The organism is Lysinibacillus sp. GW247-5R2A (assembly GCF_059424475.1).
Map to the genome: position 1 here is coordinate 230,686 of NZ_JBWKZL010000005.1, position 57,671 is coordinate 288,356.

At 37.0% G+C, this 57,671-nt stretch carries 58 protein-coding genes and 1 riboswitch (2 of these 59 only partly in view); of the genes, 7 read left to right on the plus strand and 51 right to left on the minus strand.

What is annotated here, in order from left to right:
• On the minus strand, positions 1-439 hold the start of the coding sequence (locus tag AC07YC_RS10125; protein ID WP_336635179.1) for a Leu/Phe/Val dehydrogenase. 656 nt of this gene lie to the left of the window's left edge; the window shows 439 of its 1,095 coding nt (coding positions 1-439); its start codon is at positions 437-439; the stop codon falls past the left edge of the window.
• A gap of 389 nt (positions 440-828) precedes the next feature.
• Here AC07YC_RS10125 and AC07YC_RS10130 point away from each other — a divergent pair, with 389 nt between their 5' ends.
• Positions 829-1,065 (plus strand): DUF2627 family protein, encoded by a 237-nt coding sequence (locus AC07YC_RS10130; protein ID WP_008179922.1) that lies wholly within the window; start codon positions 829-831, stop codon positions 1,063-1,065.
• A 46-nt stretch (positions 1,066-1,111) separates the two neighbouring features.
• On the opposite strand, the gene AC07YC_RS10135 is transcribed toward AC07YC_RS10130, so the two are convergent.
• The 15 genes from AC07YC_RS10135 to nusB form a co-directional block, all read right to left on the minus strand.
• On the minus strand, positions 1,112-1,840 hold the full coding sequence (locus AC07YC_RS10135) for a glycerophosphodiester phosphodiesterase (protein WP_336635180.1): 729 nt from the start codon (positions 1,838-1,840) through the stop codon (positions 1,112-1,114).
• Positions 1,833-3,404, minus strand: a complete 1,572-nt coding sequence (locus tag AC07YC_RS10140; protein WP_336635181.1) for a flagellar assembly protein A — start codon at positions 3,402-3,404, stop codon at positions 1,833-1,835. The genes AC07YC_RS10135 and AC07YC_RS10140 overlap by 8 nt, the downstream gene beginning before the upstream one ends.
• A gap of 333 nt (positions 3,405-3,737) precedes the next feature.
• Complete coding sequence (locus AC07YC_RS10145) at positions 3,738-3,965, minus strand: hypothetical protein (protein WP_494919246.1); 228 nt, start codon at positions 3,963-3,965, stop codon at positions 3,738-3,740.
• A gap of 133 nt (positions 3,966-4,098) precedes the next feature.
• A complete protein-coding gene (gene spo0A, locus AC07YC_RS10150) occupies positions 4,099-4,890 on the minus strand; it encodes a sporulation transcription factor Spo0A (protein WP_008179911.1) in 792 nt (263 codons plus the stop codon).
• Between the two features lie 385 nt (positions 4,891-5,275).
• The gene (locus AC07YC_RS10155; RefSeq protein ID WP_336635183.1) at positions 5,276-6,223 is read right to left on the minus strand and encodes a SpoIVB peptidase S55 domain-containing protein; all 948 of its coding nucleotides are present in this window, start codon (positions 6,221-6,223) and stop codon (positions 5,276-5,278) included.
• A gap of 121 nt (positions 6,224-6,344) precedes the next feature.
• Positions 6,345-8,036 (minus strand): DNA repair protein RecN, encoded by a 1,692-nt coding sequence (gene recN / locus AC07YC_RS10160; protein WP_494919247.1) that lies wholly within the window; start codon positions 8,034-8,036, stop codon positions 6,345-6,347.
• Positions 8,037-8,067: 31 nt separating this feature from the next.
• The gene (gene ahrC, locus AC07YC_RS10165) at positions 8,068-8,517 is read right to left on the minus strand and encodes a transcriptional regulator AhrC/ArgR (protein ID WP_008179906.1); all 450 of its coding nucleotides are present in this window, start codon (positions 8,515-8,517) and stop codon (positions 8,068-8,070) included.
• A gap of 100 nt (positions 8,518-8,617) precedes the next feature.
• Entirely contained in the window at positions 8,618-9,436 is an 819-nt protein-coding gene (locus AC07YC_RS10170) for a TlyA family RNA methyltransferase (protein WP_494919248.1), read from the minus strand.
• Positions 9,436-11,337, minus strand: a complete 1,902-nt coding sequence (dxs, locus tag AC07YC_RS10175) for a 1-deoxy-D-xylulose-5-phosphate synthase (RefSeq protein WP_150907182.1) — start codon at positions 11,335-11,337, stop codon at positions 9,436-9,438. Before dxs ends, AC07YC_RS10170 begins: the two co-directional genes overlap by 1 nt.
• Positions 11,338-11,498: 161 nt before the next feature.
• Positions 11,499-12,380: a polyprenyl synthetase family protein gene (locus AC07YC_RS10180; protein WP_025116086.1), complete on the minus strand. Its 882-nt coding sequence runs from the start codon at positions 12,378-12,380 to the stop codon at positions 11,499-11,501.
• A 3-nt stretch (positions 12,381-12,383) separates the two neighbouring features.
• Positions 12,384-12,617, minus strand: coding sequence for an exodeoxyribonuclease VII small subunit (xseB, locus tag AC07YC_RS10185; protein ID WP_008179899.1), 234 nt, complete (start codon positions 12,615-12,617; stop codon positions 12,384-12,386).
• A complete protein-coding gene (gene xseA, locus AC07YC_RS10190) occupies positions 12,614-13,972 on the minus strand; it encodes an exodeoxyribonuclease VII large subunit (protein ID WP_336635187.1) in 1,359 nt (452 codons plus the stop codon). The genes xseB and xseA overlap by 4 nt, the downstream gene beginning before the upstream one ends.
• A gap of 231 nt (positions 13,973-14,203) precedes the next feature.
• Entirely contained in the window at positions 14,204-15,019 is an 816-nt protein-coding gene (locus AC07YC_RS10195) for an undecaprenyl-diphosphate phosphatase (RefSeq protein ID WP_494919249.1), read from the minus strand.
• Between the two features lie 131 nt (positions 15,020-15,150).
• Positions 15,151-16,005, minus strand: a complete 855-nt coding sequence (gene folD / locus AC07YC_RS10200; protein WP_336635189.1) for a bifunctional methylenetetrahydrofolate dehydrogenase/methenyltetrahydrofolate cyclohydrolase FolD — start codon at positions 16,003-16,005, stop codon at positions 15,151-15,153.
• Between the two features lie 31 nt (positions 16,006-16,036).
• Positions 16,037-16,420, minus strand: coding sequence for a transcription antitermination factor NusB (gene nusB, locus AC07YC_RS10205; protein WP_402792332.1), 384 nt, complete (start codon positions 16,418-16,420; stop codon positions 16,037-16,039).
• Between the two features lie 211 nt (positions 16,421-16,631).
• Here nusB and AC07YC_RS10210 point away from each other — a divergent pair, with 211 nt between their 5' ends.
• The 3 genes from AC07YC_RS10210 to AC07YC_RS10220 all read left to right on the plus strand — a co-directional run bounded on the left by AC07YC_RS10210 (position 16,632) and on the right by AC07YC_RS10220 (position 18,994).
• Positions 16,632-16,799 (plus strand): DUF2197 domain-containing protein, encoded by a 168-nt coding sequence (locus AC07YC_RS10210; RefSeq protein WP_144422574.1) that lies wholly within the window; start codon positions 16,632-16,634, stop codon positions 16,797-16,799.
• Positions 16,800-16,810: 11 nt separating this feature from the next.
• Positions 16,811-17,647, plus strand: coding sequence for a MerR family transcriptional regulator (locus tag AC07YC_RS10215; protein ID WP_402792338.1), 837 nt, complete (start codon positions 16,811-16,813; stop codon positions 17,645-17,647).
• 177 nt (positions 17,648-17,824) lie between these two features.
• Positions 17,825-18,994 carry an MFS transporter gene (locus AC07YC_RS10220; RefSeq protein ID WP_494919250.1) on the plus strand — a complete coding sequence of 390 codons (1,170 nt, stop codon included), beginning with the start codon at positions 17,825-17,827 and terminating at the stop codon, positions 18,992-18,994.
• Between the two features lie 88 nt (positions 18,995-19,082).
• On the opposite strand, the gene AC07YC_RS10225 is transcribed toward AC07YC_RS10220, so the two are convergent.
• From AC07YC_RS10225 to AC07YC_RS10300, 16 genes are all read right to left on the minus strand, one after another.
• Positions 19,083-19,493 (minus strand): Asp23/Gls24 family envelope stress response protein, encoded by a 411-nt coding sequence (locus tag AC07YC_RS10225; protein ID WP_494919252.1) that lies wholly within the window; start codon positions 19,491-19,493, stop codon positions 19,083-19,085.
• A gap of 126 nt (positions 19,494-19,619) precedes the next feature.
• Positions 19,620-19,946, minus strand: a complete 327-nt coding sequence (locus tag AC07YC_RS10230) for a pyrophosphohydrolase domain-containing protein (RefSeq protein ID WP_494919254.1) — start codon at positions 19,944-19,946, stop codon at positions 19,620-19,622.
• A 332-nt stretch (positions 19,947-20,278) separates the two neighbouring features.
• A complete protein-coding gene (locus tag AC07YC_RS10235; protein ID WP_494919255.1) occupies positions 20,279-21,313 on the minus strand; it encodes a hypothetical protein in 1,035 nt (344 codons plus the stop codon).
• A 670-nt stretch (positions 21,314-21,983) separates the two neighbouring features.
• Positions 21,984-22,211 (minus strand): hypothetical protein, encoded by a 228-nt coding sequence (locus AC07YC_RS10240; protein WP_494919257.1) that lies wholly within the window; start codon positions 22,209-22,211, stop codon positions 21,984-21,986.
• A 255-nt stretch (positions 22,212-22,466) separates the two neighbouring features.
• Positions 22,467-23,828 carry an acetyl-CoA carboxylase biotin carboxylase subunit gene (accC, locus tag AC07YC_RS10245; RefSeq protein WP_494919258.1) on the minus strand — a complete coding sequence of 454 codons (1,362 nt, stop codon included), beginning with the start codon at positions 23,826-23,828 and terminating at the stop codon, positions 22,467-22,469.
• 12 nt (positions 23,829-23,840) lie between these two features.
• Positions 23,841-24,338, minus strand: coding sequence for an acetyl-CoA carboxylase biotin carboxyl carrier protein (accB, locus tag AC07YC_RS10250; RefSeq protein ID WP_494919259.1), 498 nt, complete (start codon positions 24,336-24,338; stop codon positions 23,841-23,843).
• Positions 24,339-24,537: 199 nt separating this feature from the next.
• Positions 24,538-25,092 carry a SpoIIIAH-like family protein gene (locus AC07YC_RS10255; protein ID WP_402792357.1) on the minus strand — a complete coding sequence of 185 codons (555 nt, stop codon included), beginning with the start codon at positions 25,090-25,092 and terminating at the stop codon, positions 24,538-24,540.
• Positions 25,093-25,512: a SpoIIIAG-related protein gene (locus AC07YC_RS10260; protein ID WP_008179869.1), complete on the minus strand. Its 420-nt coding sequence runs from the start codon at positions 25,510-25,512 to the stop codon at positions 25,093-25,095.
• Between the two features lie 207 nt (positions 25,513-25,719).
• Entirely contained in the window at positions 25,720-26,631 is a 912-nt protein-coding gene (locus AC07YC_RS10265) for a stage III sporulation protein AE (protein WP_036126944.1), read from the minus strand.
• Between the two features lie 12 nt (positions 26,632-26,643).
• The gene (locus AC07YC_RS10270; protein ID WP_336635199.1) at positions 26,644-27,021 is read right to left on the minus strand and encodes a hypothetical protein; all 378 of its coding nucleotides are present in this window, start codon (positions 27,019-27,021) and stop codon (positions 26,644-26,646) included.
• Positions 27,022-27,026: 5 nt separating this feature from the next.
• Positions 27,027-27,236 carry a hypothetical protein gene (locus tag AC07YC_RS10275; protein ID WP_008179863.1) on the minus strand — a complete coding sequence of 70 codons (210 nt, stop codon included), beginning with the start codon at positions 27,234-27,236 and terminating at the stop codon, positions 27,027-27,029.
• 89 nt (positions 27,237-27,325) lie between these two features.
• Positions 27,326-28,333 carry an NAD(P)H-dependent flavin oxidoreductase gene (locus AC07YC_RS10280; RefSeq protein WP_494919260.1) on the minus strand — a complete coding sequence of 336 codons (1,008 nt, stop codon included), beginning with the start codon at positions 28,331-28,333 and terminating at the stop codon, positions 27,326-27,328.
• Positions 28,334-28,539: 206 nt separating this feature from the next.
• Positions 28,540-29,097 (minus strand): elongation factor P, encoded by a 558-nt coding sequence (gene efp, locus AC07YC_RS10285; protein ID WP_008179859.1) that lies wholly within the window; start codon positions 29,095-29,097, stop codon positions 28,540-28,542.
• Positions 29,098-29,114: 17 nt separating this feature from the next.
• Positions 29,115-30,176 carry a M24 family metallopeptidase gene (locus AC07YC_RS10290; RefSeq protein ID WP_008179857.1) on the minus strand — a complete coding sequence of 354 codons (1,062 nt, stop codon included), beginning with the start codon at positions 30,174-30,176 and terminating at the stop codon, positions 29,115-29,117.
• A gap of 2 nt (positions 30,177-30,178) precedes the next feature.
• Positions 30,179-30,613 (minus strand): type II 3-dehydroquinate dehydratase, encoded by a 435-nt coding sequence (gene aroQ / locus AC07YC_RS10295; RefSeq protein WP_036126950.1) that lies wholly within the window; start codon positions 30,611-30,613, stop codon positions 30,179-30,181.
• 63 nt (positions 30,614-30,676) lie between these two features.
• Complete coding sequence (locus AC07YC_RS10300; RefSeq protein WP_025116074.1) at positions 30,677-31,102, minus strand: hypothetical protein; 426 nt, start codon at positions 31,100-31,102, stop codon at positions 30,677-30,679.
• A gap of 109 nt (positions 31,103-31,211) precedes the next feature.
• Between AC07YC_RS10300 and AC07YC_RS10305 the strand changes: the two genes are divergently transcribed.
• Complete coding sequence (locus AC07YC_RS10305; RefSeq protein WP_402792715.1) at positions 31,212-32,183, plus strand: DUF1385 domain-containing protein; 972 nt, start codon at positions 31,212-31,214, stop codon at positions 32,181-32,183.
• A 130-nt stretch (positions 32,184-32,313) separates the two neighbouring features.
• Here AC07YC_RS10305 and AC07YC_RS10310 read toward each other — a convergent pair whose 3' ends face one another.
• From AC07YC_RS10310 to AC07YC_RS10330, 5 genes are all read right to left on the minus strand, one after another.
• Positions 32,314-32,796: a hypothetical protein gene (locus tag AC07YC_RS10310; protein ID WP_193832538.1), complete on the minus strand. Its 483-nt coding sequence runs from the start codon at positions 32,794-32,796 to the stop codon at positions 32,314-32,316.
• Positions 32,796-33,002 carry a helix-turn-helix transcriptional regulator gene (locus tag AC07YC_RS10315; protein WP_336635204.1) on the minus strand — a complete coding sequence of 69 codons (207 nt, stop codon included), beginning with the start codon at positions 33,000-33,002 and terminating at the stop codon, positions 32,796-32,798. The genes AC07YC_RS10310 and AC07YC_RS10315 overlap by 1 nt, the downstream gene beginning before the upstream one ends.
• 231 nt (positions 33,003-33,233) lie before the next feature.
• On the minus strand, positions 33,234-34,172 hold the full coding sequence (locus tag AC07YC_RS10320) for an alpha/beta hydrolase fold domain-containing protein (RefSeq protein WP_494919262.1): 939 nt from the start codon (positions 34,170-34,172) through the stop codon (positions 33,234-33,236).
• 525 nt (positions 34,173-34,697) lie between these two features.
• Positions 34,698-37,268 carry a vitamin B12-dependent ribonucleotide reductase gene (locus AC07YC_RS10325; RefSeq protein WP_336635206.1) on the minus strand — a complete coding sequence of 857 codons (2,571 nt, stop codon included), beginning with the start codon at positions 37,266-37,268 and terminating at the stop codon, positions 34,698-34,700.
• Between the two features lie 188 nt (positions 37,269-37,456).
• The gene (locus AC07YC_RS10330) at positions 37,457-38,287 is read right to left on the minus strand and encodes a lipoate--protein ligase family protein (protein ID WP_217581333.1); all 831 of its coding nucleotides are present in this window, start codon (positions 38,285-38,287) and stop codon (positions 37,457-37,459) included.
• Between the two features lie 204 nt (positions 38,288-38,491).
• Here AC07YC_RS10330 and AC07YC_RS10335 point away from each other — a divergent pair, with 204 nt between their 5' ends.
• Together AC07YC_RS10335 and AC07YC_RS10340 are read left to right on the plus strand one after the other, a co-directional pair.
• On the plus strand, positions 38,492-38,878 hold the full coding sequence (locus tag AC07YC_RS10335) for a rhodanese-like domain-containing protein (protein WP_008180167.1): 387 nt from the start codon (positions 38,492-38,494) through the stop codon (positions 38,876-38,878).
• Positions 38,879-39,287: 409 nt separating this feature from the next.
• Positions 39,288-39,364: riboswitch (glycine riboswitch) on the plus strand.
• Between the two features lie 165 nt (positions 39,365-39,529).
• Positions 39,530-40,867 (plus strand): amino acid permease, encoded by a 1,338-nt coding sequence (locus AC07YC_RS10340; protein ID WP_217581334.1) that lies wholly within the window; start codon positions 39,530-39,532, stop codon positions 40,865-40,867.
• 34 nt (positions 40,868-40,901) lie between these two features.
• Here AC07YC_RS10340 and AC07YC_RS10345 read toward each other — a convergent pair whose 3' ends face one another.
• From AC07YC_RS10345 to AC07YC_RS10410, 14 genes are all read right to left on the minus strand, one after another.
• The gene (locus AC07YC_RS10345) at positions 40,902-41,864 is read right to left on the minus strand and encodes a glutaminase (protein WP_008180161.1); all 963 of its coding nucleotides are present in this window, start codon (positions 41,862-41,864) and stop codon (positions 40,902-40,904) included.
• A gap of 84 nt (positions 41,865-41,948) precedes the next feature.
• The gene (locus AC07YC_RS10350) at positions 41,949-43,364 is read right to left on the minus strand and encodes a M20 family metallopeptidase (RefSeq protein WP_494919266.1); all 1,416 of its coding nucleotides are present in this window, start codon (positions 43,362-43,364) and stop codon (positions 41,949-41,951) included.
• Positions 43,365-43,386: 22 nt separating this feature from the next.
• Positions 43,387-44,610 carry an MFS transporter gene (locus tag AC07YC_RS10355; RefSeq protein WP_036126972.1) on the minus strand — a complete coding sequence of 408 codons (1,224 nt, stop codon included), beginning with the start codon at positions 44,608-44,610 and terminating at the stop codon, positions 43,387-43,389.
• Positions 44,611-44,945: 335 nt separating this feature from the next.
• A complete protein-coding gene (locus AC07YC_RS10360) occupies positions 44,946-46,247 on the minus strand; it encodes a hypothetical protein (RefSeq protein ID WP_336635210.1) in 1,302 nt (433 codons plus the stop codon).
• A 143-nt stretch (positions 46,248-46,390) separates the two neighbouring features.
• Entirely contained in the window at positions 46,391-49,261 is a 2,871-nt protein-coding gene (locus AC07YC_RS10365; protein ID WP_494919269.1) for a hypothetical protein, read from the minus strand.
• 241 nt (positions 49,262-49,502) lie between these two features.
• Entirely contained in the window at positions 49,503-51,857 is a 2,355-nt protein-coding gene (locus tag AC07YC_RS10370) for an ATP-binding protein (protein ID WP_494919270.1), read from the minus strand.
• Positions 51,830-51,988: a competence pheromone ComX gene (gene comX, locus AC07YC_RS10375; protein WP_036149013.1), complete on the minus strand. Its 159-nt coding sequence runs from the start codon at positions 51,986-51,988 to the stop codon at positions 51,830-51,832. Before comX ends, AC07YC_RS10370 begins: the two co-directional genes overlap by 28 nt.
• A gap of 250 nt (positions 51,989-52,238) precedes the next feature.
• Positions 52,239-52,652 (minus strand): SMI1/KNR4 family protein, encoded by a 414-nt coding sequence (locus tag AC07YC_RS10380; protein WP_494919272.1) that lies wholly within the window; start codon positions 52,650-52,652, stop codon positions 52,239-52,241.
• Positions 52,649-53,596, minus strand: coding sequence for an ADP-ribosylglycohydrolase family protein (locus AC07YC_RS10385; RefSeq protein WP_336635215.1), 948 nt, complete (start codon positions 53,594-53,596; stop codon positions 52,649-52,651). The genes AC07YC_RS10380 and AC07YC_RS10385 overlap by 4 nt, the downstream gene beginning before the upstream one ends.
• A 383-nt stretch (positions 53,597-53,979) precedes the next feature.
• The gene (locus AC07YC_RS10390; protein ID WP_494919274.1) at positions 53,980-54,429 is read right to left on the minus strand and encodes an SUKH-3 domain-containing protein; all 450 of its coding nucleotides are present in this window, start codon (positions 54,427-54,429) and stop codon (positions 53,980-53,982) included.
• A gap of 118 nt (positions 54,430-54,547) precedes the next feature.
• Entirely contained in the window at positions 54,548-54,991 is a 444-nt protein-coding gene (locus AC07YC_RS10395; protein WP_494919275.1) for an SMI1/KNR4 family protein, read from the minus strand.
• Between the two features lie 501 nt (positions 54,992-55,492).
• A complete protein-coding gene (locus tag AC07YC_RS10400; protein ID WP_324728515.1) occupies positions 55,493-55,972 on the minus strand; it encodes a DUF2247 family protein in 480 nt (159 codons plus the stop codon).
• A gap of 368 nt (positions 55,973-56,340) precedes the next feature.
• The gene (cdiI, locus tag AC07YC_RS10405; protein ID WP_494919277.1) at positions 56,341-56,724 is read right to left on the minus strand and encodes a ribonuclease toxin immunity protein CdiI; all 384 of its coding nucleotides are present in this window, start codon (positions 56,722-56,724) and stop codon (positions 56,341-56,343) included.
• A 201-nt stretch (positions 56,725-56,925) separates the two neighbouring features.
• Positions 56,926-57,671, minus strand: partial view of a hypothetical protein gene (locus AC07YC_RS10410; RefSeq protein WP_494919278.1) — the 3' portion only. The gene runs 130 nt beyond the window's last position; 746 of the gene's 876 nt are visible here — the last part of the coding sequence; the start codon falls outside the window, past its right edge; its stop codon occupies positions 56,926-56,928.

The following is a 57,671-nucleotide window of genomic DNA, read 5'->3' on the forward strand; positions in this document are numbered from 1 at the left end:
ATGGGTTACCTGATGAACCGAATGCAGGTGAAATTCCTGTTACATAATCTGTTTCCTCATGGATTAAATCCATATCTGTTACTGTTGTACCTACGTCTTCTGCAGTAATATAACGGCCATTTAAGCCTTGGATGAAACGACCTAATGCACGGAACATTTCTTCGTTTTTATCTTTAAATGGGTCACCGATAATGACCGTTTTTCCACCGCCAAGGTTTAAACCAGCTGCCGCATTTTTGTAAGTCATGCCTCGTGCTAAACGCAATGCGTCTTCCACTGCATTTTCCTCTGAAGCATATGTCCACATACGTGCCCCGCCTAATGCTGGTCCAAGTGTTGTGTCATGGATAGCGATAACCGCTTTTAACCCTGATGCTTCATCTTGGCAAAATACCAATTGTTCATAATCATACTTTTCCATATACTTGAAGATTTCCATGAAACTCGCCCCTTTGCTTTGGAAAGTGCATCCCCAAATGCCCGTCCCAATCAAGTTTTATCTAACAATTCTTTCCCTTATTGTCCTCTTCTCAGCAAAAAACTGAGCCCCATTATACAGTAGGTTTTTAGACCCTTATACAGGAAGAAAAAAATTGTTTAGTAATGGATAATATTGCTCCACTTATTTTTACAATACTGACAAATTCACAATTTCGCAACTATTATTACACATTCTTATTTAAGTAAGAATTTTCTAAACATTCAGTAACAAAAACCACTTTATACCCTGCCTAGCTTTGTGGAATAAATATTATATTGATTCCTCCCCTTTCTTGACATTCCCCCATCCACAGGTACAATTAATCATAGGAATAAGGAGGGGTATACATGGCCCGTTTAGCTGCATTTATTGTAATGCTTATTCCAGGTCTTATGGCTGCAGGCGGCATTAAATTTATGCGTGATACATTATTTGGAAAGCTTCTTTCGCCTTTCCCATTTTTATGGCTACAATTTGTAGTGGGTGTTATTTTCTTTGTGATAGGCTTCGGTTTTTTCGCAGGATTTTTACTACATCGTGACCGCAAAAATGGCAAAGTAGCACCGCGCTTCCAAAAAAAATAAAAATAGCTATCCAAATAAGTCACATGGACTTACTGGATAGCTATTTTTATACTCGCTGCTGTGTCGTGATGACTTTATCAGGATAATCCGTAATCCAACCTAACACAGCATGGTGCGGATTCGTTAAGAACGGCTCATTACCATCAATGGCATAAAAACGACAGGCTTTGCCGCTTGTAACGCATGCCTCTAAATACCTTGGCTTGTAGTACCGTTTATGCATATGAACAGTATCAGCCGCTTTGTAATCAGCTAACAAATCCCATTTTAATTTTTTCGTGGCTATTAGAGCCGTTTCATATTCAGGTCTATGTTTTTTCACCATTTCCAGTAATTCATAATGGAATGATGAGAAGTGGCTCCCTGTTGGTAATGAGAGCCCTTGAAGAAAATCCTTTAGCCCACGTTGATTGTCTAGAATGGTTGATTTTAATTCAATATTTAAAGGGAGCTTATTTGTTTTAGCCCATGCTAAAACTGCATCAAATGCTGGCATTTTAGCCGATGAAAAAAGACGCCTCCAAGGCTTTCCGAGTTTAAAACGCAATAACTCTTCCATCGTACAATCACTCACCAGTTTATTGATACCTACTAATCTTGACAATTGTGGATCATGGTACACGATTGGACATCCCTCTTTTGAGAATTGGATGTCTAACTCTATGCCATCAGCCCCCAGCTCCAATGCCTTTTCGAAAGCTTTAAACGTATTTTCAAGCGCATAGGCCGAAGCCCCTCGATGTGCAAACACTGGAATATAGGACGAATTAGACATTTAACTCACCAAACTCTAGCAGAAATTTCCCATTGGTCATTTTGCTTAATAAAGATGATTTTTTACCAATTTGAATATATGTCCCCGGATGCGCTTCCTTTGTGACAATAATCTCTTCTTTTCCAATATGACGCATTTCGTCCATTATTAGTTTAATTTCACGATCTAATGTAACAGCTTCTGCCTTTAATTTTGTTAAAGCCTGCTTGGTCTCTTCAAAGGACGCTGTTTGTTCTTTAGACATTTGGTTGAGGAATGGTAATAAACTTTTCATTTTGGACTCATGGGCTGCAATTTCTGATTGTAACTCTTTAAGCTGAACAGCCTTTTCCTGCATTATCGAATTATTCTCTTGTTTATTGACACTTTCAATAATCAAATCCGTTCGACGTTCCAATCGGTTACCTGAGATGGCAGTGACAATCGTATTTTTAGCTACAGCACGTCCTCCAATAATTTTACCTTTTCGTTCGTCTACGAAAATAGAATGAGCGGAAAGCTGTGAACCTAATGCATAGAAGCCTATATGGATACTATCCGCCGCAAATAAATTTGCTTCATTGACATGTTTGACAAAAATATTGCCGCCCGCTTCCACAACTGTTGAGCCTAGACCAAAAATGCCCCCGCGAATATAAACATCGCCTTCAATGGATTTAATTAGTTTGGCACCGCTTACACCTTCAGCACCATCAATGGAAATATCGCCCGTTGCAATGACCGTATAGCCATTTGTTACTGTTCCTTTAATACTAAGAGAACCATTAAATTCTAGATTTCCTGTTTCAACGCCTACATCACCGTTAATAGGTAGGTGTCTGTTTACACCAATCATACCTTTCACATCATCTAGAACACCAGCAATTTTCGAGCGGATCACAATTTTTCCGTCCTCTTCCACTTCATATGCTGATTTTGTATCGTATCGGATAGGAAAATCCCGTCCTGGTGCGGCAGCCACTACCTCACCTAGCACATTTTTCCCTGATTTACCTAATGTAGCAGGAATCTTTTCACCTAGCCATGAGCCTTCTGAAATTTCTGAGATAAAATTCATATCAAAGTAATCCGCTTTTCCATCATCACGAATGACCGGTTTTCGCTCCGGTTTAGGTAAGTATGTAATTTGTGCATCCGTGCCTGCTATAGGTGGTTGCCCCTGTGCAATTAAAAATGCTTTTCCTGGTTCAGCCTTCGAAATATCAAAATCTAATATTCCATGCACTATTTCAAGTTCCGCAAGTGTTTCTTGCACTTGCTGTGTTAGCTTTTCTTTATGGTTTGCCATATATTCGTTTGTTTCATAGATAAAAATGGAGGCTGACATTTTATCCCGGGCAATTTCAGCTTCTATATTTGGAAGCCAGCGGCCAATTTCTACCGGACTTGTGTTTTGAGTTGACAGTACATTTTTTAAAATTGAAAAATTAGATAATTTAAGTCGTGGATGACTACGTAAGATGCTATCAAATTCTTTTAATGGGAATCCGGCACTAAAAGTAAGCATATATACCTTGCCATTCTCTTCAGAAATTTCGAAGTTTTCATTTCGAACTAGAATCAAGCTACCTCCTCCTTCCCTCTATATGTAAGTATATACAATCCCCTTACATTTGTTTAGAGACCATTGTCACTAACGAGAAAGAAAATAGTACTACTTAATCATTAAAACATCCAACTATTTTTTATTACCAGCAAATATAAATAGGTGTAAAATACTAAGAAAATGTTTAATGTTTAAGTTTTTTAATAAAATCACCCTTAAATAGAAGGTTATTCTATTAGGATAATTTGAACAAACAGTATTCCTACTCTCTATATTATAGGATAGGATCGTCATAAAAATTAAACAATAAAGGGCCTTTAGAACTATAAAATTATCAGATATTAAAGCTCTTTATTCAAGATAGCTCTTAATATTTCCAATTCTGAAGGTCGCACCAAGCTGTCCCAATTCCTCCTTACTCATATATTGCATACTTATTTTACCGTCTAATACGAGTCGGACTTCAAATAAATGCTCCTCTAGTTGTGTAATTTCTATTGAATCCATTCCATCTAATTGAAAGTTGACACTTTTCATTTTGATCACCCGCTTCTCCATTTCATCAGTATCATCGCTCATCAGGTAAGAGATACCTATCAAAAAAATACGCCTTTCTAAACAGTGGTCACACTGTCTAAAAATGGCGTTATAAAAACTCGAGGTATAATTGCTATATCAGTTTTTCTATCGTTTATTGCTAAAAATTTTATGTTTAGCTAGCCATCATGTCAATGCGGATTTTGTCTGCAATCATAGCAATGAATTCACTATTTGTCGGCTTGGATTTCAAGTGATGCACCGTGTAGCCAAACATCGACGAAATGGATTCATAATTGCCACGATTCCACGCAACTTCGATAGCATGACGAATTGCACGTTCAACACGTGATGGTGTCGTATTGAATTTTTTCGCGATTTCTGGATATAAGATCTTTGTTACAGATCCTAATAATTCAATATCCTCAAAGACCATTTGAATGGCTTCACGCAAATAAGAATACCCTTTAATATGTGCAGGTACACCGATTTCTTTAATAATCGCTGTAATCGTGCTGTCTAATTGATGCTGATTTAATTTTTGAGGGACGGTAGGTTGTAAAACGCTTGTCTTTTTAGGAAGTGTCGCCTTCTGTCCAGCACAATGTAAAATCTTCTGCACTAATTGGTCAAATTCAAATGGCTTTAGCATGAAATAAGATGCCCCTAGATCTACAGCCTGCTTCATGACATCTTCTTGGCCAAAAGCAGTTAACATAATTACTTGTACTGATGACATTTTCTCATTTTGATACATCGATTCTAAAACAGCTAAACCGTCAAGATGAGGCATGATTATATCTAGAAGTAAAACATCAGGTGTAAATTCCTCAAGCATTTGTAGACAAACTTTTCCGTTTGAAGCCGTCGCAATAATTTCTATTTCGGCATGTCCCTGGAAATATTGCTCCATTGTTTTTAATAACTCACGATTATCATCTGCAATCGCTACTTTTACCTTTGTCATTTCAATTCCTCCTTCTGGACTTGCTTTGAACACTCCAAAGCGTTAACCTAACCCCTAAATGCATTTTTGGCACACTGTGGAATTTTCGACATTTTTGTTTAAAAACCTTTTTCATTTCCAAAAATGAGTATGTAGTCCGATACTTTCTTTTTATATCGACAAGTTGCGCCAAATATTGGCAAACTGTCTAAACGCTCTTATTACCTATTTTAGATAAAAAAATAAGATAAAACTACAGTTTTTTTAAATATCATGACTCCTTTCGGTTATTATTAGAAATACTTGTTGAATTCAAGGTATTTTTAACATAAAGATAAAAACCCGCAAGTTTCCAGCGGCACCTGTTCTGCCTACGGAAAATGCGGATTTTTACCAAATACCTTTTTTAAGAAGACTTTCTTAACATTTCAGCTACTGTCAAAGCTGCTCCCTTTTTCGGCTCCTCCACAAACATATGTGTTACAGCACCGACAAATCGACCGTCTTGAATGATAGGACTGCCACTCATTCCTTGCAAAATTCCACCAGTTTTTTCAATGAGCTTCTCGTCAGAAACTATAAATTCAAGTCGTTCATTTTCAACCTTTGTTATTTCAATGGAAAAAGTTTCGACTTTTCGTCCTTCAATAGCAGTATATATTTCCGCTTTCCCCGTTTTTATATCTTTTTCATGCATAATTTCAATCGCTTTGGGTAATCTTTGTGGATAGCCTTCTTCCCAACGGCCAAAAATTCCATAAACAGTATTTTTATCTATACTACCCAGTCGTTCCTGATGTTTTTCAATGGAGGAAATTTTGTAACCTGGTTGGCCAGGCGTACTTTTACGGATTTGTTGAATTGAAGCTAAGAAAATGGAGCCAGCTCTAAATACAGGGGCCTCTTGTAGGGTTGAATCAACAATTTGATGACCTAGTGCACCATAGTTTTTTGTCTCTGGATCAATATAAGTCAGTGTTCCTACTCCATCTGTTTCATCTTTTAAGAAGGATATGATATGCTCTGCTTCTTTATTTTGTAATTCGAGTGTAACCTGTTTACCGTCATTATTGATCGTCCATTTCTGTTGGTCTTCTTTAGCCATAGCTTGTTTGGCATCTGCCAGCGACTTTACAGGTATATCATTAATTTTTTCAATCACTGCGCCGCCTTTCATCCATTGATTGGAAGCTAACAGTACATCATGCGCTACGAACACATGTGATAATTGAAGTTGGATTCCAATGGCTTCACCCATCGGTATAAGCTTTTTGGCGGCTAAAGCTTGTATAGGCATCACTAACAAAAAGATGAGCATAGGCAAAATGACTAATTGACGCCAACGACGATTCATACGACACCTCCTTTTCATTTTTGTCTTTTTACTATGTGTTGTTGTGGCGTTCTTATAAGCGGTAAATATTTGTGCAAAAAGAAAAAAACCAGAAACAGCTTCAACTGTTTCTGGAATATGGTTAACGCATTTGTTTTTTTCGCTCTTCTGCCATTGTTAATAATTCCGTTGCATGCTGTAGCGTTAAAGCCGTAATTTCAGTTCCAGACATCATACGGCTGACTTCTTCAATTCGTGCCTTTTGATCAATTTCTGATAAAGACGTAAATGTTCGATCATGCTCGACTTCTTTCTTAATGAAGTAATGATGATCAGCCATCGCAGCAACTTGAGGTAAATGTGAAATACATAGCACTTGAGAATTAATGGATACCGCTGCAATTTTTTCTGCAATGGCTTGTGCCACTCTTCCACTAACTCCTGTGTCCACTTCATCAAAAATGATCGATGTGATACCATTAGAAGAAGAGAAAATGGTTTTCAGCGCCAGCATCATTCGTGATAATTCTCCTCCCGAGGCAATTTTCGGTAAGGACTTTGGCGGTTCTCCAACATTGGTAGAAATATAAAAAATAATTTGATCTTTACCATTTGCATCGAAATATGGTAATTCTTCAAAATTGACAATAAATTTAGCCTTTTCCATATGTAATTCCCGTAACTCTGCCATAATGGCTTCGCTTAACTGTTGGGCAGCAGCTTTACGCACAGTTGAAAGTTCTGTAGCAAGCTCATTGAGCACCGATTCCATTTCGAGCACTCTTCGTTCTTTCACCTGCAAAATTTCATCGCGATTTAGCAGTTCATTTAACTCAATTTTTATTTTTTCAAAATACGCTAAAATGTCCTCCACAGTCGAGCCATATTTGCGTTTTAAATTTTGGAATAGTGCTAAACGTTGTTCTACCTCATTTAAACGCGCTGGATCAAACTCCAATTCATCTAATACATTTTTGACCTGATAAGCCGCATCTTGTAGCGCATAAAATGCCGTTGTTACTGCCTCTGAAGCTTCTTTGAATTGCTCGTCCACTGAAGCTGCATCGTCCAAGGCACCCATTGCATTTCCAATCCAATCAAGACCTTTTGATTCTCCCTGAATAGCCTCGTAGGCAGCACGAGAACGTTCAAAAATTTTATTGTAATTCATAAGACGACGGCGTTCATCAAGAAGCTCATCTTCCTCACCTAGCGTTAAATTGGCTTCTTCTAGCTCTTTTATTTGGAATTGATACAAATCAATGCGTTGTGCCATCAATTGTTCATCGATGGAAATCGAGGCTAAGTCCTTTTTCAGCAATCGATATTCTTCATATTGTTCGCTGTATGTTTGTTGCATAGGCAGCAGCTGCTCTTCTGCAAACTGGTCGAGTAAATTGATATGCTGTTTTTCATCCATCAGCTCTTGGTTTTCATGCTGGCCATGAATATCAATGAGACTCCCACCAATTTCTCTCAGTACTGATAATGGCACAAGTTTACCATTTACACGGCAAATACTTTTCCCAGAATCATTTAGATCACGACGTAAAATAACTGTATCTTCTTCAATTTCAATGCCTGCTTCTTCTAATTTTTTCAGCACAGGATGCGTGGAATTCGCAATTTGAAATAAGCCACCTAATTCAGCCTTTCTTGCCCCATGACGAATAAATTCAGTATTTCCCCGTCCACCAGCAAGTAAATGAACAGCATCAATGATAATAGATTTACCAGCACCAGTTTCCCCCGTTAGTACAGTCAAACCTTCTGAAAAACTCACAGTCAAATCCTCAATGATAGCAAAGTTTCGAATACTAAGCTCTCTTAACACAAATTGTCACCTCTGAATCCATTCCCATTTTTTAAAGCATGTCTAGTAAGCGATTTTTAGTATTTTCCCGCTCATTTTCATTTCGACAAATAATTAAAATGGTATCATCTCCAGAAATTGTACCTAAAATTTCTGGCCAATCTAAATGGTCTAATAAGGATGCAATCGCATTCGCATTACCTGGAAGAGCTTTCATCACTAAAAAATGCGATGCTCCATCAATGCTTATAAAGGCATCCGCTAATGCACGATGTAATTTTTGCACCGGGTTAAATCGTTGATCAGCGGGCAAGCTATACTTATAGCGACCGTCCTGTAATGGTACTTTCACCAAATGTAGTTCTTTGATATCTCGTGATACCGTAGCTTGTGTCACATTATAGCCTGCATCTTTTAGGAAATCGACTAAATCATCTTGTGTTTCAATTTCATGATTCGCAATAATATCCCGAATTCGTATATGTCTTTGTCCTTTATTCATCGTAGCCACCTCTAATAAATAATTAAATATGTGTATAATCACACTACCATTTTCAACAAAAAAGCACAAGAAAAAACACGGCTCTATAAGCGAGCACGTGTTATTTTAAAGAATTATGCGCTTCTTCAACGAGTGCATTAAAAGCTGTATATGCAGGAATGTCTTCTTCTCCAATAGGATTCACTAAATGGAATAAAAATTCAATATTTCCTTCCCCACCTGTTATCGGGGAGTAAGAAGCATCCTTCAAAACAAATCCAATTTCTGTGGCCATTGCCGCTGTTTTTTCTAATACTTCAAGATGGACTTTTTTATCACGAACGATACCTTTTTTTCCAACTTTATCTTTTCCCGCCTCAAACTGCGGTTTCACCAATGCCATAACATCTCCACCTGGTAGCAATACTGTTTTTAACACCGGTAAAATTAATGATAAAGAAATAAAACTAACATCTATTGTAGCAAAATCAGGTAATCCTTCAGATAAATCTGCTGCCGTAGTATAACGGAAATTAGTTTTTTCCATGACAGTAACACGTTCATCTGACCGAATTTTCCACGCTAATTGATTGGATCCGACATCCAGTGCATAGCCATGTCTTGCGCCATGCTGCAATGCACAATCTGTAAACCCACCTGTAGAGGAGCCAATGTCAAGCATTAGCTTCCCTTCTACAGACATATCAAAAATTTGTAGGGCCTTTTCTAGCTTCAGACCACCACGACTAACATATTTTAAATCGGAGCCTTTTACTTGTAGAGGGGCATCGATAGCAATTTTTTCTCCTGCCTTATCGATTCGTATTTCATTTGAAAAAACAAGTCCCGCCATAATGGAACGTTTTGCTTTTTCTCTTGTTTCACATAATCCACGCTCTACAAGTAAAATATCCACTCGTTCTTTTGGTTGTTTTGTCATTATTTATTTAAACCTACTTGCTGTTTTTGTTGAAGTAATACTTGCATACGTGCTGCTGCATCCTCTGCTGTCATATGAATTTCTTCGAGCAGCTGATCAACGTTACCATGCTCGATATATTGATCTGGAATACCCATTCGATCAACAATTGCATGGAGATAGCCATGGTCGTGAGCAAATTCTAATACTCCGCTACCAAATCCGCCTTTTAGGACTGCTTCTTCAATGGTTAATATCGGTTTATGATTGGATAAAATTCGGTGTAGCATATCCTCATCCATTGGTTTGATAAAGCGTGCATTGACCACCTCGATATCGATCCCTTGCTGCGCTAACATATCTGCTGCTTGCATGGCCATCGGAATCGTTGTGCCAAATGTCAAAATGGAACCGTCTTTTCCTTCTCGTAAAACTTCCCAGCTACCAATTGGTAATGCGACTAACTCATCATCTAGTGGAACGCCAATCCCATTACCACGAGGGTAACGTAGTGCAATCGGACCACCATCGTACTCAATAGCTGTTTTAACCATATGTTGCCCTTCATTCTCATCCTTAGGCATCATAATCGTCATATTTGGAATATGACGAAGGAAAGCGATATCAAATACGCCCTGATGCGTTTCACCATCTGCCCCAACTAAACCAGCACGATCAATACCGATAAAGACATTTAAATTAGGACGTGCAATATCATGCAACACTTGGTCATAAGCACGTTGTAGGAATGTTGAATAAATCGCTAAAAACGGCTTCATATTTTGTGTAGCTAAACCCGCTGCCATTGTTGCTGCATGTTGCTCGGCAATCCCCACATCGAAGAAACGATTTGGAAAGTCTTGTTGAATCCCTTGTAATTTTGACCCGACAGGCATAGCAGGTGTGATCGTCACGACTCGCTCATCTTCATGAGCAATTTTACGAACAGTTTCTGCAATTAAACTACTCCATGCTGGTCCTTTAGTCTCTGACTTCACAAAGGCACCATTTTCAATTTTATAAGGACCTGTTCCATGCCAATTACCGATCGTATCGTCTTCAGCAGGTTTATAGCCCTTTCCTTTTTTCGTAATTACGTGAACAAGGACTGGCCCCTTCACTTTTTTCGCATGGGATAATGTCATTTCCAATGCTTCAAAATCATGACCATCAATAGGACCAAGATATTTAAAGCCTAATTCCTCAAAAAAGACACCTGACACCACTAAATATTTTAAGCTATCCTTAAGTCGTTCCGCGGTAGAAGCAAGCTTCCCACCTAATACCGGAATTTTATTAATAAGTGATTCTAGCTCTTCTTTGGCTTTTGAATACTCCTTGGCCGTACGCAAACGACCTAAAACACTGTGAAGCGCACCAACGTTTGGAGCAATGGACATTTCATTATCATTTAGGATAACAATCATATTCGTTTTTGCATGACCGATATGATTTAACGCTTCAAGCGCCATACCGCCAGTTAAAGCGCCATCCCCAATAATAGGAATTACATAGTTATGTTCTTTTTTAATATCACGTGCTGCTGCCATACCCATGGCCGCTGATAAGGAAGTCGAGCTATGACCTGTTTCCCATTCATCATGTTCACTCTCCACGCGCTTTGGAAATCCACAAAGCCCTTTGAACTGACGTAGTGTGTCAAATTGACTCGCACGACCTGTTAAAATTTTATGCACGTAAGCTTGGTGGCCAACATCCCACAAAAACTTATCTTTTGGACTGTCAAACATTTTATGCAACATAATCGTAAGCTCGACTACTCCTAAATTCGGCCCGATATGTCCACCTGTGACAGAACATTTTTCGATTAAGAAGGTACGAATTTCTTGCGCTACCTGCTCAAGCTCCTTCTTATTTAAGTTTTTTAAAAAGGATGGACTAGTTATTTTATTTAAATCCACCTTTCTCACACACCTTTTCAATAAAATATTCACCGCATTTGTTTTCACTATTATAGCAGTGTTATCAATATGCTAAAAGTACGAGCACTTCATTGTTTACAATTTGTAAACGTTCCCACCTATTCTAGCATATTCTTTTCCTTCAATGCCTTGATTTTCTCTCAGTTTTTACGATGAACAATATATGCCGCAAAGTCACGTAATAAGCTAGCATCTATTGGTAATTGATCGAGTGCATTAATAGCATGTTGATAATGCTCAGCAAGCTTTTCTTTCGCTCCATTTAGCGTTAAAAGTGCTGGGTAAGTACTCTTATCACTAGCTACATCTTTCCCAGCCGTTTTTCCTAGTTCCTCTGTTGTTCCTTCGATATCTAAAATATCGTCTTGGATTTGGAAAGCTAGGCCGATGTGATGGGCATATTCCTTCAATGTAGCACGGTCTTGTTTAGATGCGTCTGCTAATACGGCTCCCGCTTCAATACTAAATCTTAATAAAGCACCGGTTTTATTAACATGGACTTGTTCCAGTTCAGTTAAATTAAGCTGACGCTGCTCACCTTCCATATCCAGTACTTGACCACCAACCATGCCCTCAGCACCTGCGGCAACGCTTAACAATTGAACAAGCTCGATTCGCTTTTCAGCCGTTACTTCCATACGGGCTAAAATACCAAACGCCAATGTGTTTAATGCATCTCCCGCAAGTGTTGCAAGTGCTTCTCCATAAACTTTGTGGTTTGTTGGCTTGCCTCTTCTAAAATCATCATTATCCATGCTTGGTAAGTCATCATGGATTAACGAATACGTATGAATGATTTCAATGACTGATCCTACAATTAAACCATCCTGTAAATTTTTTTGATAAAGCTCCAAGACAGCTAATACAAAAAGTGGACGAATGCGTTTACCGCCTGCCTTTAATGAATATAGCATGGAGTCCTTTAAATCTACTGGAGCATCAATTTTTGAAACAAGTGCAAACATCGTTTCTTCGATTTGTGGTATGTTGCTTTCGATAAAGTACTTTAATGGCTCATTCATTTCCTAATTCTCTCCCTTTAATGGATCAAATGCTGTTGTTTCGCCTGTCTCTTGGACAATAGATACTAGCTGCTCTTCAGCATGCTGCAGCTTACTATGGCAAAACTTTGATAGCTCCATTCCTTGCTTGTATAAATCAATCGCATTTTCCAATGGTACATCGCCTTGTTCTAGCTGGCGAACTATTTCTTCCAATGCCGTCATAGCTTCTGCGAAAGTTTGTTGTTTTTCTGTCACAACGATTCCCCCTCATTCTTTAGCAAAATATCCTTCACTTCAGCCACAACCTTCCCATCATGGAAAGTCAATGTCAGATGATCCTGCTTCTGCACGTCAGTGGATGATTTAATCATCTGTTGATCTTTATAAGCGACTGTAAATCCTCTTGTTAAAATGGATAGTGGATTTAATGCTTCTAATGTTCGAATAGTTGCCTCAAATTGTTGTTGCTGCTTCGCTACATAATACGTTGTAGCACGTGTTAATTGTTGCATGCGCGCTTCTAGCTCCCGTTGATGGAAGGCAAGTGCTTTTTTTGGTGAATGTTGTGCCACCGTACTATGTAATTGCTGAAGCTGAGCACTCTTCTTCATCAAATCTACTTGCATGGCTGTTTGCAATCCTGACTCGAGCTGTGCCAATCTTTCAGTAAACGGTCGATATAGTCTTTCTGGCATTGACAGTGGATAAGACTGTTGGAGCTTATTAAGACGTTGTCGTTCAGCCATAAGTTGCGACCTAACCATTTGATGAATTTGAGATTTTTGCGAAAGTACCCGTTGGAATAGCTCTGCTTGATCTGGGACTGCCATCTCAGCGGCCGCTGTTGGTGTAGGTGCACGTAAATCAGCAACATAATCGGCAATTGTCGTATCTGTTTCATGACCAACTGCGCTAATAATAGGAATTCGACTGTCAAAAATAGCTCTCGCCACTATTTCTTCATTAAATGCCCATAAGTCCTCGATCGAGCCTCCCCCGCGTCCAACAATCAACACTTGACAAGTTGCCTCTTGATTGGCGCGTTGAATGTTTTGCACAATATTTGGTGCCGCCTGTGCTCCTTGTACGAGTGTAGGGTAAATCAGAATTTCAGCTAAAGGGTAACGTCTCTTTAAAGTCGTACAAATATCTCGAATCGCTGCTCCTGTCGTTGATGTTAGCACACCTATCTTTTCAGGAAACTTTGGAATCGATTGCTTCCATTCTAATTTAAAAAGCCCTTCTTTTTGTAATTGCTCTTTTAATTGATTAAAGGCAACAAATAGACTACCAATGCCGTCCGGTTGCATTTCTTGGACATATAGCTGATAAGTCCCATAGCCTTCGTAAACGTTTACATCACCACGGATAAATACTTGCATACCTTCTTTTGGTTCAAATGCTAATTTCGTGGCAGCCGTTTTAAACATCGTGGCAGCAATTCTTGCGCCATCATCCTTTAATGTAAAATAAATATGGCCAGATTGATGAATTTTAACATTTGATAGCTCACCTTTCACATACACTTCGCGTAGGTGAGGGTCCGCATCAAATTTTCGTTTAATATATTTTGTTAATGCTTTTACAGTTAAATAAGAAGCAGAGGACATGTTTTCGGCTCCTTTACTAAGATCAAGTTTTTCACAAAAACTACACCTATCATAACATTTTTTACTGGTGTTGACGCGTTTAAATACTGTTTCGCTAGAAAAAATGCCTGTCTTTTATCTATCAAAAAACAACTATAACATATTCCAACACGTTCTAACTAATAGAAATTGACTATTCAATGAATAACAAAACAAGGTCCCATAACAACAGCGGTTATGAGACTTTACATTTTAATAAAATACTAATAATAACGTTCCTACAATCAAACAGTAATACGTAAAATAGCTAAGTTTACCGCTTTTCATAATGCCCATAAACCAACGCATGGCAAAGTACGTCATAATAAGAGTAGCTAGAAAAGTGGCTGCATAAGGAAGCGCTAACGCACCTTTATTAGGCTCATCTAAAAAATCAGTTATTCCTAATACGACCCCACCTAAGCTTACTGGAATATAAAGCATAAACGAGAAACGTAAAGCTGTATCCTGTCTCATACCTACTGCAATCGCTGAAATAATAGTCGCACCTGAGCGGCTAATACCTGGTGTAAGAGCAACCGCTTGCCCTAACCCCACAATAATGGCATCCTTTGCACTTAAATCTGCATCTTTTTTCTTCCCACGCATATTACGAATCAGCCATAATGCCGCACCCGTAACAAACAACATGAGCGCGATTGTCGTCATACTCACATTGTCTGCAATAACATCACTTAATAATACTCCTAAAACGCCCGCTGGAATAGAACCTATAATGATATACAGGGCAAAGCGGAAATCAGCATTGTAGCGCTTCTCACGTGTTTTCAAGTACAAGAAAAAATGGGAAATCAATCGTACTATATCCTCACGATAAATATAAACAATAGCAAGTAACGATGCTGTATTGGTGAGAATGGCGAACGTAAACCCTTGTTCACCAAGCCCTAGTATTTCGCTGGCAATCATCACATGTCCACTTGACGATACCGGAATTGGTTCTGTAAACCCTTGGACAAGACCAATAATGATATGCTTCACAATTAACACAATATCGATATTTTCCATAAAAACCTCCTACTAAGTATGTATGTCCCAAACGTTACATTAGACGTCAAAATTAGCATAAAAGTTCTGGAATCAATCCATAAAAAAAGTCATCCCAACATGATATTGAGATGACTTCTTGAAAAGGCTATTTAATTAGCAAGCTTATTTTCAGCTGCTTGCACAGTGTTGAATAGTAACATTGTGATGGTCATCGGTCCAACACCGCCTGGTACAGGTGTGATATGAGACGCTATACCATCTACTTCAGCAAAGTTTACGTCGCCGCATAATTTATTGTTGTCATCACGATTTATGCCAACATCAATTACAACAGCCCCTTCTTTCACATGCTCTTTTGTAATAAAGTTTGCACGTCCAACAGCAGCAATTAATAGATCCGCTTGTTTTGTAAATGAAGGTAAATTTGGCGTTTTGGAATGTGTATACGTTACCGTAGCATCTTTTTGCAATAGTAGTTGCCCCATTGGCTTACCTACAATATGACTACGTCCTACGATTACAGCATGTTTTCCTGCAATTTCAATTCCTGAATACTCAAGAAGCTTCATTACGCCAAAAGGAGTACAAGGTAAAAATGTTTCTTGGCCAAGCATCATTTTCCCAACACTGACAGGTGAGAAGCCATCAACATCCTTCTCGACAGCAATTGTCGCGATGACTTTATCCTCATCAATATGTTTTGGAAGTGGTAATTGTACTAAAATACCGTGAATATCTTCACGTTGATTTAATTGTTGAATTTGTGTTAATAATTCCTCTTGCGTCGTTTCTTCTGGTAATTTAATCAGTTCCGAATACATACCAATTGCTTCACAAGATTTTTGTTTATTTCTCACATATGTAGCTGAAGCTTGGTTGTCTCCAACTAACACAACCGCTAAACCAGGTGTTAACCCTTGTTCTTTTAAACGAATTACACGCTCTGCTACAGCATTACGAATTTCTTGACCAATCTCTTTACCATTAATAATTGCACTTGACATAAACCTTCGTTACTCCTTCCAATTCAACACATTATTCTTGTTCTGTAAATTTAGAAAGTACACCATTGACGAATTTAGATGAACTATCCTCGCCAAATGTTTTACATAACTCGATTGCTTCGTTTAGTACTACTCTTTTTGGTGTTTCTGGCATGTATAACAGCTCGTATACAGCTAGGCGTAAAACAGTTCTCTCAATTTTGGGTAAACGGGCAAGTGACCACTTTTCAAGATGCTGTTCTAATGTAGCATCAATTTCCTCCAAATGTTCAGCTGTTCCAGTAACAATTTTTTCGTAGAAGGCATTTGTCGGCTGGCCTTTAATATGACCCATTGCTTCTTCAACTGTTAAATCTGTATTGTCTAGCTGAAACAAAACTTGCAACGCTTTTTCGCGCGCTTCATGTCGTTTCATGTAAAGCTCTCCTTCTTAAGTGGCATTAAGGTTTATAATAGCATAAAATCGCCCGAGAAACACGATTTCAAGCAAGTTTTCAATAATCTGAAACCTTTTTCAAGAAACTTTTTGCGCATCTAACAATTCGTCTCGAGCATTCCAAAATGCTTGTTTAATTCACAAAATGTTATAATAAAGAAAATTGAAAGAATCTACAGAGGTGTTCACAATGCAATATGAAGCTATTTGTACGAGCTGTAAAAAACCATTCAAGCTCCAGGAAGGTGAAGCACAATACAAACTAATGAAAGAACGTAAAGCTCACCTATTTTATTGCGAAGAGTGCAAGCATAAAATTCGCTTTGATGCCATCCGAAACTTCTTTAGCTACTATTAGTGGAGGCCATGATGAAGGAACATTATTATACAATCGGTGAGGTTGCCAAACTGTCCAATCTATCCGTTCAAACGTTACGCTATTATGATCAGATCGATTTATTTAAGCCTGCATATACCGATACTTATACCAATTATCGCTATTATAAAGACAGTCAAATTTTCTATTTAGATATCATTAAATCACTTAAATATATTGGCATTTCATTAGAGGATATAAAGAAAGCACTCAAATTAACGTCTGAAGAACTACTTGACTTTTTTGCGCAGCAAGAGCAAAGAATTGATACTAAAATTTCACGCTTGAATGAAGTAAAAAACACGTTATTAAAAACCAAAAAGCAATTACAGGAACAAATCGATATCCCCTTCTTTGGTGAGGTATATATACAAGTAGAGGAAGCCATGCCCATCCTACAAGTGACAACTACCGAATTAACTCCAACTTCTAGTACCAATACATATTACGCAACACTTACAAAAATTATTGAGAAGGAGGGCAGTGTATTAAATAGTCGCTATGGTTGTATATATCCGCTCGCTCCCTATGAAGATGTCAATGCAATTATTTATGACGCCATTTTCACCCCGCTATTAACCGAGCGAGTATTTTCAAAGCTATCGTCGAATATTGAACAAACCATTATACCTGCTGGTACATTTGTCTGTATTGCATTTATCTACCATCCGGATACCTACTTTTCTTTTTATGAAAAATTAAGAAATTATGTCATGGCGCAGTCCGAAGCTTTTGAATCTCAAGTTTATGAACTGTATATGCCCGCAACCCTTACTTTAGAGCATGAAAAGAAATTCATTGTTGAATTAAAGATTCGAAAAAAACAATAAAGATACAATCCCCTTTTATGTATAACTGTCCACATTAATTTCCAAACTGATAAAAAATCATCAAATTGAAAACAAATCTTTTGACCCTATAGTTACTATAGGGTTTATCGTAATACATGGAAATATTCTAGTAGAATGTCAATTTCATGTATCGTGAACGAATAAAAGGAGAACATTATGAGCAAGAAGCAAAATATAACATTAGCAATTTTACTATCGAATCTATTCATTGCCTTTTTAGGTATTGGTTTAGTCATTCCAGTTTTACCAACCATCATGAATGAGCTTCATATTTCAGGCTCTGTCGTTGGTTATATGGTGGCAGCCTTTGCTATTACGCAACTGATTGTGTCCCCCATTGCTGGTAAGTTAGTCGATAATATTGGCCGCAAAGTCATGATTGTTGCAGGGCTTTTTATTTTTGGACTTTCTGAGTTTTTATTTGGATTGGGACGTTCCATTGAAGTCCTCTTTATTTCTCGAATGTTAGGTGGCGTGAGTGCGGCCTTCATTATGCCAGCCGTCACTGCTTATATTGCCGATATTACAACACTATCTCAACGCCCAAAAGCTCTTGGCTATATGAGTGCTGCAATTAGTACAGGCTTTATAATTGGTCCTGGAATCGGAGGGTTTTTAGCCGAATATGGTACACGTGTTCCTTTCTATGCGGCAGGTGTCCTTGGCCTTGTAGCAGCAGTCTTTTCATTAGTATTATTAAAAGAACCAACACGTGCTGGAGATAAGGAAGATGCACCAGCATCAATTTTAGGGAGTGCCAAGCGAGTATTTAGCCCGCTTTATTTCATTCCATTTATTCTTATTTTCGTCCTATCATTCGGCTTAGCTGCATTCGAATCATTATTTAGTTTATTCGTCGACCATAAATTCGCCTTTACGCCATCAGATATCGCCATTATCATTACAGGTAGTGGGATTGTAGGTGCATTGGCACAATTATTACTATTTGATTGGCTGACAAAGAAAATGGGAGAAATTAATGTCATTCGCTATTCGCTGATCCTCTCAGCTGTCTTAACTTTTGCTATGACTATCGTGAACCATTATTTTGCCATCTTATTTGTCACATTCTTTATTTTTGTTGGATTCGATTTAATTCGTCCAGCAGTCACTTCTTATTTGTCTAAAATTGCCGGCAATGAGCAAGGGTTTGTGGGTGGAATGAACTCTATGTTTACAAGCCTTGGTAATATTTTCGGTCCTATTTTAGGCGGGATATTGTTCGATATTAATTTGAACTATCCATATTACTTTGCCACAATTGTTTTAGTAATTGGTGTCATCCTTGCGTTATTCTGGAGAAAACCAAAGCATATTGAATTATAAGCGAACAGCGATACAATATTATGAATGAATTTCCAAATTAAAAAAGGATCGCCCACAGATATGTCATCTACGGGCAATCCTTTTAGTTTTATTCATGTACTATAGTTTCTTCTTTTTCGAAATGAATCGCTGTAATATGCACATTTACTTCTGCAGTTTCGAGTGCTGTCATATTAAAAATAGCTTGGCGTATCTGTGTTTGTACATCCTTCGCTACCTTAGGAATGGCATATCCATATTTCACAGAGCAAAATACATCAATAGCGATTTCACCTGTTTCTGTTACACCTGATTTAATCCCTTTATTGTGTACCTTTTTACCGAAACGTTCCACGACACCTGTCGCAATATTACCACGTGTTGCAGCAATGCCTTCGACCTCATTTACTGCGATCCCTGCCACAACCTCGATAACCTCTGCCGCTACTTCAATTTTTCCAAGCTCTTCTTTTCCAGAAGGTGTTGGTTGTACGAAAGATTGTCCTACTTTCTCTGCCATACAAATATCATCCTTTCCCTTACACATCACAAACAAATGCTGTACTTACATTTATTATACTATAAAAAGGAAGGTTTGGCTGTCGAAAGCCGTTTTAATTTATAAAGTAGCTTCATGGAATGATTATTATTGATCCTCAACATTTATTAAATAAATCCCCTTGTCAAAGCCTCCGCGCTCCATTTTCTTCTGATTACGGCATGCCTCAAGCTCTTCATAGCTCACACCTAGTGCACTAATTGCTGTATATACTAGCTCTAAAATATCTACTAATTCCTCAACCTCATCTTGTACAGTAGTAGCTTCATGAAACTCCCTAGCTTCCTCGAGCATTTTTGCTTTCACTTCCGTTAAAAACTCAATTGGTTCTAGAGTACGCGCACGATAAGTTACACCTTTCGCCGCCATTATTTCTAAAATCTTATCTCTTACTAGCTTATTATATATAGGCATACTGATCCCCCCACCTCCACTGCTCTACCCAAATTATACGATGGTATAAACAAAAAACCTCTAACTGTAAAAGAAAGTTAGAGGCATTCAAATAGCGAATGTTATATTTGGACTTTTAGTCCAGTCACTTAAAACAGAAAAACCACTTTTTGTTATCTTATTTACAACAAAATATGCCAATTTAAATTTCAAATCAAACTCCAATTTCATTTAGAATTGAGTAATAATGAGATTGGAGTTTTCCCATTATACTTGGATTCTCCACTAATAATTGAAATCCATTTATCAAATAATTTATTAAATACTACAATTTGATTCGATAATGTTTAAATTTAAAGTTCTATTTTATACTTATTTTCATTAAATATGTACTTATCTCCTTTTATTTCAAAGTCATTTGATAATTTCACAATTTTATTACCATCTGCACTATGAATTGTAATTTGAATCTTATATTTCCCCTCTTTTAATATTTCCTCAACTTCCTCACCCAGATTTATATTATTTTTTAGGGTTGATTGCTGTTTATTCGAATTAATCCTTGAAATCCCATTTGATTTATTTTCTAGTAATGATGATGATTCATAAACTTCGAAAAAACTTTCACTAAAATCTTTTCTATCTATATCGATTTCCTTAATTAAAAACCAATATTCCTTCTCTTGCATATAAAGATGAATTTTTAAGTTTTCCAATTGTATATTAGTTAATTGTATGTCTATTGGGAGCATACTATTGTTTTTAAAATCAATATCAACAGTTTGCCCTTTAGAAAAAGATAATACTGAATATGTAAAGAATAGAATAAACAGCAAAAATAGTATGTAGAACCAAAAACTCAAATGTGTTTTTCTTAATTTTACTGCATCATAAATTTTTCTACATACTTCGAAAAATTTGTTTCTCATTTTTTTTATAATTAATACTAGTGAACTAATTAAAACTAAAAAAATGAGTGTTGAAATCCACCAAAACAGATTAAAAAAATTCATCATTAATTCAATAAATATAATAAACATCGATGTAATAACAAATATAACTAAATTTAAATATAAAATATTAAAAATTTCATTAAATTTTTTATTAGCCTCATTTTTTGCTTCTGCAAAAATAATGTCGTCATTAAAGTCCTTAAAAGTCTTCAATTCTGAAAAAATGTATCTACTTCCTCCAATAAAAATAGTAACTAGCATTGTCACTAACACTAGAGAAATAAAATGTTCGGAGCTAAATAAACTTTTAGTATTAAGATTATTAAAAATAAAAAACGTAAAATCAAATAATTTTATTAACACATACCAAATAACACCTAATATAGTTAAAGTAATACCCAATCTTGTTGCTCTATCAATATTACTATTCTGCATACATAACCAACCACCTTAAATATAATTAGTTTAATTTAGATTTTATTCATATAGAAGAGTGGTTAAATCTAATGATTATGCTCTTCTGTTATTTTCATTCACTTTAAATATAAACAAAAGAATATTTATCCAATTCGATCCTATCTCTAGAACTATACTTTGTAGTATCCTATATGATTTACTATTCTAAGCTTAAGGAACATTATTTGTAAAAATACATTAGTAAATAATATGTAGTATTCTACCCACTATCACAATAATACAATCGTGAAATTGATACTCACTCTTGTAGAGCCAAAATGAGCTACTTTAATTAATTCAGACTCAATATATTTTTAAAACTTTTCTTTTACTATTTCTTTGTTTTCTTTATAAATAGATAAAAAAATACTTTTTTCTGAATTATTGACCCAATTTTTTCTCTTGATTTAACTATGTCTTAGTAGCACAAATTAAAATTCAATAATTAACCCTTTATAAGTTAAAATAGGTTTAAAGTGTATTAGTCTCAAAGTCAATGTCCTTTACTTCTAACTGAATTAAAGTGGCTACACTATGGCCACACTTGCACATTGTTGTTCATCTGCTAGCGGTGGCTTTATTTGCTCATCTACTTTAATTTCAATGGTTTCCACCATTTTTTAAAACCACCAATTATTATAGAAACGATTTAATACAGCCTTAAGCACCCTAATTTACTTTGCTTTGTTACGTTTGAAACATCACCGAGTTTGGATAACCACTCAAACAATACAAGAATTGTAATTTTGTCTAAATATACGAGTTCCATTTCAATAGCAAAATGCTTCATAATTTTAACGTACTCTTGGCTTGCCACGGGTCTAATACCAGAAATCTTCATTCGTTCCTTCACAATTAACCGTGCTTTTTCAATCATCCTCATCGTTATTCGCCTTAAGTTTCGTAACTTCTACAAAAAATTTAGGATTACAAATTGTAATTTTTTCTTGTTGTTGTGAATGAAGTGTTGGTGGATTCAATTAAATAGCATCCACACCATTTAAATCAAATACACCCATACGCTGATCTTTTCTGACCACTAAAAAACCCCCTAACAAAGTATAGTTAAGAGGTAAAAAATTAAAAATCTTTTTTATCATTCTAATACGCTAAAGCTTGTAGAACAAGGAAATTATTTTTGCGATACACCCAATACATCGTTCTCTTCCAAGAACTTCGTATTGAATTGCGCTGATTTGAAGACGTCATTGTTCATCAAAGCTTGGTGGAATGGAATGGTTGTATTGATTCCAGGGCCAGATACTTCAAATTCACCTAGCGCGCGATTCATTTTCGCAATCGCCTCTTCACGTGTATCGGCATGAACAATAAGTTTTGCCACCATTGAATCATAGTATGGTGGAATTGTATAACCTGCATAGACAGCAGAATCAATACGTACACCATAGCCACCTGGCGTTACATACGTATCAACAGTTCCTGCTGAAGGCATGAAGTTTTTATAGGCATTTTCTGCGTTAATACGGCATTCAATAGCCCAACCATTTAATTGAATATCATCTTGAGTGAAAGGTAGTTTTTCACCAGATGCAATTTTTAATTGTTGTTGTACAAGATCTACACCAGAAATCATTTCTGTTACTGGGTGCTCTACTTGGATACGCGTATTCATTTCCATGAAGTAGAACTTGTCCTCTTGATAGTCATAAATGAACTCAATTGTTCCAGCACCTTCATAGTCACAGGCTTGGGCTGCTTTTACGGCAGCTGCACCCATTTCAGCACGGCGTTCAGAAGAAAGAGCTGGAGATGGAGCTTCCTCTACTAACTTCTGCATACGACGTTGAACAGTACAGTCACGCTCGCCTAAATGCACGACGTTACCATAGCCATCCGCTAAAATTTGGATTTCACAGTGACGGAAGTACTCGATGAATTTCTCTAGATATACGCCAGGGTTACCGAATGCTGCAGCAGCCTCTTTTTGCGTAATATCAATACCTTTGACAAGATCTTCTTCTGTACGCGCTACACGAATCCCTTTACCACCGCCACCAGCAGTGGCTTTAATGATTACAGGATAGCCAATTTTAGCAGCCCATTCTTTACCTGTTTCGATATCTGGCACAATACCAGTACCAGGAACAAGCGGAACTCCTGCTGCTTCCATTGTTGTACGTGCTACGTCCTTGATACCCATAATTTTAATGGAATCAGATGATGGACCGATAAATTTAATGCCAGCGTTTTCACAAGCTTCAGCAAAATCAGCGTTTTCCGATACAAAGCCATAGCCTGGGTGGATTCCGTCAGCACCTGTTTTTTCAGCTACACTAAGTAGAGCTGGGAAACTAAGATAAGAATCCTTCGATAGCTTTGGTCCAATACAGTAGGCTTCGTCTGCTAATTTCACATGTAATGCGTCTGCATCTGCTTCAGAGTACACAGCAACTGACTGGATGCCTAACTCTTTACAAGCACGAATGATACGCACAGCGATTTCGCCGCGGTTTGCAATTAAAACTTTTTTCATGATTTGCACTCCTTACTGAGCTTTTACAAGGAATAGTGGTTGGCCGTATTCTACTAATTCGCCATCTTTCACAAGTACTTCAACGATTTCCCCTTGCACTTCTGCTTCAATTTCGTTGAATAATTTCATTGCTTCTACGATACATACAATTGTTTCGTCCCCTACTTTGTCGCCTGCTTTTACGTAAGCTGGTGAATCTGGGTTTGGTGATTGATAGAAGGTACCGACCATTGGAGATACAATTTTATGTAGCGATGGGTCGTTAATCGCTGGCGCCGCTGTAGCAGGTGCTTCTTCCACTTTAGTTGGTGCTGCTACTGGAGCTTCTGCTGGTGCAGATTGTTGTACAACAGGTGCTACTACTTCTTTTTTAGGTGCTACAGTTTCTGTAACAACATTATTATTCTTTTTTAACTTAACTTTTGCGCCATCTACCTCATACACAAACTCGTCAATTGAAGAAGAATCTACTAATTTAATAATTTCGCGAATTTCTTGAATTTTGAACATTTCTAACTCTCCTTATGAAATAAAATCTACTACAATAACTATTTTATATTTTTTCGAATCAATTTGAAATAGTTAAATGAAAATTAAGTAAATATGAACAAAATAAAAGGCTTTCCTTTACTAAGCGAAAGCCTTTTCAGAACGCTGATATATAACAACTCTTTTTAAATAAACTAAAAATTTATTATTTTCTATATTTTTAATAATTATTCGCGCTGAACTTTACTTGTACATCATTTGCGCCTTCCATCTCTGTTCTTACTAAATATATAATTTCATTTGCTTGGGATTTTGATAATTCTTCAGCCATGACTGTAACAGAAACTTTTTCTCCTTCAGCTCGAACAAATGCATCCGTATAACCTAATGATTTAATGAGCATTTCAAGCATTGCTTCTGCTGATTCTCGTTTAATAAGACCATCCATTTCATTGAATGCCTCATTTTTTTCGTCAGCGGAAGATTCTTCTGAAGCAATTTTTTGTGTTAACTGCTCACGAAGTTGGCTTCTTTCATCACTAACTTGCATACGCATTTCTTCAAATAAATGACTCGGTGAAGAAACTTCTTGTGTCACATCATTCGTTGCTTTTTGATCTGTAACACCACTTACAGCTGTTTGTTGTAATGTATCGTCCGTAAAAATAGTAAGACCATTGAACTGTTTTGCTGGATCAACCAAATAGTACACTGAAATGACTGCTACTAAACTTAATAATGTCATAAACCAAACTGTTCTTCTACGTACGCGCATTTACTTTTCCTCCTTATTTTCCATTGGAACAATAATAATTCGATGAATCGGCAACTGCATCACTTGACTGACGACTGCACGAATTTCATTTTTCACAAAGATATCGGATGCACCTTCTGAAACAACTAGCATTCCTGTTACGTTTTTCGCGCCTTGCTCAGTCCCTCGAAAATATTGGCTGAATAGTTTATTGGCATCTTGGTCATCTGTCATCTCTCCATAATAAAAATAGACTTTAACCTCCCCAACACCTTGCATTGCTTTTAGTGTTTGCTCAAGTTTTTCTTCATTCGTGAGCGGTGAACCTTTGTCGTTCGTTGAATTCGTTTGATACATAGGCAAAATGATGAAAATACCAACGGAGGCAGCTACCAGTATTAAAACCATTAATGACGTTGTTTTTTTTCGTGTCTTTTCCACATCACTTGTACATTGCCTCCTTTCATCTTCTCTTTTTCAAGTGTATGTACGCTTGTTTCTTCCTATGAATTGATAAATGGAATCTTTAATAGCAATTGCAAAAATACTAACGTGATGACCAGTTTTGTGAGTGAAATTATTTCCTTATCATCCGTTAGAAACACAAATATCTGACAAACAAAGAGCAATGCCAATAAAAGAATCAATCTATCTCCCCCCTGCCATAACTTGTACGAACACAATGAGGAAAAAACAAGAGAACATAAATGAAAAAGCAATTAAAAACGATACAGCACATAAGGTAAATAGGGATTTACTAATTTGATCTAGTAGTCTACAAATATCATCAAAGGCAATGGGTTCTAAAATAGCGGCAAGCATTTTTAAAGAATAGGCACTGACAACAAGTTGAACAGTTGGAATAAACGATACGGTAATAACAGCGATAAAGGCACTAATGCTTGTAAGGGAGGATGTAAATTGTGTCATATGCTGAAACATGGAAAAGCTATCAACTATAAACGAACCAACCACCGGAATATTTTCTTCGATTAATTTTTTGACTGGCTCAGCTACAGCTGCATTGACGCTAAACGCTGCCACTCCTCCTGCAGTCATCAATAGGACATAGCAAATAACAGAGGCAGAAACGATACTCATAATGGTAAAGCGGATCAAATCCGCGATCCGTGTGAAAGATATTTCCTTGACAATCACACTACATACATCAAAAACAATGGCTAACAAAACACCTGGAATAAGCCACTTACTACTAATAATGGTGAGAACTTGTACAAAAAACAGCAAAAATGGCTGCCAGGATGCAATGGCTGTTATACTACTAGATAACATAAAGCTTGAGGTCAAAATAGGATAAAACGCCGTAAATAAATGGGCTAGTCCTTGTGCAATTTCATCAATTAATGTAAAAGATTTAACAACAACTGGTCCTATCGTAGCTAACACAATTAGAAAAAAGAGGATTCTTGTCCCTTTTTCAAATTCTGGTAATATCATGTTGATGATTAAAATCATGATGACATAACTACAAAGCAACAGTGTCATCTTGAGCAAGAGAAAGAATGGGTCGATTAAAAACGATAGTATTTGCTCCTGCAATGGCTCCGCTCCTTAGTTTAGCCTTTGTAAAATGGCCGACACCTCCTGTAAAACAGCCAAAAATTCTTTGAACCAATACAATACAATAACAATTTTTACAGCTGCAAAAACAATGTTCCCGAGCACCCTATAGTTATGTTCTACAAGCAGCAATGACACCCATTGCCCAACATAGAACATACTTGCACTAATTAAAATAGCCTTTGCATAAGGCAAAAACGCAAGCGTTTCTAAAAGTTGCTTGACGAAGGGCAATAAAAGTGTCGAGAACAGCATGCCAAAAAGCAAAAACGAAAACATCACACTTATTAGCGCGTGGAGTGGCTGTATGACTTCTTTTATCAGCAATAATAAAAGCAGCATGACAACAGCAACGATAACAATTTCCATTTACCCTACCCGGATGATGTCAGCCATTGAAAGAATGTGAGAATTTCGGTAAAAAATAGACGTAAAAATCGGAGTAATTCTGCTGTCATATATAAGTAGGCAATAAAAAATAGGAAAAATGAAAATTCCTTCTTCCCTGTTTGATCGAAGAAAACATGAAGAAGCGCAACTACTAGTCCCACTCCAGCAACTCTTAATACGTCTTGTAATTCCATTCCTACGCCCCCTCGTGTACAGCAATATATGTCGCTCTACAAAAAAAAAGACCTCTATACAGTTGTATAGAGATCTTCTATGTAAAAATTTATAGCCATTTATCTACGATACTTTTGACCGTACCAGTATGCTGTACAAGATGGCTATTTTCGCCCATCCACATCGATAAATATTCGGCATTGCTCTGTTCAGCACTTTCCTTACGAATTGTTGTCGTTAAATAATTTTGCAACGGATAGGGTGCAACTGTCGCATCCTTCATACGTCTAGTAAAATCATTTGCTAGACCCCTTGCTGGTTTACCCGTAAATGCGAGTGTAATGGTTGTTTCCTGTTCTTTTGATGCCAGCACCGCATTTTTATAAAGCGGAGAAATTTCACATTCTTCTGCCACCAATAAAACCGTCCCAACTTGCACTGCCTGTGCACCGCTCTCTAAAGCCTTCTGAATATCCTCCTTCGTCACAAGGCCTCCCGCTGCGATAATAGGAATAGCTATGTTCCCCGCTACCTGCTGCAGTAGGTCATATAAAGGAATTAACTGAAGTGGTGCTGTAAAGGAACCTCGATGACCACCTGCTTCTCCGCCCTGTAGGACCACTGCATCCATGCCAGCCTGTTCAACTAGCTGAGCTTCCGCTAATGTAGTAGCTGTACCAATTGTATATACCCCATGTCCCTTTAACTGCTGGAGCACCTTCGCTGAAGGAATACCGAATGTAAAGGAACAGATTTTCACATTCTCCTCAATAACCGCTTGGACTTGTCCGGCAAAAACTTCCTTGGATACAACGCTTTGTACAGGCGATAGTCCAAGCTCATCATAAAAAGGTTGGAGTGCCATGCGTGCCTTTTGTAAAACCTCGATATCAATTTGCGGCTCCTCTTGTACGAATAGATTGACCGCAAAAGGTTTTGTCGTTAGCTTTTTCACTTCCTGAATAAATTGCTTTGTTTGTTCACCATCTAAGTAACCTGCACCTATAGAGCCTAATAATCCTGCCTCGGTACACGCTGCCACGAATTTAGGTGATGTGACACCTGCCATAGGTGCTTGTATGATTGGTTGTTGACTATCTAGTAATGTTTGTAGCATAACTCTCACTCCTTACAATTATTGTAGACATTTCTCCCAATAATGACCATCTATCTGATGATAGAAACTTGGTGGGAGACAAGAAAAAAAGAGACAGTTTCTCTATCCATTATCACAATGTCCCGATCGTTTCACAAGAATTGTATAAGAAAAAAATAAAAACCTACCCTTTTAATAAAAAAGAGTAGGTTGATTATCATTAATAATTAAGCACGAGAAACGTAAGAGCCTTCTTCTGTGTTAATGATTAGTACATCACCTTGGTTTACGAAGAAAGGTACTTGTACAATAAGGCCTGTTTGAAGAGTAGCAGGTTTCGTACCGCCTGAAGCTGTATCACCTTTAATGCCTGGTTCTGTTTCAGTTACTTCTAATTGCACCGTGTTTGGTAATTCAACACCTAGCATTTCACCTTGGTAAGATTGAATATGAACTTCCATGTTTTCTTTAAGGAATTTTAATTCATACTCGATTGCTGCTGAAGCTAGTTCAGTTTGCTCGTATGATTCTAGGTCCATGAATACATGGTCGTCACCTTGTGCATATAGATATTGCATTTTGCGGTTATCGATTTGTGCTTTTTCTACTTTTTCACCAGCACGGAATGTTTTTTCATTCACTGAGCCGTTACGTAGGTTACGTAGTTTAGAACGTACGAAAGCAGCACCTTTACCTGGTTTAACGTGTTGGAAATCTAACACGCGGTATAATTGGCCATCAACAACAATTGTTAGACCTGTACGGAAATCGTTTACTGAAATCATTTGTGTTCCTCCAAAGTTTATAAAATAATGAGTTCTTTTGACGAATGTGTGAGTAATTCATTCCCTGTCTCAGTGATTAATATATCATCCTCAATACGGACACCACCGATACCTGGTAAATAAACACCTGGTTCAATCGTCACGGCCATACCTGGCTCTAGCACTGCATCAGAACGCATCGATAAGCCAGGGCCTTCATGTACTTCAAGACCGATACCATGTCCTAAAGAATGACCGAATGCTTCGCCATATCCTTTTTCTTTTAAGTAGTCACGTGCAATAGCGTCCGCTTGAATACCTGTTAATCCAGGACCCACTTTTTCAAGTGCTAACAGCTGAGAAGCAAGGACTGCATTGTACATATCTACTAATTTTTCAGATGGTTCTCCAACAGCCACAGTACGCGTAATATCCGAAATATAGCCATTGTATAGCGCACCAAAGTCTAATGTAACAAAGTCGCCTTTTTCAATCACTTTATCCGTTGCCACGCCATGTGGTAATGCTGAACGAAGACCAGACGCAACAATTATGTCAAATGAAGACTGAGTCGCTCCTTGTTTACGCATGAAAAATTCTAATTCATTCGAAACCTCAAGCTCTGTTTTACCAGGCTTGATGAAGCCTAAAATATGTGTAAATGCGTGATCTGCAATTTCACACGCAGCCTTAATAATATTAATCTCTTGTTCCGTCTTAATCAAGCGAATTTTTTCAATTAGCCCAGAAATCGGCACTAAATCAGCTTGAATATTCGATTTATACAGCTCATATGTGCCATAGCTTACAGTATCTCTCTCAAAGCCCAGCAATTTGATGCCCATATTTTTTACTTGTGTAGCAATTTCTTCAATAATTGTTGCTTCATGCTTAACAATTCGGAAGTCCTGAATTTGCGCGGCAGCTTGTTCTGTATATCGGAAATCTGTAATAAACACAGCATCATTTTGAGACACAATTGCTACGCCCGCTGTCCCTGTAAAACCAGTCATATAGCGGCGGTTATACCCATTCGTAACTAAAATGCCATCGATGTTTTGTTCTTGAAGTGCTTTACGTAGCTTTTGTAATTTCAACATAATCAATTCTCCCTCTCGATAAATGTACGTAGTGCCAGTTCATAGCCTTTCGTACCTAGTCCACAAATTTGACCAAGGCAGGCCGGGGCAAGATAGGAATGATGACGGAAAGCCTCACGTTTATGGATATTGGAAATATGTACTTCGATTACTGGCACAGAAATTCCTGCAATAGCATCGTGTAACGCGATGCTTGTATGGGTATATGCACCAGGATTAAAGATGATGCCATCGTATTTTTCGTCTTCTGCTTCATGCACCCAATCCACAAGTACCCCTTCGTGATTGGATTGACGAAATTCAACTGTGGCACCTAAAGAAGCCGCAAGATTTTGAACATTTTCTTGAACATCATCCAATGTCTCATGTCCATAAATATGTGGCTCTCTTTTTCCAAGTCGATTTAAGTTGGGTCCATTCAAACATAATAACTTCACGCTTCTATTCGCCTCTTTCTATGTACTTGCCATTTATTTTATCATACACGGCGCATACAGCAACTAATTTCCTTTTTGCGCCGTATGCTCCCTCTGATGAAAATTGGCTGTTTCTAACAAGAAGCGTAAAAGGCAAACCACGACAACTATGAATGGAATCGAAAGCTTTTTAAAGGAAGAAAGTTGTAATGGTAAATCTAATGCAATCCATTCTAATAAAATCGTTACAAAAAGCCCTAGCAGTAGCGAAGAAAAGACCGCCGGAATGACATAGACATAGCGCATAGTCATATATAGAAACAAACCAATGATGAATAGAAGAAATATAAAGAAGGTCCAGTGAAATAATTTAGAGCTTTCCTCAAACCATCCCCATTTTTTATAAAACCCAATCGGATGCCATTTAATAAGATTAAAATAATGCAAACCTTTTAAGCACAATGCTAAAACAAGCGCATTTACAAGTGACGTTATTGTCCCTATTTTCACAATATTTCCTCCCTTGCCCACTAATCATTTCCTAAAATGTACGATTAGTGTAGCCATATAGAAAATTTACTATGCGTAACTGTAGAGGTTTTTGACTAAATTTAGTACAATGGTACAGTTGAAATATATAAAGAGAGTGGTGTTAGCCTTGAGCAATTCACCTGTATACGGGGGACAAGCACAATTAGAAGGTGTGATGTTCGGAGGAAAGGATCATACAGTTACAGCCATTCGTCGTAACGATGATTCCATTGATTATTATCATTTTAAAAAAGTACAAAAGCCTATTTTACAAAAGCTTAAAAAAATCCCATTTGTTCGAGGCGTTGTCGCGCTGATTGAATCAGCAGGCTTAGGTTCTCGTCATATGCAATTTGCAGGGGATCGTTATGATGTAGTACCTGGTGAAGAAGAAGATAATAAAGAAGAAGGATCCAGACTTCAAATGATACTGGGCGTTGCTGTAGTAGGTATTCTTTCCTTTTTATTTGGAAAATTTGCCTTTACACTAATTCCAGTTTTTATAGCTGATTTTTTCTCTAAATGGATTGAAGGGAAAACGGGCCAAATTCTACTTGAAAGCGGTATTAAACTACTATTACTGCTCACATATTTATATTTTATCTCGTTAACGCCTCTCATCAAACGAGTATTTCAGTACCATGGAGCGGAGCATAAAGTCATCAACTGCTATGAAGCTGGTTTAGACGTTACAGTTGAAAACGTCCAAGCACAATCACGTCTACACTATCGTTGTGGTAGTAGCTTTATTCTTTTCACAGTCTTTGTCGGCATGTTCTTATATTTCTTTGTGCCAACTGACCCGCTATGGCTACGTATTTTAGATCGTATTTTATTAATTCCAGTAGTACTAGGCATATCATTTGAAGTATTACAGGCAACAAATGCTTGCCGTAATATCCCTGTATTACGATTCCTTGGCTATCCTGGTCTATGGCTTCAATTGCTAACGACTCGCGAACCAAAGGATGATCAAGTGGAAGTTGCCATTGCATCCTTTAATATGCTACTTCAAGTAGAGCAACAGCCAGAAATAGCAGCAACATTAAATCACGATTAAGGAAAAGGCAGTGCCAACGTAAGTTGTTGGCATTGCCTTTTTTATATAGATGCTAGCCTTGCATTTTTCGTTTAAATGCCAGAATGGCAGTTAAATAGACCTATCAAAGTAATGAAACATATAATTTAACTTATTTAGAATCTTTCCTACTGACTGTAAGGGCAGTAAATATACCCATCATACTAGGCAGAATACTGAATAATAAAAACAGCCAATTATTTGTTAGGATCGAGATAATGGTAAAAATAAGTAGTGATGCGACATTGATGCTTATACCTAACTTCACATAAGAAGGCTTAAAAGGTATTGGTCTGTACATGTTGATAGTCAAAATGAGCCCAATGATCGCCCAGCTCCCTAAGTGTACGAATAAAAGTACAGCTAAAACCATGGCAGTGCTTAATTTAATCCCAAACACTACTAAAGAAAAGAAAATATAAATTGCTGCTAACGTTAAATACCATGAATAAGATTTCGCCTTTTGCCAAATATGATCGTGTACTTCATCTAAGCCTCTATTTTTCTTCGCTTTTTTCCTTCCGAACCACCAGCCAAGGATACCAAAAATCATCCCGCCGTACAGTCCCAAAATACCCCCTATAGAAAATTCCATTATGCCATTTCCTCCTCTTCGAAAATAAAAACTTCCTCAATCGTGCAGTTGAACGCTTTTGAAATATTGTAGGCAAGCTCTAATGATGGATTGAATTTTCCCGATTCAATTGCAATGATAGATTGTCGTGAGACACCCACTATCTTAGACAAATCCTCCTGCGTAATCTTTTTCGATTTACGCAATTCCCGAATTCTGTTTTTCATAATGCCTCCTCATTAAATGTAAAGTAAACTGTACATTTTGCAATAAGTAAAGTTTACTTTACATCTCTTATTATGTCAAGCTAGCTTTACAATTAATTATCGTTTATAGAATAAGATTTGAGGGGGTATAGCATAAAAATCCGTTTATGAAAACTGGAAATAAAAAAAGCGTGTTTTGAAAATCAAAACACACTTGGGATCTCCACACTATTTTATTTAGCGTAACCCTTTCTATTTCAGCACTTTATTATGAATAATATTTATAATTTTCTGTTGAGCATCTAGTGCTTCTGGGATGGGCATGACAACAAATACATGGTTCATTTTAGGATAAACAAAGGTTGTCATCTCAATCCCTTGCTCGCTTAGTTGTTCATCAAACTTTACTGCATCTGGATATAAACTTTCATGGGTGCCAATAAAATGAGTAATACTCGCTAGACCTTGAAAATCACCATAAATTGGACTAATCAATGGGTCCTTTAAATCCTTATCAGCTGCCCATATCTTTGTGATGACTCCCATTCCTTCACTAGCTAGCATAGGGTCCTTTTCTTCATATTCTGGGATAAGAGGATTTTCTAGACTTAGGTCAACACAAGCCGATAGTAAAATAATATCTTGTGGCTGTGGCAATTGGTCTTGCTTTAAGAGCTGGGCCAAACCAAGTGCTATATTACCTCCTGCAGAATCTCCTATAATCGTTAATTGACTGGAGCTTTCAACCGTCTCTAAAATTCTATTATAGAGATGCAGCATTTTTTGGTACGTGTCCTTATGATTAAAATGAGGTACTTTCGGATAAATCGGAGCAATAACTTTTGCCTGTAATGCCTGTGCTATTTTATCCATGAACAGCCAATGTAAATTTAACGGTTGATTCGTCCAAGCCCCACCATGAATATAAAGAATCACTTTTTGTTTCGAGGACTTTTGATCATTTAATGTAAAAACTTGCATATCCTCAAAAGTTTGTTCATCCTTAACACTCAAAAATTGAACATCATCTCCAATGACATAGGGCTGATTATTCACCGTTGCTCTTTGCTTGATGAACTGTTTAGCATTCTCAACACTAGAAAAACTCACTTTATTACTCTGGGAAAATAACAACTTTTCAAATAGAACACTTTCGTCAGAACGCTCTCCATTAAAAATCACTATACTCATTACTCTATCCCCTTTCACCATTTTTTTACCTAGCTAGATGTATGAGAACCCTACATAAACAAGCCTTAAAATCAAATGTCATTAGCGAGTACTTTACAAAATAGGTGTTGTCATCAAACTTTATTACAATTGACCGGACATTATTTTAATTCCACAAATTGGCGTATACTCCTTCAAATTTGCATGTTAAAAATAAAATACCTATCCGCTTCTTTGAAGAAATAAGGTTGAGTTAAAATTGATTCAAATTTGAATTTATTAAGTCTTGAGAAATTTCTTTCAGATAGTTATTCATGTTTTATCCCGCATCAATAATTCAATATATATATTCTATTGGAGCTGAAAAATTTCCTTTTACTAGTGATATAAAATATCAGACTCCGAGCTTTATTGATTTGCCAATGCCGGCATAACAACCAGTTTCAAGTGCGTTAAGATATAAAAACACCCCTTTGGATTAAAATAATCCAAGGGGTGTTTCATCATGGCTTTATTTAAAGCTACAAGATAGCATTTTTTACTATTTTACAGGCCGCATTTTAACTGTGCGCCACAGTTTGTACAAGTATTACAGCCGCCCATTTCCTCGACTGTTCCTTTACGACATACTGGACATGTATTTCCTACGTCCGAGCCAATTACCGTCGTGGACTCTAGTGCTTGAATCGTATCAACTAATACGACTGGACGTGTTGTATGTTCTTCTACTAATTCCTCCTCAAATGATAGTTGATCCATATCATTTTCTTCGGCTTTTAGCGTAAGTACCTGTGAATCACGGCTACCATCCACATAGACCGTACCACCTTTAGCGCCACCTTTATATAGTCGCTCATATACTTTTTCAACCTGTTGTACAGTATAGCCTTTTGGCGCGTTTACTGTTTTAGAGATCGATGAATCAATCCATTTTTGAATAATACATTGTACATCCGCATGTGCCTCTGGTTTTAGCTCCATTGCCGTTACAAACCATTCTGGAAGCTCTTGCTCATTAGCCTCTGGATGACGATCTAAATATTCTTTGACAATTTCAGCTTTCACTTCAATGAACTTACCTAGACGGCCAGAACGGTAGTAAGTGAAGGAGAAGTATGGCTCAAGACCTGTTGCTACGCCTACCATTGTTCCTGTTGAACCCGTTGGAGCAACCGTTAATAAATGGGAGTTACGGATACCTGTTGCCAAAATTTGCTCCTTAATGTGTGCAGGCATTTTTTGCATAAAGCCTGTTTCTGTGAAAGCTTTACGTAAACGAGCTGTTTCTTCGTCTGTAGCACCTACTAAGAATGGGAAGCTTCCACGCTCTTTAGCAAGCTCTGTAGACGCCTCATACGCTGTTTCAGCAATTGTTTTAAAGATTTCATCGACTAAAGCATTACCTGCTTCAGAACCGTATTCTTTCTCACAATAAATGAGTAAATCAGCTAGGCCCATTACGCCCAGACCAACACGACGCTCACCTAGTGCTTGTACACGGTTCTCTTCTAAGAAGTATGGTGTTGCATCAATAACGTTATCCTGCATACGGACACCGACACGAACCGTTTCACGTAGTGCTTCGTAATCTACAGTTTGGTTGTCTTTATTCGCAAATTGTGCAAGGTTTACCGCTGCCAAGTTACACACTGAGTATGGCGCAAGTGGTTGTTCCCCACATGGATTAGTTGCAACAACGCTTTGACCATATGCCTTTGCATTCGTCATATCATTGGCATTGTCGATAAAGAAAATTCCTGGCTCTGCAGAGTATGTTGCACATACATTAATTAAATTCCACAATTCTTTCGCTTTGATCGTGCGATATGTGCGGATTTTATAGCCCATTTTCTCCCATTCACGAACGTCACCAACATGATGCCATTCTGTGTTGTAAGCATGCATTTCTTCTTTCGAGTATTCTTCAACCGCTGGGAAACGCAGTTCGAAATCAGCATCTTTTTCAACAGCTTCCATAAATTCTTTTGTTAATGTTACGGAGATGTTTGCACCTGTTAAAAACTCTGAGTTATGCACAGTATATGTGCCACCATCACGTAATTTATTTTCAGCCTCACGAATAATGGCCGTATCAAATCCACCTAAACCTTCAATGCTTTTATAGTTTACAATGCCTTGGTACATCGCTTCTTCCTGCATAGAAAGTGGCTTGAAGTTTAATTTCTCTTTCGCTAGACGGATGATCGTTTCATCCGTTGTATTTTCAATTAGGTAACGCAGAATACGTGGGTTTTGCATTTTCGAAATAATAAACTCCACAATATCTGGATGCCAATCGGCAAGCATAATCATTTGTGCTCCACGACGTGAGCCACCTTGCTCTACAAGATGTGTTAATTTAGCAATATCATCTAACCAAGAAACAGAACCTGATGATTTACCGTTTACACCACGTGCCAATGTGTTGCGTGGACGTAATGTGGAACCATTTGTTCCTACACCACCACCACGGCTCATAATTTCCATTACTTGCTTTCGGTGATCACTAATACCTTCGCGTGAATCCGCAACAAAAGGCATTACGTAACAGTTAAAGAATGTTACATCTGTTTCAGATCCTGCTCCGTATATTACTCGTCCAGCAGGAATGAACTTTAAGGACACTAATTGCTCATAAAATTTTTCAAACCATTCTTGGCGTTTTTCTGGTGTTTTTTCAACAACCGCCAGTCCTGTTGCATTTCGTTTAGCGATTTGTTCATAAAAAATCTCAAGAGGCTTCTCAAGCACGTCAATTGAACGCGTAATCACACCCGTTTCTTGCTCCTGTGGATCGTCTAAAACGCTACGATAATCTTCCTCAATCAAAATATCAGCTGTTTTTGTAGTCATGTCCAGCTTTTGAATTGTCCCTAAACCACGTGCAGGGAATTTTGGATCAGCTTTTACCGTTAAAACAACAAAGTCACCGGCTTTTAGTGTTTTCTTTTCTGTGTCTTTAAACGAGTAGCGATCGATCATGACAAGTCTTGATACACCTTTGTGCTTGATGTGCATATCAGGCGTGACAGGGTGTACCTGCGGGAATTGTTCGATATCTTTGTTTAACTGTTCAAATTGATTGTTTACATCGGGTTGATGATTTGTGAGTACCATCGTTTTGCCTCCCTTACAAAATAAATACACAATATCATGTGTTGTTAAACACTACATATTGTGTATATGTCTTTAAAAAAGATACTATATATAGATTTTCAATTCAACTCTTGCTTTTTTCAATAGAATCGTAACTACTTGTAATAGCAAGGATTGAACGCTTAAAAATATTTTTTTTATACCATTTTTTACTTTTTGAAGTTCCATTCATCAGATGCATATTTTTTTTCTTCTAATGCACGGACATATTCTAACTGCTCCTCAGAAAGTGTAAATGGTTTTAATTCAATTTGCAACGATTTTGCAAAACCATCTCGAAAAGCAGTCACACATTGTTCAACTGTCACAGGTTCATCCACAAGACTGTTAATCGCTACTGCTTTCTCTGGTAATTTTCTGCGCATACGATCCTTCGCTTCTTCACTCGAAAAATTAAAGACCGATAATAACTTCTCCTGATCTAAATCTAATAAAATGGCACCATGCTGCAATATAACACCTTTTTGACGTGTTTGCGCACTTCCCGCTATTTTTTTCCCTTCGACTACCAGCTCATACCAGCTTGGAGCATCAAAGCATACAGCACTTTTCGGACTCTTTAAGTCTGCTCTTTTCTCCTCTGTATCAGGGACACTAAAATAGGCATCCATCCCTAAGTTATGGAAACCTTGCAAGATTCCCTCACTTAGCACACGGTACGCCTCTGTCACTGACTCTGGCATATTTGGATAGCTTTCTGTTACGATGACACTATATGTGAGCTCATGCTCATGCAGCACAGCTCGTCCACCAGTTGGTCGACGTACAAAACCTAAGCCTTGCTCACGTACAGCATCTAAATTTATATCTTTTTTGGCTTGCTGAAAATAACCGATTGATAATGTTGCCGGTTCCCACTCATAAAAACGAATGACTGGTGGAATGAACCCCTCACTATGCCAATCAAGTAATGCTTCATCTAGTGCCATATTAAAAGAAGGACTACATTTCCCTGAATTTAAAAAATACCAAGTTGTCATATGTTCATCTCCTACAATTTATAAAAATACCTCAGGCCCCACCTGCGGTTCAACCTTAACGAAGATTACGTTACAGTTCAAGTTGTGGCTTTTCAAACGATATCGACGAATTCGCCACAATCTAGTTAATTTTATCAAACTCATTGGACTATCGCTAGCGCATCTTTTATAATAATAAAGAAGATAGAAAGGGGTAAGAAAATCTTGGACATACTTATCACAATCGGTGTCGTTTTAGTAGTCGTAATTGCATACATCGGTATTAATGCACTAAGACTCAAAAAAGCTGTAACCAACTTAACACAAGAACAATTTATTGAAGGCTATCGTAAAGCGCAGCTAATCGATGTTCGTGAACAAAAAGAATTTGATGCTGGTCACATTCTTGGCGCACGAAATGTTCCTTCCACAACATTACGTCAACGTTATAAAGAAATTCGCCCAGATTTACCAGTATATTTATACTGTCAAAATACAGGCCGTAGCTCACGTGCTGCACTATTTCTTAAAAAACGTGGGTACAACCAAATTTACCAACTTCAAGGCGGTTTCAAAACTTGGACAGGTAAAATAAAAGCCAAAAAATATTAATATTTCCCTAAAAAAAGTCGTCTCAAAGAACTAGGAGACGGCTTCTTTTTATACAAAAAATTCAGAGTTTCTACTATATTATATCTATTGCAAAACTTTAAGTGGCTATTTCGTACACTCGTTCATACTATAATGATCCTCCTCCCCCTCACTTGTCCCCACTTCATTTCTTCCACATTAAGCTTTCGTATTTACCCATTTGCGCATACTACGGAAATCTTTGTATGTCCAAAAATACTAATTATCGTTAGTAATTTTCATTTATGCACTACATTCTTCTATTTTTCTGAAAATAATATAAATTTCTAGTTGAATAATTGTAAAAGCACTGCTAGGATATATAATATCTTAAAATAATATTTATGATAAAAAATTAATAAGCTATGAATGCTATGGATCAAACTATAGCAGGAGCAGTTCTGGAGAGAGCGCATTGTGCGTCGCCGAAGGGTTCACTATCTCAGGCAAAAGGACAGAGGAGTAATAACAGCTTTTTTAAGCGATGCCATACGATGGTTACGATGATTTCATGAACCATCCGTGATCAAATGGTATTTGTTATTCTGACGTTTTTCCGAGACTAGTGTCACAACTAGTCTCTTTTTTTATTTTTCCAGTCATTATTTTTTATGCATCTTTGGGGGGATTAACGTGGAACAGCAACAATTAAAACGTGAATTAAAAAATCGCCATGTACAGCTTATTGCCATTGGTGGGACAATAGGAACCGGTTTATTTCTAGGCTCTGGGAAAGCCATTGCATTAGCAGGGCCTTCGATCATCCTTGCCTATTTAATTGTCGGAACGGCACTCTTTTTTGTTATGCGTGCATTGGGCGAACTATTATTATCGAATTCAGGATATACATCATTTACGGATTTTGCCTCCGAATACATAGGGCCATGGGCAGGGTATGTAACAGGCTGGACCTACTGGTTCTGTTGGATCATGACGGCGATGGCAGATATTATCGCTGTGGGGGTTTATACACAATATTGGTTTGATATCCCTCAATGGGTTCCAGCTATTGGTTGTTTAGTAGTATTACTACTACTGAATTTATTGACGGTCAAACTATTTGGGGAGTTAGAATTTTGGTTTGCTATCATTAAAGTGATTACCATTGTGGCGCTCATTATCCTTGGACTTATTATGTTAGTGACAGGCTTTCAAACAAGCTCAGGGACGGTTTCAGTAGATAATCTTTGGGTCCACGGCGGCCTGTTTCCAAATGGAGTATATGGCTTTTTAATGGCCTTTCAGATGGTTGTTTTCGCTTTTGTCGGTGTGGAATTAGTAGGGGTATCGGCAGCCGAGACTGCGGACCCACAAAAAAACATTCCTTCTGCTATTAATAAAATACCATTTCGAATTTTACTCTTTTATGTAGGGGCACTGTTTGTCATCCTATGTATCAATCCATGGTATGAAATGTCTGCCACAAGCAGTCCATTTGTCCAAGTATTTACATTAGCGGGCATTCCAATTGCTGCAGGTATTATTAATTTTGTTGTGCTCACTTCAGCCGCATCTGCTGGTAATAGTGGTTTATTTTCAACAAGTCGCATGCTCTTTAATCTTGGTAAAAATAAACAAGCATCACCTGCTTTTGCTAAGCTCAATAAAAATAGTGTTCCAAGTAATGCACTAGTCATTTCTGCAATTGTTGTATCTGTAGGGGCACTGTTAAGTAAGTTAATGCCAGAGAATGCCTTTAGTATCGTAACGACTATTAGTGCGATTTGCTTCATATGGGTGTGGAGTATTATCATCATTTCTCACATCATCTATAAACGGAAAAATCGTGCCCTACATGAAGCCTCAAGCTTCAAAGCACCGCTGACACCTTTTATTAACTACGTAGTGCTTGCGTTTTTTGCTTTCCTATTAATTGTGATGTTTATTTCAGAGGCAACACGTACAGCTCTTCTACTAACACCTATTTGGTTTATTGCCCTTTTCATTCTATATAAAATGAAAAAAAGATGACTTCAGAGCTCACTCTGAAGTCATCTTCTACTCGTTAAAAAATGGTCATATCCCATTCTGTCGCTAAATGTTTCAGTAATTGGACACCTGCGACACTATTCCCGATAGGATCAATGGCTGGTCCATAAATACCTATTCCACAGCCAGCAGGGAATGGTGAATCTAATCCTGCATGGCCTGGGACAGCGGTAAGAATGGCACCAGAAACACCACTTTTAGCAGGAAGTCCAATAAATGCCGCAAATTTCCCTGAAGCATTGTACATACCGCATGTTACCATTAGAGCCTTTGCTAATTTTGCCACTTGTTTAGGAAATAATTGTTTCTTTAATAGCGGATGATAGCCATCATTAGCGATAACTAAACCAATCATCGCTAAATCGGAGACATTGACTTCAATCGCACATTGCTTTAAGTAAACCTCAAGAGCCGCTTCTACTGGGCAGTCTAAGAAACCAGAATCCATTAAATAGTAGGCTAGTGCTCGATTACGGTTAGCTGTTTGCCACTCGGATTGAAACACTTCCTCGTTGACACTTAATTGCTTACCTATGATTTGCTCTAAAAATTGCAGGATTTTGTCAATCTTCTCCTGTGGTGAATGACCAATCATCATAGAGGAGACAGTAATCGCCCCAGCATTAATCATTGGATTAAAGGGCTTTCCTGGCTGATGACTTTCTAAGCGAATAATAGAGTTGAATGTATCCCCTGTTGGCTCAACATCAACCCTCTCTAATACATAGGGCAATCCTCGATCCATACAGGCCAGTATAAAGGTGATTACTTTGGAAACACTTTGAAGCGTAAATAACTCCGTCGTATCACCAGCTTTAATTTCATGCCCTTCAGTGCCAATAATGGCTATAGCTAATTGATTTGGGTCTTTTTTAGCTAATGCAGGGATATAGTTAGCGCACCGTCCTTCTTTTGCGGCAGAGCGAAACTGTGTGACCGATTGTGCCACAAGCTGATCGTGACTAGGTTGTGTTGACATTACTGTGGACTCCTTTCAAAATGTGCAAAAACAGAGTCTTCATAGTTCTCCTATGAAGACTCTATCCATATTTTTGCTATCCTTTTATAGCTTTGGAGGCATGGTCCCCTCCGGAATTAACGATTCATACGTCTCCCCATCAAGACGTTCTTGCCATTCCTTTTTAGCTTCCTCAATCAGTATTGGATTAGCCAATAACTCAATTGCTGTACACGCCATAATTTTAGCAGCTTGTAGCATACCTTTATGGGCGATTGGCGTGACACCTTGAGAAACAACTTGCCATGTATGCAGTGGCGTTCCTAACGCCATACATACTGTCGTACATTGAACAGTTGGCACATTCCAGCTAACATCTCCCACATCCGTAGAGCCACCCATGATAAATTCAGGGAGCATTCGAGGAATATGATCAGCAATAACTTTTCCTTGTAATTGTTGAACATCTCCTTTATGTAGACCAACTAATGAAGAGGCTTGTACTTCAGGAGAAAACGTATTGAAAATAGCCTGAGCATACTGTTCATCCTCTATTGTATAGTCTGGCATGCCAATTTCAAGTATTTGTTGATACATGGCGTCATAAAGCGTCTTATTCGTTATTAAATTAGAAGCAGCACCTTCAAAATCAATTTCTAGGGAAGTACCTGTCATGAGCGTCGCACCCTTCGCTATTTGTTCAACGCGCTGATAGATTTCTTGCACCTGTTGCTTTTTAGGTGCCCGCACTAAATAGGTAACCTCAGCATATGGTTGGACAACATTCGGAGATGTTCCACCAGAGTTTGTAATAGCATAATGCACTCTTGCTTCTGGAATGATATGCTCTCGTAAATAGTTTACCCCAACGTTCATTAGCTCAACAGCATCTAGTGCACTTCTTCCCAAATGAGGAGCAGCCGCAGCATGTGCACTTTTACCTGTAAACTTAAATGTAACAGCATAGTTTGCTAGAGAGCTACAAGTCATCACTGTTGAAAACGTACCAGGATGCCAAGAAATGGCGATATCTACATCATCGAATAAGCCAGCTTTCGCCATATAAGCTTTACCAGATCCATTTTCTTCTGCAGGGCAACCGTAAAAACGGATGGTTGCGGATTGTGGATGTTGCTCTAAATAATCTTTTACGGCAACAGCCGCTGCAAATGCTCCTGTTCCTAATAAATTATGGCCACAGCCATGACCACTTCCCCCACTCTCAAGAGGCTCATGAGTGGTAACACCGCCCTTTTGGCTCAAGCCTGGTAATGCATCGTATTCCCCTAAAAAGGCGATGACTGGCTTTCCTGACCCAAAAGTTCCAACAAGCGCAGTATCCAGCCCAGTTAAGCCAGCCTCAGTTTGAAACCCCTCGTTTTCGAGTGCCTCTTTCATATATCGCATTGATTGATTTTCTTGAAAATGAAGCTCCGGTACAGCCCAAATTGCATCACTTAAGGCCACACTTGCATCCTTCTTTGCCTCAATTAATGTAGAAATTTTTTCTTGAAAACTCATTATTGTCCCTCCAATTTATTCATTATGCTTTCAATAATGCTCCTTTTTGGTCGTTTAACGTTACAAGCGACACAATACAAATGAGCGCGAATCCAATTAACATCCAAAAGGCTGCATCAAAGGAGCCATTAAAGGCATCGACCATAAAACCAATAGCCATAGGTGTAACAAACCCCGCTAGCTGTCCGCCTGTATTCGCGATCCCCATAGCTGAGCCTGTTATAGACGAAGGCAACTTCTTTAGAACAATTACGGGTAGTAGCGTAATGACAAACGCGATAAAGATAGAAACAACTGTTTGATAGCCAATAAATAATGTCACCGTTTTTGCTGTAAACATTAAATACAATAAAAGACCGATGACTGCACAGGAAATAGAGCCTAACACCTTTTCCATTCCTCTTGGAAGCTTATCGATAATATATCCGCTACCATAAACCCCAATAATCGTTGTAATAGCAGGAATCGTTTGTGCCCAACCAATGGACATTAAGTCTAGTCCACGATTTTTTTGAAGGTAGGTTGGAATCCACGAGACTAATCCCCAGTTCACCGCATAAATACAGAAATAAGCAATAATCAAATTCCACATGAGCGGTGTTTTCAATAGTTCTTTAAAGCTTACCTTAACTGCCGGACTACCTGTCTCAGCAGCCTCTGCTGTTTCAGCTTTTGGGAGCTGAATGTATTTCCAATATAAATAAGCAATAATCGCTCCAATAGCCCCGATAATGATAAACATCATACGCCAGCCAATCGTTCCTAATAAATAAGCGGCCAACAGCGGTACAATTAGCGAAACAATCCCACCAGAAGTCAGCATAATCGACATCGCTCTGCCTCTTTCCTCTTTCGGGAAAATTGTGGCAATAATCTTAGAGCTAGACGGTTGGAATCCACCCTCTCCAATACCGAATAAGAAACGAATAACAATCATCGCTGTTAGAGACCAGGCAATAGCCGTAAGTCCAGTAAATATTGACCACATAATGACAGCCATTAGCAAAATTCGTTTTGCGCCAAATTTATCAGCTAGCCAGCCCCCAGGTATTTGCATAATGGCATAGCCTAAAAAGAAAGCGCTTAAAATAATACCCGTCGAAGATGCATCCAGTTGCAAATCGCCTGTAATGGAAACGACTGCGTAGTTCATAATATAGCGATCTAAGTTCCCTAAAGACCAGCCTAAAAATAATAGCGCAAGGATGACATTTCTAGATTTTTTCGTTACGTCATTTGTTGTCATTTATATCCCTCCCATATTCAAAAACCTTCTCTTTATGGCAGTGATTGCATCACCGCTACAGTTGTGCTTTAAGATTCTTGCCCCCTTGCAAATCTAGTAAAATTAAAACCCCTTTATATACCGACATTTTCGTTATATATTCGTATAATAATCAAAGTACTCCAAAAAAACAATATTTTTTTGAAAATTTCTAATAGATAGTCGCTTCTCTAGCTATGAATGATCGGCTCAAAAAAGCGCACAACTTGTGGACTGGTCTTTGTTTTATCGATCCTAAAATTTCAGAAAAAAAAATGTCCCAAACCACACATTGGTTTGGAACATTTTTTTAGTTTCTAGACAAGCTGATACATTTTGATTGGTCTACCACGCATATGCTGCAATTCTTCACCACAAATTCTTGCTAAATCTACACTACATAAATCCGCAACAATACGCTGTGCATTTCTTTCACTCATTTGAAGCTGTATCGCTAAATCCTTTGTCGTAAAATGCTTCCAGCGCATTTTCTGCACTAGCGCATGAATTTTCATATACGTTTTAATACTAATATTACCTTTTTTTAGCTTTTCTAAAATATCAGGATCTTCCGCTCGATAAGAATACGACAGCTCTTCCATATTTCCGACCGACTCAATAATCGTACCGTCATCCTGAATCATAACGATATCAATGGCCTCATTTTCCTTGGTCTGCCTTAGCCCACGATGAGCATGTAGCTCTGCATTGAATACGGTTTGTGCAAAACCAATACCTGCAGTTACTTTTGCTTCCATTTCGATGGATAATTGATACATTTTTTCCTGTAGAAATTTAATTTGCCCTTCAATGGCTCCCCTAGTACTAAAAATTGTATATTTTCCATTCCCCTCTTCAATGAGGGAACCGTCAATTTGCTCACAAAGTTGAAGTAGATGTTCCTTAGTACGTAGCTCTAAATATTGGATGCGATACCCTTGCTTCATACGCTCCTTTAAGGAATCAAAATCCTTGATTTCCAGCATTACTGCACCAATTTGAGTTTCTTTATAGTAGGATGTTTTAATTTTTTCCGTAAACAGCTGAACTGTATGGTAAATTTCTGTTTTTGTAGGAGATACCCAATAGGAGGGAACGCCTCGATCTTTCAGCTCTTCATCGACAGATGGATAACAAGTGATGGCAAAATCGATCTTTCCCTCCTGCCAAAGTGTATAGTGAAAATCAAATAACTCTTTTGGATCAATGGCTACATCAAATTCCTTTAAATACATATGATTGACATTCTTTTGGATCTCCACTAGACCCTCTGAAGCCATTTGTGAGGGAGAAGGTATAATATCGATACTAACATTTTCAATAACCTTCTTTTGCCGATAGGATTGCTCTAAAAATCCTCTATAAATAGCCGCCTCCGAAAAAATGATATGAGCCAATTTATCCTGTGAAACCATTGTTTGGCTCGCGATCTTATAGGGGATATAGCCAGAAAACAGCCAGAAATCCACATCTTGATCATAGGTTTCCACAAGATGCTTTGTCTCTGTCGCTATCGCATAAATATACGGAATAAATTCCATATCCTGTTCAATTTCTCTGGCTAAAGCAATAATTCTTTTGACGGATTTGACAGGACCCACAACACCTATTTTATACATCTTTTGTTCCTACCTTCTTTGTGAAACTGCAATAGTTATGTAAAGAATTTCTTTTCTCTTCTGTTCATAGTATAGCGGACAACCAATTTACTAGACAAATAAAAAATCTATACAGAAAAACCCCGATTTTCTCGGGGCTTACCTCATTTACTATCCTGTGGATACATGTTTTTATAAAGTAATTCTAATTTTTTGGAAAGCTTCCCATAAGCGGATTGCCAGGCTTTTTGAGCCGCCTCATCACCATCTGCTTTGTACAATGCATGGACGTCAGCAACCTTCTTCAAATCACTTTCGGCCTGTGTAAGCTTCGAGTAGTTTTTGACAATCTTTTTATCTTCAGCGCTCAAGGCATCATACTTAGTACGAATATCTTTTACTTTATCCTCTAGACCAGCTATATACTCACCATTGTCAAGGAGAGAATTGATCGATTCAATTAATGTCAAAGCCTGTTCATTCGTTTGCTGTTGACCTTGTTGCTTTTCGCTAACCCATTTTTGGATATCTGAAGGAATAAGGCTCACTTGCTTAGATGTAAGTTTTTCAAATGCCTTGATGACAGTGCTTGGATTAGTGTTAAATGATTTTTCATAGGTCTTTATAAAGGATTCTGCTTTTTTCACATCTGCGATTGCGGCTTTTAAAATATCATAATTCGTAATCAGCTTTTTATCACTTGAGCTTAGGCTACTGTATTGCTTAGACAGAGTATTAATTTTATCAATCGGCACTAAATACTGATCATTTGAAACAATAGTAGCTATTTCATCATTCAATTGCTTTATATTTGGTGCATTTTCATCAATAATTTGATTCTTTAACAGTGCTTCATATTGCTCTTTTGCTAAATGCTGTTGATTAGCAGGTAACTTAGCATACGCTTTTTGCACAGACTCTATTTTTTTAGCTTGTTTCGCCGCATCTGTTTCTTCTTTAGCGGTTTGAATTTTTTTATAGAATGATTTGACACCTGTAATATCCTTCTGAGCAGCAGTTAGTAAATAATTATTAGTGACATACTTTCTTGCACCAGATGACAGCTTTTTATAGGATTGCGCTGCCGTATCAACTGCTTTTTCTAATTGATTGAATGTAAATTTAGTGACATCCGCAAATTTAGCAATATCTACTTTCAAAGCCTCTGCTGCAGCCTTATCAGCTGGTACTTTTCCATCAACAGAAACTTTCGGCGTATTGAGTAAAAACTCTTGAGCATTATAGACAAGCGATTGCTGTAAAGATGTCAATTTATTATAAGCTTTTAATGTATTTGTATAGCTTGAATTCAGTTTGCTTTCAGTTACACCAGTTACGCCAGATAGCTTTTGATAAGCATCCATATCTTTTATCACTTTTTCAGCTGTTTTTAAATCCTTTTGTAACGTAACAAGGCTGTCATACCCTTCTATTTGGGCTGCTGATGCTTTTGTTAAGCTCTTATATTCTTTTACCATGCGAGCCACATTATTGACATGACTTTGCCAAGAACTAGCAGTTGGATTGATTGGATAAATATCCTCCCCAATATAGCTATCGATATCATTGTTTAATGTAGCAATTTGACTTTCTTCCGCACTTTCAGCTGCCGTTAAAAGCTGACCATATTTGTCTGGCACTAATTTTAATTGTTTATACGTTAATTTTTCATAGGTAGAACGAATAGACTTGGCAACCGTTACCTGCTTATTTGGCGTATTATTGGATGATAATTTATCAAATGATTTAATAAATTGCTCCACTTTTTTAATATCGGCTTTAGCCTCACTGAGAATCGATAGGTTTTGAACAGCCCCACGATAATTTTGTGATAATTTAGCAATATCTGCCTCAATCGTATTCACGACCCCTTGTAAGGAATCCTTATCAGAAGGAACATACTGTGAAATGCCATTCGAATAAGAAAGTAAATTAACGATTGCTAGATTAAGTCTTCTGACTTCTTTTATTTCCTCAAGATCATTAGGCTCATTTAAAAGGTTTTTAATGCTAGTATATAAAGCATCATTGACATCCAAGCTACGTTGCAATAAATCGAACTTATCGTAGGCAGCTTCAATTTCCTTTATATAGGCAGGCAAATCTTTGTCGCTAATTCCCCCTACCTTGTCCACTTTTTCATTTAACTTATTGATAAGGTCCACATCTGCAAGTGCTCGCTTGAGAACAGCATAATTTGATACATTCCCTTTAGCAGGCTCTGACAATGCTTGATATTTACTTTCTAATGCCTTAATTTTTTCCTCAAACGACTTTATATCAGAAACATTGTATTTGTTATCATTCACTAATAAATTTTTAATATCATTTGCTAATGTATCTGTTGGTTCTTTGGATATAGAAATCACTTCAGAACGTGGAGATTCCACAAAAGAAGTGCCTACCTGAGCTTTTACCTTAACAATAATATCTTTGATTCCCTTTTCTATGGCATCTTTCGGAATAGTATAGGTGCTACCTGAAGCTCCCTCAATAATAGTGAAGGAATTTTCACCCTCACCTAGTTGATAAAACCATTGATAACTATATGTAATTTGACCGCTTGTTAATTTCGCTCCTGCCTTATCCGTTACAGTAACACCCGCTACTTTCACCGTTTCGCCAGGTGCAACAAAATCCGAAGTCGAAAAGCCCTCTAAAGTCGGTGTTGTAATCGCAAGATCCAATTGATTAATGGTTCTTGGCTCACTTTGATATTTTTTTCCATCAGTTGTAGTAGCTTCCACAAAAATAGTTTTACCCGCTGCTTCTACTGGCACCTTTAACGAAGCAGAAGTAGCACCTGCAATCGGTTTATTCGTGGACGTTTTTGAACCATCTTCACTAGCTACCTTTTCTAGATAATACCATTGATAGGCATTGACTATGGCATTATTGGGTAATTGATGAACCGTTAATGTTTCATTTACAATATTTTGCCCCGTGACCGTCACCGTCTCCGCTGCACTTGCTAGAGTTGGTACAATAAGTGCTACAGGTATTGCTGCTGCTGTTAAAAATAATTTTTTATTCAAATCAGTTGACCTCCTCAATCCTTCTATTAATTATATCGGCCACATCTCCCTGATTTCCTTTATTCAGGGGAAAGAATTCAAAAAAGTGTATATTCTCCTGTATTCTTATCTCTACAATAATAATATTTTGATATTATTTCATGCTCAAAAAAACAAAAGCCTTCTAATCCACATTCATAAAAATTATGAAGCGATTAAAAGGTGAAAATTGTAGGCATATAGCGTATTCTGCTTCATCGGGCTATCCTCGAATCATGTAAGTCGGTCGGTTCAGCGTACTATACGCATAAGGATATGGATACTGAGTTTCACTTACGCGAATACGAATCATCATTCCCTCTCCTACTTTGCTATTTAATGCGAATTTCCCATTAAACGCCTGAACCCTCTCTTGCATACCTTGAATGCCCATGGATTCGGTCAGTATAATATCATCTAGATTACACCCCACACCATCATCGCTATACAAAACCTCAAAGCCTTCTTCCGTGCTTTGTAAATGGATGGTAACTGCATTGGCATAAGAATGCTTTAATGCATTGTTTAATAATTCTTGAAACAAACGATAAATCATTAAATTTAAACGTTCATCCTCTAAATAAAGACGATCAATCGTATAAAGCAATTCGAAGTTTGCTCGTTTTTGAACTTTTTGAATAAGCTTCTCAAGTGCAGCATTTAAGCCCAATGTATCTAATAAAGGAGGCTTTAAATTTTCACAGTATCCTCGTAAATCATTTAAGGAGGTAATCATATGCTCATGAAGCTTCCCAAGTTTAGTTGAAAAATTTTCTGAATCCTTCATGTGCATCAGGACATCCATTTCTCTTGCGATATGAAGCTGCTCCTGTAAAATCGTATCATGAAGCTCTTGCGCTAACTGATACTTCTCCTCCTCAAAACGAAGCCAAAGTAATTTATTAAGCCACGGCAGCTGCCGATTATCTGCCTCTTTCATATGCTTTAACTGATCTAATAGATCCTCGACCATTTTAGTATTTTCAATAAAGTTATTTAAATATAACAGTAACAATTCCAGCCATAGCAATTCCTCATCCTTCAAATAAATAGATTTATTATGATCCACAACAAGAATTCGTTTATAACTTGTATCCTGATGAATAAAGGCTATATAGAAATGATCTGTTTTTTTAATATCCCCTAAACCTAATTGTTCAAGTAAAACCTCATCAATTTGATGTTGATTGTATTCCTTGGATTTGTTCGTTAATGTAACTTGATGTGTTTGAAAATCATACGTGAGAACATAAACACTTTCCATTTCAAGCTGGAGCACCACTTCCTGGACAAACTTTTCCAATAAATCCTCAATCTTCACAACTCTCCCTATACTATCGACAGTAGTATATAAGCGATGGATATAGTCACCTTTTGTAGAAAACAAAATCTTTCGCTTACGATAATCAACCCGCTCTTTAATGTAAAACAACGCCATTAAGGAGAGAAACGTAAAAAAGAAAAGCTCCGTCATACGTGTAATCGATAAATCCGTCAATAAGTACAAACCACCCAAAAGCCAAATAGTAAAGGCAAATGAGAAATTAAAATAATAGCGTATACGCGATATAAAGTACTCCATATCAAATATACGTTCTGTGAGTTGAGTGAATAAGAAGCTTAATGGAATGAGCATTAGAAATAAAGAACATATATCAGCTTCTAATAATTGTTTATGAAATAGTATTTCAGGTAGTGCATAAAGAAATAAAAACGGCAAAAATGGAATGATAATACTACTTAACAATATTTTTAATTGTGGCGTTTTATATTTGATGTATCCTAGTATTATTATTCCTAGAATCACCAGCAATAAAAAGAAAAAAAGGCTTAAAACAATGAACGAATTTTCAAAATGAGTAGATGGATACAGATTGCTAAAGACACTTAGTACCACACCTGCGATTGGAATAATATAAAACAAATTAATTTTTTTAGTAAACAACCATTTTAAATCCATAAACTCAAAATATATTTTCAAAAAGTGTAATAGTATAACTAAACAAAGTAGCATGCTGCTTCGATTGATTATTATTCCTAATAGATTTAACCTAGCGGATGCTCCACTACTAACATAAGCTAAGGAAACAGTTAACATAAAAAGAATCAATAAATTTAAGAGAATTGTATTTTTTTGTTTATAATATAAATATAAAGTGATAAATAATGTAAGAAGGAAGTAACAAAAAGGAACTATTAAAACATAAAAAAATTGTTCAGGTATATCATATAACTTAATATTTAGGTTTATAACAGCCCCATTATCTTTCATTATTTTCAATTCTCTAGCTGCACGAATTACAGGTTCGTACTTTAAATCACGAAGACTATCAATCTGTTTTCCATCAACTTCTAAAATAATATCGCCTTTTTTTATTTTATGTTTTTCAGCCCATTCCTTATAATATGGCTCTATTAAAATCCATTGTCCATCCTCATTCTGAACATCCATACTTAAAACAGGCTTGCTGTATGTAACATTTAGTAAATAAAGCCCAATTACCAAATATGTACTTACAGCAAGCCAAAACCACTTTTTATAATTAAAATTTAATACCAAATTGTGCTTTCTAAACATACATCTTCATCAAACGAATCCAAAATTGCCTTTTGTTCAAGTTCTGTAACACCAACAAGAGAAGCTTTCTTTTCTTTTAACAATGTTACCAACGACGGATGTTGCTCTAAATATTGAACCATGTTAATCATAAAATCGCTCCATTTCATTAGTTTTTATAGTTACTATTATTATCCAATAAAACCTACGTCACAAGGAATTATTAACCATATTTGTAACTATAAATTGATTATACCATCATTCACCTACAATTCAACATAATTTTCTAAAAAATACAATAATATAATAGAATATGTAATGAAATTGCTTAGTTCTCCATAGATTGACATAGAAAAAGCTTGCTCCTAATGGTAGGAACAAGCTTCTACATTTTTTACTTTTTCAATACAAAAAACCCTCTTGTAGCCACTTGTTTAAATGGGAAGAGACCAATATAGCATGCAGCGGATTCATATCGCCAACATCTACAACAAAAACCTGACAGGCTTCTTTCTCTAACGCCATTAAAAAGACCATTCCGCCTCCATCATCCCCTATGGCAACATAGCCTTTTGCATATTCCTTCACTTCCCAAGTCTCATTTCTTTCCATTATTTCCTCGGTACCATATATGAAAACACCATTCGTAAATGAAAAACCATTGGACATTTTCAGTACGCTTTTATATTCCTCTGGAAGATGAATAGCCATTGTCTGTTCTATTAGCAAAATTTCATGCTCGTTAGCGGGAGGATTGGCAGTAAAAATATTATGTAAAGGAGACATGTTGTCACCTTCTTCTTGAAGATTTTTCATATCTTTGCAAAACAAAACTCATAAAAAGCTTCGATTAAATCATCAATCTCTTGTTTTTTTACTATTGCGTTCAACCAATCTTCTGGAATTCCGTTCATTTGATGACACATACCTGCTAAAGCTCCCGTTATTGCCGCTATTGTATCCGTATCTTCTCCCAAATTGACTGCCTTTAAAATAGCTTCTTTAAAGGTAGATGCATGACCAACACTCCATATAGCTGCCTCAAGTGAGTGGACAATATAACCGCTTGATTTAATTTCATCTTCAGAGATACTTAAAAAGTTCTCATCAAAAATTCTACTGTAGGCATTTAACTCTGTATGCAATTCATGCTGTAAATTATTTTGCAACAAGTTAAATACCTCATTTAATGCAAACTCAAGCGAATTATTTCGGTATAAGCTTAATAATAACTCAATATAAATGATAGACCCTACTATTGAACGTGGATGTCCATGTGTGATCATGGTATATTGCTGGACCAACGCTTTTCTTTTCTTAAAATCACCTTCATTTATCAATACAAATACTAAAGGCGCAATCCTCATCAGCGTACCGTTGCCATTATCAAACTCGCCCGTTTTCCCACAATGCTCAGGCAAAACTCCCTTTTTATAGCTAGACACAGCGTCAGCAGTAGTAATACCAATATCAAACATTTCCCCAAAAGGTGTCAGATAGCCTTGCTCCATATATCGTACAAACTTATCCATTAAGCTTCGTGTATCGCCTTTTTCAATCATATTTTCGACTAAACATAGCGTTAAAGAAGTATCATCTGACCATGTTCCCGGTGGTTGATTGTAAGTTCCATACCCTATCACATCCTCTACATGGAAAGTCCCCCGCTTCTTAAACTCGACAGGTACGCCCATCAAATCACCAATGATCCCACCATATAAAGTGGCAAACAATCGTTCTCTCAACTTTACTTCTACCATAGGATTACATGTCCCCCTTCTCTAAATCAAACATACTATGAAGTAGACTCTAACTTTTTCTGGTTTACACTACTTCACTAGCCACTCAGCCCAGCCCTTATGAATTTAGATTCAAATATTAGATTGTTTTTTACCACAATTCCATTAAGAAAAAACTTGAAAGGCGGATAGCCAGTCAAAGAATATTAATAAACTACTCAAAAAAGATCTATTATGTGATATCTAATTATAATTGATCAGTTTAATATTACGCTATAACACTAATTTCCCAGACTATCTGTATACACATCTTAATTTTTGAAAATATTAAAGAATGATAGGTTTTATTAGAGAATGACTAGCTTTTCTCATGTTGGCAACGCCATTCACAGAGTGACAAAGCTTCATTTTGCTATTTCTGATGGTTTTCTAAATAAGCAAAGAGTGTCCAGTGCCTCGAACATGTCATCTCCAAACTTAAATATTGAATACCCATTTTTCCCAAAGACCTTACCAGATATCGAGATAAACATTATTAGATTCCCTCGGTATGCTTCCCCAATTACTACGAGCGGCTCTTTCACTCGTACCTCAAATTCCTCAAAGTCTTCTTTTTCATAATAATCCCCAATAGCTTCTTCTGGGCTAAAATGAAAGGTTTCCAAACTTCCATCCGGATGCTTGAATTTATATTCAACCCCACCAAATTGACTTAATGCATCAACCGCCGCATTAAACACTTGATACCCCATCGCATCTAAAAACTTTACTGTTTCTGTTAATTCAACTTTATTATTGGGATTCCATCCTGCTTGTAGTAATATGTCTCTCGTTTCATTTGACAAATTTAGCATAAGTATCCTCTCTATTTATTCAAAAGTTCTATTCACGAAAACTTTCTATCGCTCGAATTGAAATAAGCTTTCCTGAAATTATCAAATAATTGTCAGGTATATTATTCAGACTCTTCTATCAATCAGATAGAGAGATTAAAAAATCTGATAAAGTATCACTGACCTTATTAAAATCATCTAACTCTACACTTTCATCATAACAATATACCGCTGGATCGTCCTCATCATTTACATAAAAAAACCAGAACATATATCCTTGATGCATCATAAATATAAATTGATTATCTGTAAGCTTTTTTGTGAAATTATTTTCCTCCAAAAGTTCAATAGCCCACTCTTTTAAATCAAAAATGTACTTCATGGAATAATTCGTACCAACTAAAAATTCAATTCCATTACCTGCTTTATTCATAAAATCCAAATAAGTTTTAGGAAGTGTTCGAGTTGGAGACAATTTTACTAATTTTGATATATCATCCTTACTGCAGGGTTTCATTGGATAAGTGTCCTTCTCTAAGGATGTCAAGAAATCCTCTATATTACTACTTTTATAAAAATTCATACTAAATCTCCTCCATATTTTACTCATCTAATATTTGCCTTTTAATGTTTGGGAAATCCTTCTGAAATTAATTAATAATATCATTACAGCTTTGACAAATCGCCTTGTGAGAAATGACCTCAGTATTAACATGGAATATTAGTGTACTTTTCCCTAAGATGTTCAATTATTTTCTGACCAGAACCACGGGTATTTATAATAGGAGGCTTTTATCGTAGTGTTAGAAAGAGAATGAGAGGGCCTTTTTATATTCTTTAATCTTTATTTTTTTATTGTCACTTAATCTAATTACCTTTTAAAGCCAATTATAATAAACCTTATACATAATCCCAATAACTGATATTTTAACTGACCTTTATTATTGCAAACCAAAAGTAGCATTGTTATTTCTTCGTATGATGTTTTTGTCAATTCATGAAAAAACCACAATTTACCATTACTTTGTTTATTCCTTAATAGCCTTTTTGTTCTTCTTCTCTCCCCTGAAATTAAGTAAAACAGCTAACTAAATCTCTTACTCTCTAATTTTAAAAATTTATCAAACCTTTTTACCAAATCTTTTTTCGTGGTTGGAACCTCTTGAGGCATATAATTAACAAAACTCACCATATCTTCTGGGTAGTTATGATTTCCATAAAACTCTGCAATTTTATTTAATAATTCATTTTCTTCTTTACATCTTTCTTTTATATCAGATAAACAAACAAATCTGAGCTTTCTATATTCCTCTAATAATATTGTGCTTGCTTCATCTAATTGAGGGAAATATTTAGTTTTTATTTCTAACATAACTTTATCTAAATCTTCCATAGATACTCCCCATGCAAGTTCACTAACAAACTCACTTTCATCACCAATCACCATTAACTCTACCGCATAGTCTGAAATAACGTCTTTACTAAAATAATTTTCGTGGACACCTACGAAAATAGTTTTCCAGTCATACTTAATATATCGATTTTTTAAATCTTTTAAGTTCATATTATTTACCTACTACTTTTTTTATACTTGTTTTGATTATTAAATATAGTGACAATATTAAATCTACATACTCCCGAGTTGAAATTCTAAAGTCAACTATAACAAAAATATCTTAAAAGGTAGTTAGCCAATCAAGGGATTTTAAAATGTCCAACATATTCTAATTTCTCTTTTATTGTTTTTGGACATAACAAAAACCTAGTAAGGTAAGCCAATCTAGGTTATATTTTTATTTAAAAATGAATTTTATGCTACTCCAAATTTAACATATAAACCCAATAATAATCCCCACATATATACATGAACTTTTGATTAATCTAAAATATGATAAATGTGTCTTGTAATATCTATCTCTTCTCCATCTTAAATTATGATAAATTTAAAATTTCTTTTAGTTCTATTAAGGAAACTTCAACTCTTGTTCGATCTTGAGGTCGTCTTGTTAAATAGTCTTCCCCAGCTTCTGTTAAATATTGAAAAAACACATTTTCATCTACAATGGCATTTTCCTCAACTTCAGCCATAGGTGGTTGTATAGTGAAGTTAACACCAGTTTCACCAAAACTCCCCTCTTCTTCCGGCTGATATTCATTTGCAAAAATACAACATACTGGGTCAACCCCAAAACCTTGATTATTTTTGAAATTATCTATTGCTTCCATAAACTTCCCATCACCTATTATTTTGTAATATAGACGCATCAACTCAACTTTTTCTGAAAATTTTTCAATAATAAAAATTTCCTCACTCATAACAAACACTCCTTTAATATTTAATCTAGAACTGGTAAGAAATTCGAAATCTCTCCTGTATTTTTGTCTTTAAAGCCCTTAAACTTCAAATGTTTCCCATTTACATTGACATACCCTTCTACTAAATCACTAGGTGACCTACCTCCACCTTGATTTTACTATTATTACTAAAATTTTCTTCCATAGCTTCTCTGCCCAACTTCAATACCTGTTCATCAGAAAAAACTTTTGGGTCACAGCTTGATTAATAACCTTAACCTGTTTACCAAAGTTATCTAAAATAAACTTCTCAAAATTGTCAAGATTGTGACCACCTTTTATTCCAATGTTTGGTTTTTCTTTGAAGCCCTCTACTTCGATTAGATGTGTATCATGACCCTTTTTAAAAGTAACATCTTTAACCGTACCCTTATCCTCAGCAGGCTTTTTATTCGAGCCATTTTGTGATGGTTGGGTATTAGACGGTTTCGGACTTGGAGTTGTTGTGTTTCTTCCAACTGTTCCTGTATCCTCTATGTATCTAACGCCTACATCTGCTCCTGCTCCTGCTAACTCCCGCTGCTGTGGTGGTCGCAGGATCTGACGCAGTTGCTGTTTGACTTCGGCTACTTTGGATTGTATCTGGGTTTTCACGTTCACTACTTGCTTTTTGACTTTGTCTACTACACTTCCTACTGGACATTTCAGCGCTTTTTGAACACCTTCAGTGACACTCTTAACTACCCCGGCACCTTTATTTACTAATTTTCCGCCTGTTGCCGCCCAGCCCGCAAACGGAATCATCGCGCCAAAGGAAAGGGCCGCATTGACCTTGTCACCTCTGGCCAGATAAATAATGCCATTCACGCCATCCGCTATTTCACCGACACCTGGGATTAACCCTACAATATCTAATCCTACTTGGATCGTATTCAACATATTTTTAGGTTTTACAGCATTTTTCACTG

Excerpts from the sequence above, each read along its gene's own strand:
- AC07YC_RS10155 (WP_336635183.1), bottom strand. The coding sequence starts at position 6,223 with ATGAATCGTCGTTGGCGTCAATTAGTCATTTTGCCTATGCTCATCTTT.
- AC07YC_RS10290 (WP_008179857.1), bottom strand. The coding sequence starts at position 30,176 with ATGTTGAAATTACAAAAGCTACGTAAAGCACTTCAAGAACAAAACATC.
- AC07YC_RS10400 (WP_324728515.1), bottom strand. The coding sequence starts at position 55,972 with ATGAACTTAAAAGATTTAAAAAATCGATATATTAAGTATGACTGGAAA.
- AC07YC_RS10305 (WP_402792715.1), top strand. The coding sequence starts at position 31,212 with ATGGTACAGTTGAAATATATAAAGAGAGTGGTGTTAGCCTTGAGCAAT.
- comX (WP_036149013.1), bottom strand. The coding sequence starts at position 51,988 with ATGATTAACATGGTTCAATATTTAGAGCAACATCCGTCGTTGGTAACA.
- AC07YC_RS10255 (WP_402792357.1), bottom strand. The coding sequence starts at position 25,092 with ATGCGCGTACGTAGAAGAACAGTTTGGTTTATGACATTATTAAGTTTA.
- AC07YC_RS10135 (WP_336635180.1), bottom strand. The coding sequence starts at position 1,840 with ATGTCTAATTCGTCCTATATTCCAGTGTTTGCACATCGAGGGGCTTCG.
- ahrC (WP_008179906.1), bottom strand. The coding sequence starts at position 8,517 with ATGAATAAAGGACAAAGACATATACGAATTCGGGATATTATTGCGAAT.
- AC07YC_RS10280 (WP_494919260.1), bottom strand. The coding sequence starts at position 28,333 with ATGCTACAAACATTACTAGATAGTCAACAACCAATCATACAAGCACCT.
- AC07YC_RS10210 (WP_144422574.1), top strand. The coding sequence starts at position 16,632 with ATGCAATATGAAGCTATTTGTACGAGCTGTAAAAAACCATTCAAGCTC.
- AC07YC_RS10130 (WP_008179922.1), top strand. The coding sequence starts at position 829 with ATGGCCCGTTTAGCTGCATTTATTGTAATGCTTATTCCAGGTCTTATG.
- AC07YC_RS10220 (WP_494919250.1), top strand. The coding sequence starts at position 17,825 with ATGAGCAAGAAGCAAAATATAACATTAGCAATTTTACTATCGAATCTA.
- AC07YC_RS10360 (WP_336635210.1), bottom strand. The coding sequence starts at position 46,247 with ATGTATAAAATAGGTGTTGTGGGTCCTGTCAAATCCGTCAAAAGAATT.
- AC07YC_RS10145 (WP_494919246.1), bottom strand. The coding sequence starts at position 3,965 with ATGAGCGATGATACTGATGAAATGGAGAAGCGGGTGATCAAAATGAAA.
- AC07YC_RS10270 (WP_336635199.1), bottom strand. The coding sequence starts at position 27,021 with ATGGAAATTGTTATCGTTGCTGTTGTCATGCTGCTTTTATTATTGCTG.
- AC07YC_RS10380 (WP_494919272.1), bottom strand. The coding sequence starts at position 52,652 with ATGAAAAATCTTCAAGAAGAAGGTGACAACATGTCTCCTTTACATAAT.
- folD (WP_336635189.1), bottom strand. The coding sequence starts at position 16,005 with ATGTCAAGTGCAATTATTAATGGTAAAGAGATTGGTCAAGAAATTCGT.
- spo0A (WP_008179911.1), bottom strand. The coding sequence starts at position 4,890 with ATGACAAAGGTAAAAGTAGCGATTGCAGATGATAATCGTGAGTTATTA.
- AC07YC_RS10355 (WP_036126972.1), bottom strand. The coding sequence starts at position 44,610 with ATGACAACAAATGACGTAACGAAAAAATCTAGAAATGTCATCCTTGCG.
- AC07YC_RS10235 (WP_494919255.1), bottom strand. The coding sequence starts at position 21,313 with ATGCAGAATAGTAATATTGATAGAGCAACAAGATTGGGTATTACTTTA.
- AC07YC_RS10230 (WP_494919254.1), bottom strand. The coding sequence starts at position 19,946 with ATGCCTATATATAATAAGCTAGTAAGAGATAAGATTTTAGAAATAATG.
- AC07YC_RS10240 (WP_494919257.1), bottom strand. The coding sequence starts at position 22,211 with ATGATTGAAAAAGCACGGTTAATTGTGAAGGAACGAATGAAGATTTCT.
- AC07YC_RS10395 (WP_494919275.1), bottom strand. The coding sequence starts at position 54,991 with ATGAATTTTTATAAAAGTAGTAATATAGAGGATTTCTTGACATCCTTA.
- accB (WP_494919259.1), bottom strand. The coding sequence starts at position 24,338 with ATGTTCAAAATTCAAGAAATTCGCGAAATTATTAAATTAGTAGATTCT.
- AC07YC_RS10180 (WP_025116086.1), bottom strand. The coding sequence starts at position 12,380 with ATGAATGAGCCATTAAAGTACTTTATCGAAAGCAACATACCACAAATC.
- accC (WP_494919258.1), bottom strand. The coding sequence starts at position 23,828 with ATGAAAAAAGTTTTAATTGCAAACCGCGGCGAAATCGCTGTGCGTATC.
- AC07YC_RS10350 (WP_494919266.1), bottom strand. The coding sequence starts at position 43,364 with ATGAGTTTTCAAGAAAAAATTTCTACATTAATTGAGGCAAAGAAGGAT.
- AC07YC_RS10170 (WP_494919248.1), bottom strand. The coding sequence starts at position 9,436 with ATGACAAAACAACCAAAAGAACGAGTGGATATTTTACTTGTAGAGCGT.
- AC07YC_RS10330 (WP_217581333.1), bottom strand. The coding sequence starts at position 38,287 with ATGACAACTTGGTATTTTTTAAATTCAGGGAAATGTAGTCCTTCTTTT.
- AC07YC_RS10345 (WP_008180161.1), bottom strand. The coding sequence starts at position 41,864 with ATGTCAACACAACCTAGTCACGATCAGCTTGTGGCACAATCGGTCACA.
- AC07YC_RS10275 (WP_008179863.1), bottom strand. The coding sequence starts at position 27,236 with ATGGAATTACAAGACGTATTAAGAGTTGCTGGAGTGGGACTAGTAGTT.
- AC07YC_RS10385 (WP_336635215.1), bottom strand. The coding sequence starts at position 53,596 with ATGGTAGAAGTAAAGTTGAGAGAACGATTGTTTGCCACTTTATATGGT.
- AC07YC_RS10320 (WP_494919262.1), bottom strand. The coding sequence starts at position 34,172 with ATGAGTATAGTGATTTTTAATGGAGAGCGTTCTGACGAAAGTGTTCTA.
- AC07YC_RS10225 (WP_494919252.1), bottom strand. The coding sequence starts at position 19,493 with ATGGCAGAGAAAGTAGGACAATCTTTCGTACAACCAACACCTTCTGGA.
- nusB (WP_402792332.1), bottom strand. The coding sequence starts at position 16,420 with ATGAAACGACATGAAGCGCGCGAAAAAGCGTTGCAAGTTTTGTTTCAG.
- AC07YC_RS10315 (WP_336635204.1), bottom strand. The coding sequence starts at position 33,002 with ATGAAAAACAGAATTCGGGAATTGCGTAAATCGAAAAAGATTACGCAG.
- AC07YC_RS10215 (WP_402792338.1), top strand. The coding sequence starts at position 16,811 with ATGAAGGAACATTATTATACAATCGGTGAGGTTGCCAAACTGTCCAAT.
- AC07YC_RS10195 (WP_494919249.1), bottom strand. The coding sequence starts at position 15,019 with ATGGAAAATATCGATATTGTGTTAATTGTGAAGCATATCATTATTGGT.
- cdiI (WP_494919277.1), bottom strand. The coding sequence starts at position 56,724 with ATGAGTGAGGAAATTTTTATTATTGAAAAATTTTCAGAAAAAGTTGAG.
- AC07YC_RS10310 (WP_193832538.1), bottom strand. The coding sequence starts at position 32,796 with ATGGAATTTTCTATAGGGGGTATTTTGGGACTGTACGGCGGGATGATT.
- AC07YC_RS10325 (WP_336635206.1), bottom strand. The coding sequence starts at position 37,268 with ATGGTACTCACAAATCATCAACCCGATGTAAACAATCAATTTGAACAG.
- xseA (WP_336635187.1), bottom strand. The coding sequence starts at position 13,972 with ATGTCCTCTGCTTCTTATTTAACTGTAAAAGCATTAACAAAATATATT.
- AC07YC_RS10390 (WP_494919274.1), bottom strand. The coding sequence starts at position 54,429 with ATGCTAAATTTGTCAAATGAAACGAGAGACATATTACTACAAGCAGGA.
- efp (WP_008179859.1), bottom strand. The coding sequence starts at position 29,097 with ATGATTTCAGTAAACGATTTCCGTACAGGTCTAACAATTGTTGTTGAT.
- AC07YC_RS10370 (WP_494919270.1), bottom strand. The coding sequence starts at position 51,857 with ATGTTTAGAAAGCACAATTTGGTATTAAATTTTAATTATAAAAAGTGG.